This window comes from Legionella drozanskii LLAP-1 (assembly GCF_001467585.1).
Classification (GTDB): domain Bacteria; phylum Pseudomonadota; class Gammaproteobacteria; order Legionellales; family Legionellaceae; genus Tatlockia; species Tatlockia drozanskii.
The window spans coordinates 138,297-195,967 of sequence record NZ_LNXY01000028.1 but is presented as its reverse complement, the minus strand read 5'-3'; the positions used below and the strand labels follow the sequence as shown (position 1 = coordinate 195,967).

Here is a 57,671-nt window from a genome sequence, read left to right as displayed (position 1 = left end):
GAATTGCCTTTTCTCGACCTGATTCATCGGATAACCAGCGCGAACTCAGTGAGTACGAAAGTTGATTGGTATCGCCAATCCGATCAAAGCCAGAAAACCGATTGGTTCTAAATAATTGATCATGGCTGAAGATCATATAACCTGAATCAAAAACTGGAATCTGTGTTTGATCATGATAAGGAACATAGAGATAAAAAAGTCGTGGTTCCAAAGTTTGTGTGAAGCTTTCGTTTTTAAACGACGTTGAACGTTCAAAATACAAACCGCTATCAACATCATAACGGGGGATAACTCGATTAAATTTAGATTTTTGACGAAGAAATTGATCGCCATGAGAAAATCGATCACTATAAAAAAATTGACCACTATAAAAAAGTTGATCAATGTAATTATAAGAGGCTGGCCCATTCACGTCATAATAATTTTCGACTAACTCCATTGAAGGGGTTAAATACCCCCAGGGTCTCGAACGTGGGAGGGAAAGAATTGGATTTAAATGATAGCGGCTACCTTGAGGTTGAAACGAACTTCTTCCCGGCTGAGGTAGCTCAAAGAGATTTCTACCGGGCCAGCGAAAATAATCAAACTGTCCTTGTACAGAAAACGTGCTATCAAAAGGTAATTCGTCATAGGTTCCATTCGCTAACAATTGCGGTAAACGTTGATAGCTATCGTTAATCGGCGTTTCATTAATCGGATGAAGAGTTTGGTAGCTTTGTAGCATCCCGCGGAAAAACCAATGATCCGTTGTATAAGATAAATCACCCTGACGTAACATCTGTCTTTCCGTCAGGGTTGCTAAATTCGTACTGAAATCTTGCAGAAAATAATCATCGGAGACCTGACTAAAATTTAAACCAAAATGCAAGTCACGGGTAATCAGTGTTGAGTCTTGTACTTGAACAGACCAACGATCAGCAGACTTGGGACGCAATAAAGGATACCTATCACGATTTTCTAGTAAAAATCGATTAAACGCACGATCATGAGGCAGATAGCGTGCGCGAATATTTCCGAAGGATTTTTTGGTCAAATAGCGAAACTCCCCGCCCATCATGAAGCCTCGTTTTGTGTACAGATGGGGGATCAGAGTGGCGTCATAGTTTGGGGCGATGTTCCAATAATAGGGTAGTGCCAAATCAAATCCACCCACATTGGAAGAACCAACCACGGGCATTAAAAACCCAGACTTACGTTCTCTCGAGGTTGGAAAACTTAGGTAGGGAGTATATAAAATCGGCCAGTTACGGATGCGTAATCTTGCATTGCGCGCCACACCTATCGATCTTGCATCATCCAATTTAATACTATCGGCCTCAATTTGCCAGGCATTGTCTTGAGGAGTGCAGGTTGTGTAAGTGGCTTTTTGCAAAAAATAATCTTTATTAGCAAAACGCTCAATAATACTGGCTCGCCCCCAAGCCGGTTGAATAGCGCCACTTTTCCTTATATTAAAACGGTATAAAACATCTTCAACTTTTCCTGATTTATTCTCCGGATTAATGGTTGCTTTTTTAGCAATCATTATTCTTTCAGCCTCTAAATACTTCACCTCGCCTAGTAATTCAATTTTGCTAACTTTATTGGTTTTCGCATCACGATAAACATAGGCTGTTTGGGCATTAACCACGCGGCCAGCTTGTTGTACTTCAACATTTCCAGATAACTCAGAGCGACCTTCACGGTAAAAGGACACGTCGTCCGCCATAATGCGGACCTCATCATTGGATAGTGGGGTTATGGCGATCGGTTTATAAGAGCCTCCGCAGAGTGAGGGCGATGATCTATTCTCTTGCCAACCCAAGCATTGAGCAAATTTAGCTCGATTAGCGGCAGTCAAATCGGCTTCTCTTGCTACTACGCAAGCTTGTATAGGCTCAACCATCACTTCCGATGCATGAGTGACGACATGATACGTGCCAGCAGCTATTCCGATTGTAGTTGCCAATCCCACAAGCAAATAGCGATGACAGAACATTTTATGGAAAAGTTGAGTTATCGAATCAAAGCTAATTTTCACCGCCACCAAAATACCTTATGATTCACATGCGCTAGAGCGCTCAAGAATTAAAGCTGAGGAGTATAGCATGCATGATCGACAAAACGCACTTAACACGTGGCTTGAAAAAATACTTGCCTCATCTCAATTTACACTCGTTCCTTTAGCAGGTGATGCTAGTTTCAGGCGATATTTTCGTCTTCATTATAAAGGGAAAACTCAGGTTGTCATGGATGCACCGCCTGATAAAGAAACGATCGAGCCTTTTTTAGCGATTGCTAATTTATTATCTGCTGCAGGTATCAATACGCCGCACATTTACGCCGTAAATATCGCAGAAGGATTCGCTATCCTGGACGACTTTGGAGATACTTTACTACTCAAAGCGCTTTCCGATGAAACGGCTGACACGCTGTATAAAGCAGCGATGAATACTTTAAATACTCTTCAACTGGGCACTCTTTCAACAGCAAAGCAATTACCCGCTTTTGACAAGAATTTTATCTTATATGAATTAAATGTATTCAAAGAATGGTTTTTGCAAGCCTACTTAAAAATCGAACTGAGTGCGGAGGAGGAAGTATTAATCAATCAGACCTTTGATTGGCTTAGTAATGAAATTTTGCAGCAGCCCAAAGTGGTTATTCATCGTGATTATCATTCCCGCAATATTATGCTGCTTGCTAATAGCGAGCCTGTTCAATTAGGGGTTATCGATTTTCAGGACGCGATGTATGGGCCCTTTACTTACGATTTAGTTTCTTTACTAAAAGATTGTTATGTTCAATGGCCGAGAGAGCAAGTCATGAATTGGTTGACTTATTTCTATCAGGAATCATCGATAGCCAAACCAAATTCTCTTCCCGCTTTTGTTCGCGCTTTTGACTACTGTGGCCTACAACGTCATCTCAAAGTGTTAGGTGTTTTTTCTCGCTTATACTTGCGTGATGGTAAACCTAATTATTTACAGGATTTACCTTTGACGCTTCATTACGTAATAGCCTGCCTTGAGTGCTACGAGGAATTTGCCCCTTTTTATCAGTTTGTACAAAACAGGATTCATTTACCATGAAAACCGCGATGATTTTAGCTGCAGGGAGAGGGGAACGTTTGAAGCCCCTTACAAACAGCTTACCTAAAGCCATGTGTTTGGTTCATCATAAACCACTGATTCAATATCATGTGGAAAAATTAGTCAATTCTGGTTTTGAGCGAATTGTTATTAATCATGCTTATCTTGGCGGTAAAATACGCGAACATCTGGGAAATGGGGCAAAATGGGGAATAGAAATCTGCTATACCCCCGAACCACCAGGCGGACTTGAGACCGGAGGAGGAATTTATAATGCGCTGCCTTTGCTGGGGGTAGATCCTTTTGTGACGGTCAATGCAGATATTTTTACTGATTATGACTTTAATTTGCTTCATATAATGGATGGTGTCCAAATGCACTTGGTACTGGTTAATAATCCTCAACATAATAGTCAGGGGGATTTTGATTTAGTTCATCACAATCGATTGAGTAATCAGCGTAAACGCTACACCTACTCGGGCATAGCCTGCTACCATCCAGAAGCTTTTCAGCAATATAAACCGGGACGTTATTCTCTTGTTCCCATGTTCCATCAATTAATTAAAGAAAATTTGGCTACAGGTGAGCTTTATCAAGGTTTATGGGTTGACATTGGTTCAGTGGAACGGCTCAACTTTGCGAATTCATTGTGTTGTTGAATGAGTTAGCCAAGACCGAACCGAGGTCATAGAATCTGGACCCCGCGTTAGCCGCGAGGATTTCCTTACGAGCTACAGATTTCGCTACCAAGCAAGAGGTTAAGCCGCTGGAGCTGCTGATGGCCCTTCGTCTTCCGGAGTCGGTGCTGGTTCTGCATCTTTCTGAGCACCCTTTTGAACTCCAGCACGGTCTGCAGGATGTGTGTGGCTCTTTACTGTAACGGTAATGCCTCTATCATCAAGGTAATCTGGCAAACCATCTTCTATTGTATCTCTCGCATCCTGAGGATCTGCTTTTTGCGGTACACCATCAATTTGGTTGATAACCCCTTTATCGTTTGCTTGATAAAGAACACTCTTCTTATCGACCAAATCATTTTCAGCTAAAAAGGCTTTAAGTAAGGTATCCAGAGGCTTCGCTGAGTCTTTGGATAATTTCTTACCGTCAGCGCTAAAACCCCGAATAAATTCAGATTCATTGCTCACAGCAAAATCAATTTTAACTGGGTTGGTAACTGCTGTCGTAAACTCTTCCGCAGCTTTATCAGCCACATTTTGTTGGAAATTTTTAAAGTCAGTTTTAACCGGTTTGCCTGCCCATGCTCCGCCTTTTGAATCATTTTGGAGGAAAACAAAATCTCGAAAATTTTCCAACTTTTTCAGCATACCTTTTGATCTCTCAATCATACTTTTGCCTAAGTTGAACATGCTCTTCTTGAAGCTGCCTACTAAATAATCGGCAGTTTCAGAGTTGAATCTAGCCAACTCCATCGCATTTTCTATTGCATCCACTCCAGGTGCTAACTGCTTTACGCCGCTACCGCGATGTGTTAGAGGCAATGATTTTTTTTCTCTGACCATTCTATCTCTCACTGCAATTTAGTAAAACAATCGACTGATTAATTAATCAAAATAATAACTTTTGATCATTATAGCAAATGAAGCTTGCTTAGCGGTCATTGCTTTTCTCTAATAATCGTTAAGAGAAAGTAAAAAATGCGATTCGAACCTTCTCAGGACGGGGAAGGAACTTGCATAGATTAGACCTTAGCCCAATCTAGGGTGCTCCTCTATAAGCCTCAGCTTAATCCATCGGGTTGGCAAAGCTATCAGCCAGTGAAGCAAAACTTTTCTTTTTCATCGCATCAAAAGAGAACTCATCGACTTGGATCGCATCCCAACAAGCTCTTTCCACGTTAATGATATTATCAACTTCTACTTGCGTTAGCTCCCCTTTAGCTACTTTTTCGGCAAGTTTCTCTTTCAAAGCTCCGAATTTATAGCGTCTCAGATCAGGTATTTTCTTATACAGATCATCACTCTTTATGATCATTTGCAGAGCCTGTTCCATTCTATCAATCGGCTGATTAGGATCACCACTTAAATAGAGTAATTTCATCATCCGATCCCGATAGTGGTTATTTTTCATCATCAATCGGGCTAATTGATGATCTAATTTATCGCTAGGATAAGCCATCGTTTGTCCTAGTGGGAAAGCGATGATACGCATTAGTACACCCAAGATTCGGGATGGGAAGTTACGGCAAAAACTGATCATCGATTTTTGTGCTTGATAGAAGCAATATCTTAATGCCCATTGAGCATGCAATTTTTCGTCTGGGTTCTCTTTATTTTCATGATAAGAACGAAGTACCGCCATCCCCATGTAAAGAAAGGACATACCATCCGCTAATCTTGCCGATAGACGCTCTCTACGTTTTAAATCGCCACCTAAATAAATTAACGATAAATCAGATAACCATGCTAAGGCATGACTTAAACGAGTTAAACGTTTGTATTCGTAACTTAAATCATTAGCTGGCACCATAATAAATAATCCTGCAGTCCAGGCCGAGCAGAGCGCTTTGGCAAAATTTCGCATGGAATAATAAATGTGCTGCCAAATCAACGGACGGAAGGCCGCTTTATTTCCATGAGAGATGGCATAAAACTCATCTCGTACATAGGGATGACAGGCCATGGATCCTTGGCCAAAAATAAGCAAGTTGCGGGACATAATATTTGCTCCCTCAACAGTCACTGAGATGGGAATACTTTGATAAAAATCGGAAAGATAATTACGTGCTCCTGACACCACAGCGCGGCCTGCGTGAATATCCATCGCGCTATTTATCGTGATGCGTGCAAGCTCGGTATTAAAATATTTGGTGATAGCCGAAGCAACGGAGGGTTTTTTATGTTGATTAACTGCAGCAACTGTTAAAAGACGAGTCGCGTTAACCAAATAATTTAAACCAGCGATTTCGGCTAATTTTTCTTCGATTCCCTCAAAACTTCCAATTTCAACCGAGAATTGTCGACGAATCCTCGCAAAGGCACCTGAGGTTAGATAAGACACAGAAGAAGATGCCGCACCTAAAGCCGGTAAAGAAATAGAGCGACCGATGGATAAACATTCAACGAGCATCTGCCAACCATGGCCTGCATTTTTTTGTCCGCCGATGATAGTGCTAATAGGAACAAAAATATTTTCGCCCCGTATCGTTCCATTCATAAAAGGTTGATCTGCTGGCAGATGACGATTGCCAATAATTAAATTCTCAGTATCTCGCGGAATTAATAAACAAGTTATTCCCTCATTACCCTCGCCTTTCAGTAAGCCTTCAGGATCTTTCAAATTTACTGCAAGTCCGATTAAAGTCGCAATAGGAGCTAAGGTAATCCAACGCTTGTTTAAACGAATGTTAAGACCTAGCACGATTTTACCGTCGACTTTCTTTTTAACGACAATAGCTTCAGATTGGATTGAAGTTGCATCACTTCCTGCGCCAGGCTCAGTCAAAGCAAAACAGGGAATATCGACGCCTTTTGCTAAGTTGGGTAAATAATTAGCTTTTTGTTCATCCGTTCCATAATAATTAAGTAATTCGCCAGGGCCTAAAGAATTAGGCACCATCACGGTGACTGCAGCCGCAGGTGAACGACTCGCTACTTTAAGTACCACATCAGAATGTGCACGCGCTGAAAACCCTTTTCCGCCATATTCTTTGGGAATTACCAATCCTAAAAAGCCTTTTTCTTTAATGTAATTCCAAATTTCTTCTGGTAAATCCCCTGCTTGTTTAATCTTCCAATTATCAAGCATCTGGCATAAAGTTTGTACTTCATTGTCAAGAAACGCTTGTTCTTCAGTACTCAATTCTGAAGAAACACTCATTAAGCTGTCCCAATTAGGAGAACCGGTAAATACATCTTTTTCGAACCAGGTATCCCCGGCATTTAAGGCTTCTTCTTCCGTTTTTGATAATTTTGGTACTAATTTACCTATCCTATCAAATAAGAAATCGCTTATGGCATTCCGTAACGACTCAATATTTATCAGGGCCACTGCTGCAATAATTACTAGCCAGATGAGCAAACCGAGAAACCAGTTCATACCAGTCCAAAATGTGGCAAGAATCAAGAAAACAGCACTCCCTATTTCCCAAGTTATTGCGCTCATACCACAGTAGAGTACGACTAAAGTGAAAACCAGATAAATAAGAAATAGCAGAGTAGCCATAAGAATACCTTCCTTTACTGATTAGGCGTTTGAGATCTTAGTATATACCCGTCTTGAATCATTTTGCGAGTCATTCAACGCAAGTAAAAATAGTTTATTAACAGAGGATTACTTGATTTACTCGCATGAATCAACTAGCGTAAATCTTTTATCTAATCATTATTATTATGAAGACACGTCTAGTTTGGAATTTTGAAATTGATAGTGTTAATTTGCTTAATTTGCAAAACTTGAGCGATTCGCGAGATGAAATACGTTGGGAAGCTCGCTATTTTTGGCCGGCAAATACCATAATTTGCTTAAAGGGTTTAGATGAGCGATTTTTACTCCTTTCAAACTACGCTATTAAACATCGACAAGACTCCTACGCTCTATTAGCTGACAAAAACTTTAATATTAAACATCGCCGAATGCAGTTGTTATATAAACCTTTATTACAAGAGACCAACTTATTACGGGGTTATGGAAAAAAAATTGATCTTGCTGATTTTCCAAGCAATGAAATCCTACCGGGAACTAAAGCGCTTGATGCGCCAACTTTATTAGCGGAAATAGAAAAAAACCAAATAGAAATTCAGGTGGCAAAAGATGCGTTGGTTTATAAATTGCCAAGCGAGCCAACCATAAAACTTGAATTGGCACGTTTAATAATTAACAAACAAATATACTTTAGTGCTTGCGTGGAAGGCCGTTCTAAAACTTTAGTTTCTACGATCGCAAAACACTTGCTGGGAGAACAGCTTTCCTGCGACTATGTAAGCTTTCTTAAACAAACTTTTGCACTACGATGAATAATCTGCTCGCCATCGTACTCAGCTTTGGCAAAATTGGCATCATTTCCTTAGGTGGGGGCAACTCCATGCTAAAACTTTTGGAATATGAGGCAGTGACCAATCGTCATTGGATCAGCCCAGAAGAATTTGTCAGCATGGTCGGCACAAGCTTTCTTTTCCCTGGCCTAACGGCTGTAAAACTTGCGGCGTTAATTGGATACAAAGCAGCAGGAATGTTGGGATTAATTTTAGCCTTAGCCTGTTTAAATCTGCCCGGTCTTATTTTAGCTATTTTAGGCTATCAATTATTGAGCTCAAATAATGGCCCAATAACCCAAAAAATTATGATTGCTGTTCAGTATGGCGCCTTAGCCTTGTTAGCCGCAGCCTCTTATTCTGTCGCTCAAAGCGTGATTGGGATGTATTATTCTCTGCCCATCGTTATTGCTACGACTTTGTTTTTTGTGGGATTAGTTTATTTTCAACTTTCGCCCTTCTGGGGGTTTATCGCATTTATAGCGATTTGTTTCTTCCTTGTTAAGCCAAGTTAAACCCTCTTTTTGCTAAAAATCCATCCCTGAAATCTTATTCAATTTGCCTCGCGGAATAACTCGCATTTTTTAAGAGCAACTGGCAAAATTAACTAATCAATCTTATTTTATGCAATTCAAACAACTTCATTCCGAGAGGTATAGACCGTGAATAGTGATTTAGATAATCCTGAGTACTATATCAATCGCGAATTCACCGCGTTGTCGTTTAACGAACGTGTATTGCAGCTAGCAAAAAATGAGCGATTCCCCTTATTTGAAAGAATGCGGTTTCTTTGTATTTGCAGCGGTAATCTCGATGAATTTTTTGAAATCCGTGTCGCAGGATTAAAGGAAAAGATAGCACTCTCCTCCAGAAAACTTTATATAGACGGCCTGCAAGCGGATGAAATTTTTGGGCAGTTAAGTAAAAAAGTCCATCTATTAACGGATGAACTCTATCACATCTTTAATAGAGAACTGCTACCAGCAATGAAAAAAGCCAATATTCATTTCCTTTCTGTGGAAGATTGGGATGAGGATATTCATCTTTGGGCGAAACATTATTTCAAAAACGAAATTTTACCGATCGTAAGTCCGATAGCACTTGATTTAGCTCATCCTTTCCCACGATTATTTAACAAGAGTTTGAATTTCATTATTTCCCTGCGAGGCAAAGACGCCTTTGATCGTAATATTGATTATGCGGTAGTCCATGCTCCTCGCTCGCTGCCTCGGATGATCCACCTACCTTCTGAACTTTGTCTTGATGGGGGTAGTTATTTTGTTTATTTGTCATCCATTATTCAGACGCATATTTACAGTTTATTTCCAGGCATGGAAATAGATGGCTGCTACCCTTTCCGTTTAACACGGAATAGCGATTTATTTTTGCGGGAAGAAGAAATAGAAGATTTAGCCGTTGCCGTACAACGCGAGCTTTTTTCTCGGCATTACGGTCATGTGGTGCGTCTTGAGGTCGATGTTCACTGCCCGCCACATATTGTTGATTTTCTTTTGCAAAAACATCATCTCCATCATGAAGATGCCTACTATTGTGATGGACCGGTGAACTTACAACGCTATTACAGTGTACTTAATCGGATCGATAGGCCAGAGTTAAATTATCCACCTCTTATTGCTCAATACCCTGCAGTAGCACATAAGCGGAGTTTATTTAGCGTCATCGATGAGCACGATATTTTATTGCATCATCCTTATCAAAGTTACGATGTAGTGATCGATTTTGTTCGCCAAGCCGCCGCTGATTCTAATGTTCTAGCCATTAAACAAACACTTTATCGGACTCACTCTGAATCTATTATGGTAAAAGCATTAGTAGAGGCGGCTCGTTCTGGCAAGGAAGTCACTGCAGTGATTGAACTACGCGCCCGCTTTGATGAGGAGTCGAACTTAAAACTTGCAAATCGTTTGCATGAAGCCGGTGTTTTGGTTCTCTATGGGGTTATGGGATATAAGACGCACGCTAAAATGACACTGGTTGTGCGACGTACACATGGAAAATTAAAGCGCTATGTTCATTTAGGAACAGGTAACTACCATGAACAAACCGCGAAACGTTACACTGATTTAGGTTTATTAACCTCTGAACCAACTATTGCTGCTGATATCCAAATCATTTTTCAGCAATTGACGGGTTTAGGTAAGACCGTAAAACTCAAAGCAGTTTCTAACTCACCTTTTACCTTGCAGAAAAATTTATTGCACCTTATTGATGAATGCCGTCAAGCGGCCCTCGAAGGTAAAGAGGCTGAAATCAATATTAAAGTGAATGGATTAACTGATAAAACCATGATTCAAGCTCTGTATCAGGCATCGCAAGCAGGAGTGAAAATTAATTTATTGGTACGGAGCGTTTGCTGCCTCAAACCTGGTATCCCTGGTATTTCCGACAATATCCGCGTTATTTCAATCGTCGGTCGTTTCCTTGAGCATCATCGCGTTTTTTATTTCCGTACTGGACTAGAGGAGCGTTATTACTGCGCGAGTGCGGATTTAATGGAGCGTAATCTCTATAGCCGCATTGAAATTATGTTCCCTATTCTCAATGAATCTTGCTGTAAACGTATTAAACAAGAAATCTTTAAAAATTATTTAAGAGATAATTGCAATGCGTGGGAAATGCAAGCAGATGGCAGCTATAAGCGGATAGGGAATGGTACTTATAGTGCTCAGGAGAAATTATTAGAACTGTATGCCAAAGCGGAAGAAGATTGAAAATCTGCATCAAGCTATGACAATACTATTTTATGCGCTTTGCCAGGTACTTCACGCGCCAAACGTGGTACTAAATAGCCTGGTAGCAACCCTTGTAACTGAAGATGAATTGCGCGTGCAGACTCTTCTGACAAATCAAAATGAGCAGCGCCTGCTACTTTATCTAGTACATGCAAATAATAAGGTAAGACACCACAGTCAAGCAAACGCTCACTTAAAGTTGCTAGGGTTTTTGCATCGTCATTAACTGTCTTCAATAGCACGGATTGATTCAGTAAATGGCAACCAACTTGGCGTAATGCAACACAAGCTCGCTGTACCTGTTCATCTAATTCTTGAGCGTGATTAACATGTAATACAACCACTTTGCGCAATCGGGTTTGAGCAAGCATTGCTAGCAAAGTCTCATTAATCCGTTCTGGTAAAACCACTGGGATCCGAGTGTGAAAACGTAGTGTTTTGACATGAGGAATTGTGTCTAATTGCTGGATAAACTCGCCCAAAACTTTATCTGCCGCCAACAAGGGATCACCGCCACTTAAAATGACTTCAAAAATAGTTGAATCTTGGCGAATATAATCAAGAACTTCTTGCCAACCATTTCGACCAGGATTGTTTTTTTGATAAGGAAAATGACGTCGAAAACAATAACGACAATGAACAGCACAAACGCCTGTTAAAGTCAGTAGCACCCGTCCTTGATATTTATGCATAAGTCCCTGCAAGGGGTTTACGCTCGATTCAGCAAGCGGGTCATTTATATAATGATCAACAGGCTGCACCTCCTCATTGACAGCAAGGACTTGCAAAAGAAGGGGATCTTGTGGATTTCCAGTTTGCATGCGCGCAGCAAAGCCTCGAGGGACTCGTGTTTTAAATTGTTTCTCAGCTAGCTCACTACCTAATTCTAACGGTAATGATAAAAACTCTAGCAACTCATTGACGGAAGCAAATCCTTGCGCCAGAATTTTTTCCCAGGTCACAGAAAATCTCGCAAGCTATGTCTATCTGCAGGAATGAAGTTTCGGTTTCGTGTTTGCCCAAAAATTCACTCGCAACAGGTATCCAAAATTGATAAACTGCGAACTGTAACGAAAAAGCAACAAAATCTCAACAGTGGAGCACTGATGGCTATCTACAGCACAAATGAATTTAAAAATGGCTTAAAGGTCATGGTTGACAATGCACCTTGTAGTATTCTTGATTGCGAATTTGTCAAACCTGGAAAAGGGCAAGCATTTACTCGGGTAAAAATTCGTAACTTAAAAACAGGACGCGTGGTTGAACGAACGTTTAAATCAAATGAGTCTTTAGAGTCAGCCGACGTTGCTGACGTAGAGATGCAATATTTATACAATGATGGTGAACTTTGGCACTTTATGGTTCCTGAGAATTTCGAGCAATATGCAATAAACTCCGAAGCTTTAGCCGATGCCCAGCAATGGCTTAAAGAGCAAGATATTTGTATAGTCACTTTGTGGAATAATGAGCCGATTCAAGTAACACCCCCCAACTTCGTAATCTTAGCCATTACAGAAACTGATCCTGGCTTAAAAGGCGATACTTCTGGCGGTGGCGGCAAACCTGCCACTTTAGAAACGGGTGCCGTAGTTCGCGTACCTTTATTCGTGCAAACTGGCGAACTGATCAAAGTAGATACTCGCAAAGGTGAATACGTTTCCCGCGCGAAAGAATAAGATACATCCTTGCTAGAGCGTTAACGCCGCAGATTACCATCTGCGGCCTTCAAACCAACTTCGGTTAGAGTAAGCGCGGTAACCACGCCAGTAACCTACATTACCCCAACCACCTGAATAATAACTGTTCCAATAAGGCCGATAACCATAATAGCCTACCGCATAGACATAATCATTATTATAACCAGGGGAGTAAGTCGTTTCTGAAATCGTACAGCCGGTAAGAAAGGTTGCGGGTACAAACATTAATGCTGCAATTGTTATTTTTTTCATGTTTGCTTCCTTATTAGGTTTGCATTTTAATTATACAACAATAATATAAATTGCACAAAGCGACTTAATTTTATTTTATCGAGGAGGGAAAACTGATACAGGCAATGACAAGCCTGAGTATCTGAGCCGCAAAATGAACGCACAATATATGGCGACCTATGAAGTGCTTTAGGTTTTCTGCCTTGAACAGATATACACACCACACTTCAAAACCGATCTCCTTATCTACAATTGAATTTTGGTTCAGCCAGGTTCAGGTCATTACCTATATGTCTTATAATAGACCACAGAATACTTTTTTTGAAATAATTGATCTTATTTTGCAATAAATAGACAAGCGCATAAAAAAATGTTTATGCTGCTGCTCTAATAACCCCAAATATCCGGATAGACATGAGAAATTTTTTACTGAATCCACTCACCTCAATTGATGATTTAGAAAAATATATTAATGAGGAGTTAGAACAAGGAAAAAAAGAACTTAGTTTTTTAAATTTACGCTTAAACGCTTATACTAAAGAACAAATCACTGATTTTCTCAATAAAATAACTCAAGCTGGCGTTACCTCGCTTTATTTCAAAGGCAATGAATTGGGTTCTACTATAACTCCTGAATGCTGGATCGCTTTCTTTGATGGCTTAGTTGACAGCTCAGTCGAAAAATTGCTAATGGACAATAATCAAATGCATCAATTGGATGTTGAGTCCTGGGTAGCTATGGATAATTTTATAGAAAAATGCAATGCCAGACTAAAACTGTTTTCTTTGCAAAATAACGATTTAGTTCAATTATGCGACGGGAAGCATGAAGTTTTAAATAGACTCGTGCACCGCTTAGATTGCCCCTGTCTGATTAGTTTTAATAATTGGCATAAAAACCTACTACGATGGGATGAACTTACCACTCCTGTTAATACTAACCGAGCACTTTTACTTGCTCGTCAATCTATACTTACAGCAAGGAAAACACAAACAGACTCTGCTCGGGTAGAAGATGAGGAATTAACTGGTGGCTCCAGTTCCTTATCACATTAGTCGCGGAAGTTTTCAAATTGCAAAGGCAATTTAATCTCTGCTTTTTTGAGTAAGGCAATCGCTTCTTGTAAATCATCGCGCTTCTTTCCAGTGATGCGGATTTTATCGCCTTGAATCGAAGCTTGTACTTTCAGTTTGCTATCTTTAATGAATTTGATAATTTCTCTTGCGGCAGGTTGATCGATACCCTGCTTAAATGTCATGTTGAGTGAAAAGGTTTTCCCGCTATGAACTGGTTTATCTTCTATGTCTACGCCTGAAGTGCTCAAATTACGTTTAGTACAATGATTCGAGAATAAATCTTCTAGCTGTCGCACCTGAAAATCAGATTCTGATTTAAGCGTTACGGTTAATTCATTTAATTCAATACTTGATTCAACTCCACGAAAATCAAAGCGAGTTCCTAACTCTCGAACCGCATTGTCAACTGCATGACGTAACTCTACTTTATTAACTTCAGAAACAATATCAAAAGAAGGCATAATTCACTCTTTAATTAATCCTAGCGCATAACAATCTATATTATCTTCTTTTCAATGAAGGTCAAAATATATAAGATTGCTCTTCATAAAATAGGTTGTGATTTTCAAAGAATTCCTTCTTTTCGAAATGATAGAATTTAAGCCAAACTAAATTTATTTGTATCAAACTTATCAAAATAAGATATCCATGAGAATTCTTTGCTATAATCCCAACCAAAAATTTACCGCAGGCTCAATTGCTTCTAAAAATAGAATTTGGTTATGTATAAAAAAGAAGAACTTTTAGCATTTGAATTTAAATTCAATGAGTTATTTAATCATAGTACGATTATTCCAAACTTTCCCACTGACTTAGCACCAACGCTAAACTCGCTAAGAGAGCAACTTGAAGATTGTTTCGATGCAGAAGAAACTAGGCTAAATGATGCGGCAAACCCTCTATTGGTTCGGCTTTATTTACTCAGTATAGGAATAATGGATTTAAATGCCCCTTACTCGGATGAAAAAAGAATTAAAGTAGCAAATGGGATAATTCGCTGCACAAACTTAATTAAAATACTGCTTGCTCAACCATCTAATGAAGAGATCTTCGAGCAATTAGACGAATTACTCTATTCTGACCTCTTTGAGCTACAGGCCTATAACTCGTGGAAACATTATTTTTTTTCTGGCTTGGATAAAATTCTAAATGGAATCAATAGAGGCAGAACATTTGTATTCAATACTCCTTATCCCCGCAGTCGTTTAGCCACTAGAGAGATTATTGGGAAAACATTACAGGCTTTTTTATTAGTAGCAGAAAATCAATCGACTACTAGCAAACTTTTATCTTCTCTACGTCCTCAATTGCGGTTATTAAGTTTTTCTTCTCTTGATGAAAATAAGGCAACTATTCTGCACTTAAATGAGCGAATATCTTTTATCTATGAGGAATTCTATACTCGCAATGCACAAGATAAAGACCTTCTCATTGTGGCGAAAGCTATGCTTGAATCCCTCGACCGTTTTGGTCAACAAGTTCTGCTAGCAAAAGATAATCTAATTATTAATAACTATGCTGAAAAAGCATTTCTAGCAAGCCAAGACTTGGTTATGGAATTATTAAGTGAAGCCCTCCCCCCGACCGAACGCATGCAGCGATTAACTGCTTGCCTTGAACAAGCTGCTAACGTTATTCAAAATCCTGGTAAAAGAGCAGATCTAAAAAAATTAGAACATTTGATTGAGAAAAGTGATTATAAGCGTTATCACTGTGATAAAGAAAAATCGACTTATGCTATCTTTCGTATCTTAATTTCAGCATTGTTTCTTGCTTACGCAATATATGAAGTTGTAACGAGTTACGGAGTTTCACTGGCTGCTCAGCTTTGGGTCATTTGTGCAGAAGCAGGAAGTTTAGCTGTCGGTAGTGGCCAGCTTTATTATTTCTCAAATGGTAAGGTCAAAAATACTCTATTTGCTGATTCGATGGGGAACTTATCACAAGCTGCTCGAATAAGATCAAACCCTGAGGACTGGCATAATAAGACGAATCTAGAAAATAGAAGAGAAGAAATTCTTATTGAATTGAATATAAGTAAATTCGCACAAGCAAATCAGGAAATAAATAGTCTCCTTAATTCACTTGCTGATTTACGCAGCAATATAAATCAAACCCAAATGACGCTAATTAATCCTCAAGCCCGCGCAGTTTTACAAAGTGGAGAAGAACTTGCTATCGATCTACTTCGAGCAAATTCACCCTCTTTTTCGCGAATTAATAAACTACGTGAGTGTGTGGAGGCTGCAAATATCATCGTCATGGAGCCTGATAATCTTGAAGCAATTAATCGATTAGTGACTTTAGTCAGTGAACGGGATTATGAAACTCGAAAAATTATTAGCCGTGATTTTTTTATTGCCAGTTTATTAGCTCTGGCTTCTGTCGTCTTGTATGTCGTCACGATTACAGGAACTGTATTATCTGCAGGTATTACCGCTGGAACAATTTTTACTCCAATTACCTTATCCATAACAGCCGCCTATAAATTTGCTCATGCAATTTATCCTCAGCACACCCGCTTTACTGACGAGGTAGAAGCTTTAACTGAATATGCACAGATTGCAGGCAAAAACTTAACCTTGCTACCCCTTGTAACTGAAACGTCAATGATAGTGGCCGATGCTTCGATACAACCTGTGCCCTGTACAGCAGGTTCTTCAGTCACTGTTTTTAGCTAGCGACTGAAAAGAGAGCGCTGACTTTATCGGCTAAGTTTAGTTCAATCCGATCCCCTTTCTGTAGACGCCCAGTACCGGCAGGTGTTCCGGTGAAGATAAGATCCCCTGGCTGAAGTGAAAATTTTGCACTTAAATAATGAATGAGAGAGGGAATATCAAATAACATCTGTTGGACAAAACCACGTTGACGAATTACGTCATTCAATTTCATTTCAAAGTGCAGATCTTGAGGTTTTTCAATTCTGCTAGCGGGTACAAATTTTGAAATACAGGCAGCACAGTCAAACCCTTTTGCTAAAGCCCACGGTAAACCTTGCTCTTTTGCGTGAGCCTGCAGATCACGAGCAGTGAGATCTAAGCCAACGCCATACCCGGAAATTACTTCGAGTGTTTGCTCGATGTTTATATTCTTTGCCTCTTGACCAATCAACAGTACCAATTCAGTTTCATAATCGATTTCATTAGAAAATTCGGGTAACTGGATTAATTGATTTTCTGTCATTAATGCGGAAGTAGGTTTTAGAAAAACAAGAGGCGATCCGGTTGGTTTATTGTTTAATTCTGCAATATGATCAGTATAATTTCGTCCGATGCAGAAAATATTACTGACCGCAATGGCTTGCTTGGTTGTATAAAAAACTTGTTTCAAAAAATAACCTCCAGAATAATAGTTTCTTATTCTTATTTAAATGCGCCAATAATTCAATCTACTTAGAAACCTTGCTAGACAGTAAGACAATGTTAAAATAGACGCTACTTTTTTTACATCATTTTAGAGTTATTCAGTGCATCACTACCAAGATTTAATCACTATTTTTCATGAATGTTTTACAGAAAAATACAATACCCAATTAGTGAAAGGTGGCGATGAACCGCTTTATCTTCCTGCCAATGAAAATCGCCCCTACCATGCGATTTTTTTTGCGCACGGTTTTTTTAGTAGTGCATTACATGAATGCTCTCATTGGTTAATCGCCGGGGAAGAGCGAAGAAAATTGGTCGATTTTGGTTACTGGTATGAGCCGGATGGACGGAATGCTGAACAGCAAAAACATTTCGAAATCGTGGAGGTAAAACCACAAGCTATGGAATGGATCCTTGCAACCGCCGCAGATCACCCATTTCGAGTCAGCATCGATAATTTAAATGGTACAGAATCGGATTCAAATGCATTCAAAGAAGCTATCTATCAGCAGGTGTTAACTTATTGTGGAAAAGGGCTTCCTGAGCGAGCAAAATTGTTTCGCCAGGCTTTAGCACAATTTTATAAGACAAATCTCAATTTAAAAGCTGAAGACTTTAGCAGGGAGGCGTTGGCTTGAATCCCACTTTTGTAACTAAGACGAAAGGCCATCACCTATAACTATTCTTGACATTCCCAGCTACCGGGCTAGATTAACGGTTTCACTTTCCGTCTTCTTTACGCAAAAGAGCAGCAAGCACTTGTTTTAACTCTTTTTTATGTTTAGTAATAGAAAGCGTAGCTTCTCCCAATACAGCATAAGCCTCTTTTATTATTGGCTTGATAATGAGCTGGGAAAGATGTTCTTCGATGATACTAATGTCTCCTCGTTGCAAAGGTCCTGTAAGCGCTTTTTCATGACTAGAATTCTGTAAATTTTGCAGCGCATCGTTCATTAGCATGCTGGTAATTTTGTAGGCTAGATCTTCCCTAAGACCTGCTAATTGATAACATTCGCTCGCGATATGATGAAGGGTTACTAAATAATTATTAGCAAGCACCCCAGCGGCGTGATAAATCATTTTCTGTTCTTTTTTTATAGGAAATAAATGAGCACCTATCCCCTCAAACAATGCCTTAATCACAGGAAAAACGTCCAAATCCCCCTCATACCCACAGTAGGTACCTGAAAAGGATTTTGCACTCAACTCAGGATTAGCAAAGCTTTTGATGGGATGCACACTCATCGCATAACAGCTCTGGTCACGAGCGCGTTGAAATACCTTCGCGGAGAGTGAGCCACTACAATGAATAAAAATAGCACCGGTTTCAATTCTGGCTTCAGCAAGCAATTGCTTACAAGTTGCTTCAATAAGATCATCAGGCGTAGTGATAAAGTAAATCTCAGCCCTAGGTAGCTCGTTTAATTTAAGATAACTTTTCCCAGCACCGATAAACTCCACAGCTGCATCTGCCGTTTCCTGAGATTTCGTCAGAACTCCTTTTACAGTACCTACCTGAGCTTGTGTTATCAACCGACCCAGCGTTTTTCCTAAATTGCCACAACCAATAAAATTAATATTTAACATTAACAAGCGCTTCCTCAGCTCCAGTAGGATAGTTAGGAGCTGGTGTTTTGAGGTGTTGAATTAATAAACGTCCGAGTTTAATACCTGGTTTTTCAATTGCCTTTACTAATACCGCAGAAATAGCGAGCAACATCATTAAAGCGTACCTATTCTGGTGAAAAAGTCCCCCTGCAATCGTCCACTGCTTGATGTGATCAAAGAGCCAGTTGTGTAATAGATAAACAGAGTAAGTCAGTTCGGATATAAAAAGTATTACGCGATTAAAAAATAGTTTATCTCTGAGTGTCCAAACTGCTAAAAATATAAGAAAAGCCAGGGCTGCAAAATGGTCATGTCGCCAATATGGACTTATTGTGTCGATGAGATGCCAGTGCTGGATAAAAATAAAACCTGTGAAAACTGCCATCTGAGCAAAGCTAACTTGTTTATTTTCATATAACCAAAAAAACACACCTAGAAACAAAAAAGGACCATAAATATTTAAATAACCTACTGCTAGAGCCCCTGAAGGAAATGCGGGAATGTAGCCGAGCGCTAAAGTTGTAATTATTAAAACCCAAGGCAGTGCATATCTATGTTGACCAATTATTTTAAAATAACGCAACACAAACATAAATAGATAAAATAGAACTTCAACTCGTAAAGTCCATTCCACACCACCTAAGGTGCAAGGCGTTTGAAAAAAATCACCGACCAAGAGTAATTGCTGAATGATTATTTTTAAATTGAGCGCAGCAGGATTAACAAAATAGAGTAAAGAGTACTGAAATAAAACAGCAAAAATATACAACGGATAGATTCTGAAAATTCGCTTAATAAGAAATTCTAAAGGCTGTTCAGTTTGTAAAACATGACTAATCACATATCCCGAAACAAGAAAAAATACAACAACGCCAGCTCCTCCGGCATAAGCAAGAGGCAAGATTAATTTAATCAGAAACCGTGAGGATTCGTGTACAGAATCATCATTAGAAATATTAAGCAAAATCGAATGGAACTTATGTCCAATTAGAACACTACTGAATGAAAAAATTCTCAACCAGTCAAGAAATATTATTCTTTTCATCTTCATCCTAGATAGGGCAATTAAACTTTAGATAACTTCAATAATTCTACCAACCAGAGCTGAAACCTGAATCATTAAGTAGATCTAGTAGATACTGACCATAACCTGATTTAGCCAATAATTTGCCTGCTTTTTCTAATTGTTGATCACTGATCCATTTTTGTCGCCAAGCAATTTCTTCAGGACATGCGACTTTAAACCCTTGTCGGCGCTCAATAGTCGAAATGAAATGAGACGCTTCTAACATTGATTCATGAGTACCTGTATCCAACCAAGCAAACCCTCTACCCATAATCTCTACTTTAAGTAATCCGCTATCCAAATAATGCCGGTTAATATCAGAAATTTCTAATTCGCCACGCGGTGAAGGTTTAACAGATTCAGCAATCTCAACCACATGGGGATCATAAAAATATAATCCTGTTATCGCATAACGAGATTTAGGAAGCACAGGTTTTTCTTCAATACTAATTGCTTGGCCATCTTTGTCAAATTCTACCACTCCATAGCGCTCTGGATCATGCACTGGGTAAGCAAAAATACAGGCACCTTCCTCAGTTTGCTGCCCCTCCATTAGGGTTGCTTTTAAATTGTGACCGTAGAATATATTGTCACCCAGCACTAAAGCACAGGGAGAACCATTTAGAAAATCTTTTGCAATGATCAACGCTTGCGCTAATCCATCGGGAGAAGACTGGACAGCATAGCTCAAATTTAAACCCCATTGTGAACCATCGCCCATTAACTCACGAAAATGAGGTAAATCGCGGGGTGTAGAGATCACTAAAAGTTCTTGGATTCCCGCTAACATCAAGGTTGTTAAGGGATAATAAACCATTGGTTTATCAAAAATAGGTAATAGTTGTTTCGAAATCGAAAGAGTTGCAGGATATAAACGCGTTCCCGATCCACCAGCTAGGATAATACCTTTTCTTTTCATACACTCAACCCTTCTTATTGTTCGGAATAATGTTTTTTAAACCAGTCGTGATAATGGCCTGAGATAATATTATCTAACCATTGTCTGTTTGTTAAATACCATTGGACCGTTTTACGTATGCCGGTGGCAAAGGTTTCCGCGGGTTTCCATCCTAACTCATTTTCTATCTTTTGAGCATTGATTGCATATCGTCTATCATGCCCAGGTCGGTCTTTGATAAAGCAAATCAACCGTTGGTAACTTCCTTCTGGATTTGGCTGGAGTTCATCTAATAATTGACAAATTGTATTTACAATTTCTAAGTTAGTCATTTCATTATGGCCGCCTATATTATAGGTCGAACCAATTTGTCCTTGTTCTAAAACACACTCAATTGCATCGCAATGATCCGTGACATACAACCAATCGCGAACATTTTTTCCATCACCATATAAGGGCAATGCCTTGTTTGCTAATGCATTGGTGATCATCAGAGGAATCAGCTTTTCTGGAAATTGGTAAGGTCCATAATTGTTAGAACAATTGGTCGTAAGAACGGGCAAACCGTAAGTGTGATGCCAGGCTCGAACTAAATGATCACTGGCTGCTTTACTTGCAGAATAAGGGCTGTTTGGCTCGTATTTTTTTTCCTCAGTAAAAGCCGGACCAGTGGCATTCAGAGAACCGTATACTTCATCCGTAGATACATGCAAAAAACGAAATCTATTTTGCGCCTCACCACGCATATTTAACCAATAATGTCGCGCTGCTTCTAGTAGTTGGAATGTTCCTTCTACGTTTGTTTTAATGAATTTTTCTGGATTGTGAATAGAACGATCAACATGGCTCTCAGCAGCAAAATTGATAATTGCTCGTGGCTGAAAATTAGCCAACAATTGATTAATTAATCCTCTATCTTCTATATCACCCTGCACAAAAAAATAGTTTTTATTATTTTTTAGAGTTAATAAATTTTGGGGATTGGCAGCATAAGTTAATACATCCAAATTAAGAACAGGTTCATTATTTGTCGCTAACCAATTTAAAATAAAATTGCTACCAATAAAACCACATCCGCCTGTCACTAAAATCATTTTAGGCTTTATCCTTTATATCTGTATTTATATTATTTTTATTTAATGAATTAATAGGGAATAAATCAATTGAAGCTAACTGAAATGATAATCCATAATATTCTTTAACTACCTCAGAATTAAAGACAATTGAATTAACTCCAAAGCGCAAATCTTTAGAGGGTATAGTTGCAACTAAGACCATGCTGTTAGGAACAAAAGGGTTTGACTCAAAGTCTAACCAACGAAATGATACTTCATGCTCGTTAATACGAATTTTGAGGCTATTACGAACATTTTCATTCACCATATTTGCTAAACGAATTTTTAATTGATAAAAATCTGAAGTGGGTCTTAGTTTGAACTGCAAATTGGCATCTTTTGCTATCTTCCACGCTATGGCTTTGTGATGAAAAATATTAATCAGCCATTGAGCCTCACCCCAGCCATTTCCAGAGATAGTGTCTTCTAGCCCCCACCAATCTCCAAAATTCCATTGAAATCGATCAGAAGTTGGTGTTTTCCATATTGGATTGAAATAAGAAAGCCAAGTTTTTTCGGTCAATATATTGCGAAAACGCAAAGCTCTTTGGCTTTGACCATGGTATAAATCATATCGATGCGCTTCTAAGTTAGGATCAGGGTGCACTCTCCCATCAGGCTTGATGGTTAGAACAAATAAGTCCTTTTTAGATATAAGCTTATCTGGAGACTGCGCCTTATTTGGAAAATCATTAGGGTATGAAAAAACCCAATTGTCCTCCTTTTCAACACAGGAACCAGCTCTCGTACCAGGTAATTGCCAACTTTCTCCTGGTAACCGGCAAACTAAAATTGGATTGGTGAAGCTGTGATTATACAGATAGGATAAGGCGAATTGTAAATCGGAAACCAAAAACATCCAGGTATAATTGAGCTGGCTCGTTTTATCCAAGATGAGCAAGGTCTTCTCATTTCGACCATCAAAATTTTCTACAATCTCTTTTAATAACGATCGTTGAGTTGTAGAAATTTTCATATAATGATGAAAATAAAATAATTGTGCGGCAAAGCCAGCGCAAATTAACATAAAACTGAGAAAAAAAGCAGTTTTTCTTGCTCGCTTAGCCATTAACATTAAGGTAACTAACCAAACCATGACGGAACCCGGAGAGGCGAACAAAAAGGTTCGTTGCGTCGTTGCCATGTGACTAGGTAAGAAGAGAAACAGCGAATATCCCAGAAGTAATAATAGAAAACCTGCAACCCCGAGACGTAGTAAGCTTACTGATAATTGATTGTCTTGTTCATTTTGTGCGAGTGGTTTCGCTAATAACAACAACCCGCAAATGCAGCTTGTAATTAGCAAAAGATAAATATAACCATAGAAACTAAATTCTTTAAAAAGAATAGAAAAAGCATCAAACCACCCACCCATTAAACCGCGTAAAGCGCCAATTGAAAACAATTTAGAATAGGGCGTTTGTGTAATAAGCTGCCAAAAACTCCGTCCATCAATGAGACTGCTTTGATAAGTATTAATTTTTGATTTGATGTAATGTAGATAAAGCAAATAAATGGCTAAACTGGCAATCCAACCGAGGATTAGTATTTTTCGATTCCATAGACATTGATAAGAACGCCGAAATCCTTCTTTAGCGTATAAGATTAAAAAAGGTAACGCTAAAAGTGGAATGGCTGCTTCATACATGCATATTGCAGAAAACATGAGTCCCGCTGCTAAAAAACAAGCGATTAAATAACGAATCAACCGTTCGGTTTGAGTCGCCATCATAAAAAAACAACTTCCTAAAAGTACTGATGAAAGGGCCCAATTAATATGAAAGCCCCGAAAAGCGATTTGCATCGTATCCGCTGGATAAATGATAAGCAAAATCCCTGCTAACGATGCCCAGCGCAACGATCCGGTAATCTTCTCGATGAGATAAGCAAATGCAAATCCTTTGATGAGCAAGGACAAGATCAATAAAACATGCCAGTAATCAAATGAATTCGCATCAAGATAGTAAGCAAGCGAGTGAGGAAATACAGTTAATGGACGAGAGCTATGTGCAGCGAGAGGGCTAGTTAAATCAACAATAAAATACAAGCCATGGCTAATATAAGTCCCTAAAACACCCCATTCTTCAATGAGTGCAGTTAGGCTAAATCCGAAAGGCAGCCAAAGTGCAAATATAACTAATGAGATTGTCAGTAGTAGGAGGAACCATCCATAGAGTGTACTGCGCTGTTTTTGGTAAGATACCGATGAATTCTGTTTCAATACAGGGATAACCGCCATGTTAGTTCCTTAATCATTTCATCAAACTTTTAATTGTCTAAAAGTGCACAAAACTCGCTGTAACTGCGAATATAATCATTCGCTTCATAATAGTCAGAGGTGAAAACTAAAAGCACTGCTTCTTGGGAAAATTTATATTGGACCCCCCAAGTTAGGGGCGGTAGATAGAGGCCTTTATTAGGTGCATCAAGGATGATTTCTTTGCGGGTCTTGCCATCGTCTACCATGACAGAACAGTTCCCTTTAATGCAGATAAGGAACTGATGACATTCTTGATGAGCATGTTCGCCACGAACCTTTTCCGCAGGAACATTAAATACCAAAAAATACCTTTTTGGGAAAAAAGGTATTTCTCGCATAAATTCACCCACTGATAAATCCCCGCGTGGATCTTGCATAAGTTTAAATTGGTGTAAACTCACTTTCCCTACGCCGATTTCAATTGGTTCTGCGACCTTTGCATCGGGTTGCATTGAAGAGAGAGCTGTATCTGCTTTGATATAGCCTATTACTTTACTCGCAGGACTAGTCACAATGGCATAAGGAGGGACTGATTTAGTGACAATCGCGCCAGCCCCTATCATTGCCCCTTCACCAATAGTAATGCCTGGTAAAATTACCGCACCAGCCCCTATCGAAGCCCCTTTTTCAATGCGGGTTTCTAAAAACTTTTCGGGATATTGCTTAGAATGAGGAAATTTATCATTGGTAAAGGTAACATTCGGGCCAATAAATACATCATCTTCAATGCGAATCCCATCCCATAGTTGTACGCCAGATTTAATGGTTACTCGGTCACCAATCTGGACATCATTTTCAATAAAACAATGTGAACAAATATTAACCTCAGAACCTATTTTAGCCTCTGGCAAAATAATAACAAACTGCCAAATACTTGTTCCTTCGCCAATGGTTAGTGATTGAACATCAGAGGTTGGATGTTTGGCTATCGAATTATTCATTAATGACCCCATTCATTGATGTGCTTCAATGCGACCACAGCCAAAGGACGCTGTTTACTATTTTCATAACCTCGCCAGGCATAGGTGCCTATTAATCCGAGCCCAAACATATTAAGAGCGCCCAATAAGAGGACGGTGAGAATAATCGCTGCATATCCAGGCACAACAATCATCCCCATAATACGTGCGGAAAAAATGAGTGCTCCTAGACCAAGCGCAAAAACTGTACCGACTGCCCCTGTGCGAATAAGTAAGCGAATAGGATAATCTGTGAATGCAAAAATGCTATCCATCATATAATCCAATTTTTTTCGAAAAGTCCATGCGGATTTGCCATTTTGGCGTTTTTGCCGTTCGTAATGAACCAATTTACGGCGAAACCCAAGCCAGAAAATCAAAGCGATAAGCGAAGAACGAGACTCTTCTAATTGTAATAACTGATCACGAAATTGTTGGTTACAACCAAACACATCTACGCCACCTGGTGGCATATCGGAGATGATTAAGCGACGGTATAAACCCCAAAAAAGATTCGCAGCCATTCGTGATAAAAACGGGTCCTGACGCCCATTGCGTGTGCCGATAGCAACATCACATTCATCAGCGTCAAGCGCCTTGAAAAAAGTTATTAATAATTCAGGAGGCTCTTGCAAATCAGCGGCCATAACTCCAAAAAACTTTCCTCTAGCCGCAATTAATCCAGAACGTATAGCTGGAAAAGAACCAAAATTACGCGAATGAACTAGTAATTGTGCTGGGAAATTTAAATACTCAAGATTATCCCGAATAATTTCATAGGATTTATCTGGACTGCCATCAATAACGAAAACCGCCTCCATGTGCCCCGCAAGCTCATGATTCATTTTCTTTAATATTTCAAGTAATTCCAGGATAGAGGTTTCGTTTTTATAAATTGGAATAATGACGGAATATTTCATCTTCACCAACTATCTATTGACTGTTAAAATGATGGACTTATCAATATTACTTCTTTAATTTGAAACTCATGTGTTCTCAATCGAACAACATATTATTGATAAGTTTCATAGGTTATCCCTAACAAATAAAAATTGCTAAGCTGCTTTGGGGGTGAAGTATAATCTGAACGAAAATGGATGTCTATGATTCGGTATCTTGTTGTAGATAAACGTTTTATGGCTAACGAAGTAACGTCTTGAACTTCTCTCTCCCTGTTAAAGCGAATCCTCACGGCTTTGACGGCCGGGATTCGCCAGACGACGGGGTGGGTTGGACCCGTTCGATTCGAAGAATAGAAAATTTAGATTATTGAGGGATTAATAAATAATCGACAGTAAACTCTCCCCCGATACACATGCCAATGTTATTTCCCCACTTATCAGCATCCTTTTTATCGATGGTATCTGGCATTTTAGCGTAGTATTTGGCTTGGCATTTATCAAAGTTTGCGGGAATTAAGGTTAAGCATTTATCGTAACTAATATTTGCAGCCTTTAGTTTTTTGTTTAAATCACTATCCTGCATAAAACTCTTGCAAATTATTTCAGGTGCTAAATCCTTAAGCCCCCGAAGCCAAGTATCTTTAGGAGTGCCATCAGCCAATACAATAGTGGAAAAATAGAGAAAACCTATGCCCGTGGTTATCTTGCAAAATAGGTTATTAAACATGATTATACTTTCCCTTTTATAATCTGATACAAAAAGAATAGTTGCGGTTTCTAGATTTTTCCACACACAAATCAGCAGACTAAGCGTTTCATCCTAAAATCACTATACTTTAGGATAAGATAACGCAATGAGGGACATTGGATATGGAAAATAAAAAGATCAAAATACCTGGGCCTGATCATCCGATTACAATTGAACGAAATCCAAATCGCATTAAAGTGGTAGTTGGCGGAACAATTATTGCTGATACGGAGCGAGCTTTGACCTTATATGAGGCCAACTATTCCCCAGTCCAATACATACCACGTAAAGACGTGGATATGTCACTGCTTAAACGAAGTTCTAATAAAACCTATTGTCCTTATAAAGGGGATTGCTTTTATTATGATATACCCATAGGAGGAGAAAAGGCGAAAAATGCAGTCTGGTCTTATGAGGCCCCTTTCCCTGCTGTAAAAAAAATTGAAGGCTATATTGCCTTTTATTCAGATCGAGTTGACGCTATCCATGAAACTCAGTTCGCCTAATCACAATTTGACCAATCAGCCAAAATTAACGCATGCATGGTATTTTTATACCATATAGAAAATAAATTTTGCAAATTAGTTAAATTTTAATATAATGCGCTGAAATTTTCTGAATCGCAAGGAATTCAATGCCAGAAAGCATTAAGCCAACGCAGCTTGTGAAGAGCAACTCACTGCAGACAAAACAGCAAACACAGCGCTTTTTTAGGGCTGTAGCTTCTAGTGGTTTTTCTGCATCCGCTAGTTCAGAAAAATATCAGCACAAGAGCCGACCAGAGATATATGGTAATGAAAACATCGCTAAAAAACTGGCTGCGGCTGCCCTGTTATCAATGGATAGCTAGCACAGCGCTAGATGCTATTCTTTTTTATACAATTCTGTTTGTTGCGTCCCGTATTTTTTGCTTTATAAAGCGCCAAATCGGATGCTGCAATTAAATCATGCCTATTCTCGCCATGCTTCGGATAAGTGGCTAAGCCTATCGAAATGGTAATTTGAGTTAGGGCAACACCTCCATAGCGCAAATGAATATGACCGACTGCTTCACGCAAAGATTTTGCACGCTGCAATGCTTTTTTTGCGAAAATTTCTGGCATAACAAAAATAAATTCCTCTCCGCCATATCGGCAAACGATGTCGCTTTTACGAGCAAAATCACGCAATTATTCTCGAGTCGACTTTTAGCAACTAATTCAAAATTTTTTTTTGACTTAGGATTAAAACAAAAAGGCAGTGAGGAGCCTAACTCAAGTTGCTCTTTAACAAATAGTTGACACAGAAAAATAACAGTTGGCTTTTTATTAAAACAATATAGCAAATCAAGAAAAACAAGTTGATTGACGGGCACTAATTATGCACCACATAATTCTATCTGGCCCTTTAATAGCTAGACAAGTTAACCGGAGAATTTGGACTCTTAAGCGGTTACTAACAAGGAAGTATTTTCTACAAACAGGAGTACGGAAGTACCTTCACTATCGGGTAACCAGAGTTCATAAAACAAGTGATAGTAAATACCTATCCCGACTCACTTGAGGTCTAATCTCATTGAGTTGAAAGCAGACAAGGAGGGCATTAATATGACTTATTCTCCAAAAATAAATGACAACATTATTATTGATTTAGCTTTACAAGGTGGTGGTGCTCATGGCGCTTTTACCTGGGGTGTTTTAGATCGTTTATTAGAAGAACCAAAGCTACGGATCGAGGGCATTTCTGGTACCTCTGCTGGAGCAATGTGTGCTGTGGTCCTCGCCGATGGATATACCAAAGGAGGTCCTGATGAAGCCCGCAATTCGCTCGAATTATTCTGGAAAACCATCTCTGAAGTAGCTCGTTTTAGTCCCTTACAACGCAGTTTTCTTGATGTCGTTTTGGGTCAATGGTCGCTCGATTACTCTCCTTTTTTTATCACTATGGATATTTTTTCTAGATTGTTTTCTCCCTACGATATAGATCCCTTAGGGGCCAATCCACTTCATAATATTTTAGAGAAACTTATTGATTTCAAAGGATTGTCACAAAGCCCTATCAAATTGTTCGTGACTGCGACAAACGTTAGTACTGGTAGAGGAAGAGTATTTCGCAATAACGAAATCACCTCTGAAGTACTTCTTGCATCAGCATGCCTACCTAGTCTTTTCAAGGCTATCGAGATTAATGGAGAGCACTATTGGGATGGGGGATACTCAGGAAATCCCACTATCACACCTCTTGTACGTGAATGTAAATCGCAAGATACGATTTTAGTACAGATTAACCCTGTCATGCGACCAGACTCTCCTCGGTCAGCTAGAGATATACTCAATCGCCAGAATGAGATTTCGTTCAATGCTGTGTTACTCAAGGAACTTCGGATGATTGCTTTATTACGGCAATTAGCCTATCCAGGCGAATCCGAAGGAGCAAAATGGGCTGGTATGCGAATACACCGAATAAATAGCGATATGATGTTAGAACTTGGTTATTCCTCTAAACTCAATGCAGAATGGGACTTTTTTATCCTATTACGAGACGAAGGTCGTCGAGCTGCTGAAGCCTTTCTCAGGGAGCATGCAAAAGATCTCGGTCAGCGTTCGTCACTTGATCTCGATCTACTACTTGAAGGCATTTAACTCAGGGGAATTATTAGCAATTGTTGCGCGGGAGCATACAGCTATGTCAGCTCACATTATGCACTTCTATCGGAGGCATTGCACTGTAGCTCAGCTTATTAGAATTATATTTCTGACCGGAATCTCTTTAAGCCCCAAAAATCGCCTTATCAGAGCCAAGGTGTCAACAAACGAAAGTAGTTTGCAATGCTGCAAAATCTCTATTGAGTTTGTCCGCACCTTTCGCACTATTCGTTTCACTGAAGAAACCTATTTTGCCAGTACAAAGATAATTAACGCCTAAAACCACGGGATAAAGAACAATTAATGAAGTCAATACAACAGCCACTTCCCCCCAGATATAATTGTTATCACGTCGGATATCTAAAAGTTCCTTGTTGTCATTTAATAACTCTTTACAAAAATCTCGACAGTCTAAAAGCTGAACTTGTATTGAAGCATCATCATTATAAATCGCATCTAGCGTTTTCGTTCTAAGGTGATTGACTAGTTTACACAGTTCCTGGCCTTCTTTCTGTTGAGGAGTCTTACAAAGAGACCTTCCTTTGTTTTCCAGGTCATTATAGTATTGCTCTATTTGGTAATATAAACGTTGTCTTTTTTCATTTTCATCAAATATCACGATAGGAAAATTAGGTTTCTCGATATTTTGTTCTTTTAAACACCTTCTGCACTCTAGGACAAGATCCCTTAATGGTTGCATATTATTCGCAGTAGATGCCTTAACTGCTTCCGATACTTTTCCACTCAATTCTGCACTCAAGTCACCTTGATTTTTGGCGAGCCTTTCAAAGAAGTCGAGTAAATCATCAAGTGACTTTTGGGTATGTGCGGCAGGTGCTAGGAGTAAATTTTCAAAAAAATTCGTATAATCAAGGAAAGAATGAGGTTTCGCCAAAAACCTTCTTACTGATCTAGGCGCATCCGGTATATCCCATAACATGCGAATAAGAGGAATTATTTGATTGCAGAAATCTGTAAAAAATGTCATCTCCTTTTCATTTCCCTTTGGTATATATTGCGCTAAGCCAAAATCGACGATGTTCAATTCAAATGGTTTACCGGTTTGCTTGGGATTTAATTTAATAAGAATATTATTATCATGTAAGTCACGGTGTACTAGCTTTTGCTCTAACAATTGTTCTTTATAAGCTCTAATTAATTCGTTTGTTAAAGCCAGCATTTTTTGACAATCTGCAGGCAAATTCTTTCTAATAAACCTACTAAAAGTCTGGTCTCCGAGATTTCGCATGACTAGACGACCTCCCACAGGTTTTTTCATATGCATATGCTCGGCATATTGACCCACGGAATACTCCTTTGCTGCATCCTTAGTCCTTTCAAATTTCACCACTCTGTCTTTGTCTAATGCTTGGAATGCGCTATTCTCTTTCCCCTGACTAATGGTACAAGAAATCTTCATTACATAACCATAAGCCCCACTGCCAAGACGGATTGCTGATACCATTTCGTAGGCATAACCATTCCCTTTTTTTCTTTCTCGAGCAAAGATAGTTTCTCCCAATTGGTATTCTTGTTGGTTGTAGGTAAATTTTTTGCCTTTATACAAAATATCATAATTATTTTGGCGCTCTGACTCGAGATAATCCCACATCCAAGGATTTTGGGCGATGTTGCTTGAATTGATAATTATGGTCATATTTAAGTCTAATGGAGATTTATTTGGACATTATACAGCCAAAATATTAATATAATATTAAAAACTGGAAATTTTTTTATGGAGAAAGGATTTACAAAGCAAGTTTGAGTCTTAGACAAATTTAATTTACGAAGTGATAACTTGTTTTAATGTTTCAAAACTAATATTGGCACCACTTAGCACAATCACTATATTTTTTCCCTGATATTTTTGGTATTCCCTTGAGCCTGTGAATTTTAAGAATCCACCAAGAGCAACTCCAGAAGCCCCCTCGACCAAAAGATGTTGTGTTTTCATTAGATTAATAATGGCATTTTTGATTTCATCCTCAGAAACCAAAATATAATCATCGACAAATTGGCGACAGATATCGAAGGTAATAGCATCAGGTTCTATTCCACCAGCAGTAGCATCGGATAGAGTAGGCAAGGTTTCCATTTCAATAATATGATTAGCCTGTATTGATTCCGACATAACTGGAGAATTTTCCGGTAAACATCCAACGATTTTGATGTTTGGATTAACTGATTTTAAATACCAGGCAATTCCCGAAATTAATCCACCCCCACCCACAGGAACAAAAACAACATCAATAGTATCGAGTTGCTTCATGAGTTCTAAACCAATTGTCGCTTGACCGCTAATAACTTGGAGATCATTATAGGGGGAGACATAAATCATCTTATGTTGTTTTGCATATTCCAAGGCATGCAATTCAGTTTGCACACAATCTTGTCCATAAAATTCAAGATTAGCTGTATAATTGCGGATGTTATCCACCTTCGTCGAAGATGTATTTTCCGGAATAAAAACAACTCCTTTCTTGTTTAATTTACTTAAACCAAATGCAACAGCTGCCCCATGATTACCTGATGAAGCGGTGACTATCGCCTGTTCATTTCTGGAGGAAGTTAAACTCAGTAGTTTATTGATTGCGCCTCGTACTTTAAAAGATCCTGTAAATTGTAGGTTTTCGCATTTTAAAAATACATTTGCTTTAGTTTCACGACTGAGGGCAATGGAATAATCAAGAGCAGTTTCTCGGACAAAGGGCCTAATTCTCTTTTCCGCACCAAGTACCTCCGATTTAAAATCAAAACCATCTGCCCTTTGGCTGGCCAACCCTTTTTTATCCATAACTTTTTAAAATCTCGGGAGTCAATTTTTTCGCGAAAAGTTTTGAGCCAGCTTCAGTTAGATGAGCAACATCAAAATGAAGAGGCGTTTCATCAGCTGATACCATTGGGCAAACCTTATTAGGACACACTGAGTTTAAAACGGAAATATATTTTACATCTGAACGGTTTGCAAACATCTTTTTCATAATACTTTCGGTATGTATTAGGTATTCCGTCTGCATTATGTCAGCTGAGGAAACGATGGGATTACCTGCTTTTATTCGCTTAACAACTAAGGTCGGGACAGATTCTGTATAGACAGGACTCTGACCAAGAAGAAGAATCTGAATATTTTGTTTAGCAATTAATTGAATAGTTTTATCAAGCAACTCCATGTTCTGCGGTGTTGACGGCCAATAGGCAGTCATGATTAAGATTTTTGGTTTAACTTTTAAAATAATATCCAATGCCAGAGTATTAAAAATTTTACAGTAGGGACGTACCTCCAATTCAAAATCCTTGATAGGAGGACAGGCAGACGAGGTCAGTGCACCTAAATCGTAGCCCTCTTTCGCCAACGATTCGTGAAGACCAGGGTAAAGATGAACGGCATGACTGTCGCCCCAAATGATTACCGTATTTTCTGAGTCTTTAGGAAGGCAGCTATATAAATCTATTTGGCGCGGATCTTGATCATATTCTAAGAAACAAGAACCATAATGATAAAGTTTCTTAGCACTGTAATTCAGATAAGAAGCAGCTTTATTGACTCTATCATCAAGTCTATTTGGAAATCCCTGATTATAAATCATTACCGTTGGAATTAGGGCAACTGCACAAAGAGCAAATATCGAATTACTAAGATATTTTTTTGCTGAATAGCTAGTTTTTGCGTAGCGAAAATAGCGTTCCACCAAATAATAATTGAGTGTTGCCAAAACAAAGCAAAGAACCAATAAACTGCACTTAAATCCAAAACCCTGTGCATCAGGATAGAGAGTATTAGCCACAATAATAACTGGCCAATGTACCAGATAGAGAGAATAAGAGATTTTCCCCGTCGCAACGAGAGGCCTTAGGCTAAACATTTTATGAATAAAGGAGTAATTGCCTTGGCTTCCAGCAAAAACAATGAGCGCTGAACCCAAGCAAGGCAAAACCGCTGCAAATCCCGGAAACGCACTGGTGCTAGTTAATTTAAATAGTGCAATGCCAATTAAGACTACACCGAGCACACTAAAAATTAAGCTAAGTTTTTTTGATACGGCGGGCAAATGCTCAAAAGCGATAATACATCCAAACAGCAGTTCAAAAGCTCTAAAAGGCAGCAAATAAAAAGCAGCCGGGGGATTAAAGCTAAGCACCCACTGAGATGCAAAAAGAGAGAATAATAAGCCACACAGCAGAAAAACAAATAACGCGCGATATGACTTCTTTGCAAAGAGCAAGGCCAACAAAGGGAAGAAAATGTAAAACTGCTCTTCAATACCCAGCGACCATAAATGCAATAATAAAGTTTCATTTGCAGAAGGTGAAAAATAATTTAAAGTGGAATAAAAATAAATGTTGGCTGAAAAGAGTAATGAAGCAAGAGCTGAACGTGCAAATTCAACGAGCTGAGTAGGGAAAAACACGATATATGCGGCTATCGCTGTTACAAACATCACCGAGAGTAAAGCAGGAAGAATGCGTCTAGCTCTTCTTTCATAAAACTGCAGTAAAGAAAAGCTATGATTATTTATTTCTTTATAAATAATTTTTGAAATTAGGTAACCGGAGATTACAAAAAAAAGATCTACACCGACATACCCGCCCGGTAAAAAACTAAATCCTAGATGAAATAAAAGAATAGATAGAATGGCTAGCGCTCTTAAACCATCTATATCAGCTCTATACTTCATGTAAATCCTTTAACATTACTTAGTCGCAGCAGTATACTTTTTTCGAAAAATTTATCAATAATCGATGCTAAGTACTTGATGGATGCTATCATTTTTAATCATTTCACAATAGGTATTAGATAATTAATAGCTTTCATTGAAATAACAAGTACAACAAATTTCCACCGCATAAAATCTTGCATAATCATCGTACATAATTTCATTATTATGTCTATTATTAAATCAAACACATAAGGAAGTGTACTAATATGTTACAGCAATCTAACCATGAAGCTTGGCCTCAGCTACCTTATAAGGAGTTCAAATCGACATCCCATTTATTACATATGGGCATGCAGCTGATTGGAAAATTAAAATTAACCACTCCGTTTGAGCCGCAATGGGCTAATGTTCCATTTTGGCTAAATGCCCGTGGTTTAACCACTGGTCCTATTCCCTATCGCACGGGCGTTTTTACGATAGATCTTGATTTCATCGCTCACAAAGTCGTTTGTTCAACGAGTTGGCAATTTGTGGGAGAATTAAATTTAACATCCATGTCTGTATCAGAGTTTACTCAAGCCCTATTTAAACTGCTTTCTCAGGCCGGTATAACTATAGAAATAAATCCTCTGCCGCAGGAAGTCCCCCATCCCATCCCCTTTAATGAAGACACAGAACAACAAAGCTATAATCGGGATCTCGCTAATGCCTGGTGGAGAATTTTAGTGAGTTCTTATCGGATTATGCAGCAATATCATGCTCAATTTACTGGCAAAACGCCGCCCATAGGTTTTATGTGGGGAACGTTTGATTTACGAGATGCGCGCTATCAAGGTGTTGCGGTTTCTACCGAAGGACCTAACGCGGGATACATTCGCCGAAATGCCATGAATGAAACTCAAGTTGAGGCTGGATGGTGGAGTGGCAACGCGAACTATCCTCGTCCGGCCTATTATTCATTTACATTCCCACAGCCTAAAGGGATTGAAAACAGTGCAATCAAACCTGCTTCAGCACGCTGGGATAAGAGCATGGGCTTATTTATTCTTGACTATGACGACCTACAAAAATCTAAAACACCAGAAAAAGATTTATTAATATTCTTGGAATCAACTTACAAAGCAGGCGCTGCACTTGCTCACTGGGATACATCACTTGTGAGTTCAGGTAAGCCCGTTTAATTTAATTGGGCTTTACTCGAATGGACTAATTTCATTACCCTATTAACAAACGTGGGACCTGGATCATATTTGTCGGTTTGATAATTAGGATCTCGCTCGAGCCAAAGCGGTGTATTTTTAAAGCGTAAATATTCATTATGACCAATCACCTGTTTTATTTCTGGATATTTCTTTTTTAAATAACAAACTAAAAAAGCATTTGCTTTGACCTGCGCATCGGTTAAGTCGTCTATGCTATCGACCCCGCCCACATTTTCAATACCAATTGCAAAATGGTTTAGACCGATGGCATGTCTTGCCATCCAATTTTCAGGCATGAGTTGGTAGATACTTCCGTCACGATCAACTAAAAAATGAGCGGAAACATTTAAAGATCCTGGTAATTCTTTTATTCGCGGTGAATTTTTCGGAAAAGTAGCTGAGTCGAGAACACGGAAGGTCGCTGCAAAAGTGGGGATACCTGTCCAATGCAAGACAATCATTTTCGGCTCGATTTCAATTGACTGGGAATCAATTCCATAATGAGTTAATTGATATTGCCGCGTTAACGCAATCCTTTCTTCATTAAACTTAATCGGAGCTTGATGAATAACCTGCGGCTCATAGCAAGAAAACGCATGCGCCAGTGAATTGATCAACAATAAGGAAGCTATCAAAATTTTCATATTATTCTTTTAAAATCATAAAGTAAGCCATTACGTAATTAGGCAAATCTTTGTTTGCCTGATAAAAAGCATCGCTGCTCGTATAGCTGCCTGATAAAAAATCTACCTGATATTGATTATTCTGAAAAGCCCCACCCGTGTCCGCAAACACGCCTACTTTCGTCATCATTTTTCCTGTTTTATCGGGATATTGCACCATCAGCAGTTTCCCCAGACCAAACTGTTCCAGATCCGCGGCAAAGGTGACTTCGCTATCAACAGTGATTTTATGGTCAGCATCCTTACCATATCCTTTGATACCATCTACTGGCTTAAAATACCAGTAGCGCTCTTGTTTGTAAGGATTTTTCGCTTTATCGTAAGGAACTTTGTTACAACGATGGACATTAAAAGTTTTTGACTGACGGTTAGGAAAATCGGCCACAATTGTGCCTTGCATTAATGCGGCCTCTAAGTCATCTCGCTTTAAATAGGCTAAAGCCGGAATATTTTTATTGGCCAATGCGCCATTTAATATTGCCTGCTTACCATATTGGAAACGAATAAGCCCAGGCTTTGCATCCGCTTCTTCAAGCGTTAGCGCTTCCTCATCTCTCGGCAGCCCGTACAACGCATAAGGATGGGTAGCCGTAGAACGGTCCAATACTTTAGCGCGCGGAACATAATATTTAGTCATTAAAATCTTGTCATTGGGTAAGTTAGCGATTAATGGTTTACCTACTCTGAGTAATTTGGTTTGCTCAAGATCGGGATACCAGCGAACAAAATCAAAATGTTTTTTTACAAAAGCAGGATCCTGCAGTTCTGTTTGATGTTGGCATATAAATGCTAGAGTGGCTTTGACTCGCGAAAGTGGCACTGTAAACACTTTGCCACCGTGAATAACACGAGGATCATACTGACTACCTTTATTTAGATAAGCGAGTGTTTCGGTAGCAGTTTTACACAAAACAGGGGCATTAATATCATAATGGGTCGAAGATCTTGGCTCAGCAGCAATAAAACGAGGAGCTGCGATAACTTGGATACTAACTAATAAACTAGCAAAAAAAAATTTTAATTTCATCGTTCATGAGCAACTAACTTTAAAGCAAAATAATAGCATAACTGATGCTTAAATACTTAAGAAACTGACTAGGCACAAAATAGTAGTAAAAATCATTTGACTATTTATCTACTAGTAGATAGAATGCTGAGTTATGAAACTTACAACGATGCAAGAAAAGATACTGAATACTGCAGAAAGCTTAATCCAAAAGCTGGGCTATAACGCGTTTAGCTACAAAGATATTGCCCTTGTAGTAGGAATTAAAACATCCAGTATTCACTATTATTATCCAACTAAAGAAGATTTAGCGGTTGCAGTGATTGAATGGCAATTGGAGCGCTTAACCTTTTCATTAAATGAATTGAAAGTTGATGCTTCTCTGTCTTTACAGCAAAAGTTATTGAACCTAGTGGACCTTGTCATTTCGGTCACCTTAAATAATGACATGAAAATGTGTTTGGGAGGCATGCTTGCATCCGATGTTGTTTCTTTACCGGAAAAGGTAAAAATAAAGGTACGCCTTTTTTTTAACAGCTTAGATAAATGGATCAACGAAGTATTAGTGGAAGAAAATTCGAAAATTGAAGGGTTGAATTTGCCCGTTTCAAATGAGAATTTATCAAAATATTTATTGGTGCAATTGGAAGGCGGATTACTTTTGTCTCGCTTATATGATGATTTTTCTTATATTGGGACAGTGAAGCAATTTATAAAAGCTACTTTTTAATTTTTTTATATAACTTATCTATCTACTAGTAGATATACCTTGGAGAAATGATGAAACTTGAACATCTATTGAGCACAACAGCCCTAACTTTAGGATTAATAACTTCTAACTAAGCAGGTAAAATAACTATGACTAATACAAACACAATTAAAAAAGCCACTTACATAAAATTAGTAAGCAAACCAGAAACTCAATTAGAACTTGAACATTTTCTGCAAAAAGGGGCTGACCTTGTGCGTCAAACTGAACCCAACACGCCAATATGGTTTGCTCTAAAAGAACAAAATAATTTTGCCATCTTCGACGTTTTCTTAAATGAAAAAGGAAGAGAACAACATTTTGCAGGTCAAGTGGCTGCTGCATTAAAAGCTAATGCGACGCATTTGGTGCAAGATGGCTGGGAGCAAGGGGTGTTACAGAATGTGAATAATTTTGACATTATTGCTACTAACAATTTTTCCATGAAAAAAGTACTAAGCGCAAAAAATGCGGCCTATATTGTATTGAAAGCGGCACCTGGTAAAAGCCAAGAGCTTGAACAGTTTTTAAAGAAGGCTGCTGAGGTTATTAATCAAACCGAACCCAATACTTATTTGTGGCTTGCGTTAAAAACGAATAGCGATACTTTTGCAATCTTTGATACGTTTCCAAATCATGATGCTCTAAAAACACATTTTGCAGGTAAAGTAGCCGCTGAATTACAAAATAGGGCTAGCGAGCTGGTCGCTGAAGGATGGGAAAAAGGCGTCTTGGCTAATGTGCACGACTTTCAAATAACCGCCGTCTCTTAATCTTGGTGGCGTTGATTAAGTAAACCGTTCGGGCTCTCATAGCCCGAACGGATTTTATCTTAGCTTGATGATTAGATCTTCAAAACTCACTATTACTTGATAAAAGTTTAAGAATAGGTCGACAATTTCATTTAAAGAAAACAATAAAATGCTAAGATATTGCCACCATAAAAGGATTGGGCAACTATTAATGAGTAGAGCTCGGGGATGAGCGTTATATGAAACAAAATCGATCAAATTTTCGCTGGGTAATTGTTTCCATCTTATTTTTAATCACCTTTATTAACTATGTGGATCGTGCCTCTTTTTCTTATGCAATTGATAGTATTGCAAAAGAATTCAGCCTAACCGACCCGGAAATTGGCTTGGCCTTGGGAATATTTGGGATAGGTTATGTCATTACTACCTTTTTAGGGGGTATTGCCGCTGATAAATTCGGAGCTAAGCGAACTTTAGCTATATCCATTCTATTCTGGGGCGTTGCTTCACTTCTTACTGGTATGGCTACAGGTTTCTTCATGCTTCTTCTATCGAGAGTTATTTTGGGCATCGCCGAGGGTCCAAACTTCCCTGCTCTAACGAGAGCAATTAGCGATTGGCTTTCAGAAACAGAACGCAATCGTGCATTGGCCATGGCTTTAATTTCTGTCCCTGTTTCTTTAGCACTTAGCGGCCCAATCGTATCGCAGCTCATTTTGCATCTTTCTTGGCGAGGTGCTTATTACTTTTTAGCATTATTAGCTATTTTATGGCTTCCTCTATGGTATTGGTTGTTTAAAGATAACCCTAAGGATTCACCTTATATTAACCAAGCTGAGTTGAGCTATTTAAATGAGCAAACGGTAACCAACGCTCAAGCCCCCAGCAAAATAACTTGGAAATTTTTATTTCTCAACAAAACACTAGCCGCTAATAATTGGGCCTTTTTTGTATTTGGCTATTACCTTTTCTTTTTCATGACTTGGCTTCCACGCTATTTGAACCTAAAATACCATCTCGATTTAAAACAAATCGGTTTATATTCAATAGCCCCGTGGTTGTTAGGAGCACTTATGATGTGGGGGGTAGGTACGCTGTCCGATTACATCTTTAAGAAAACAAGTAGCTTACGCCTCTCACGTTCCTATCCAATTTTTATTTCTCAATTATTAGCAGCTTTATGCATTATTCCTATTTTTTCCACGCACAATATTTTTATTGCTCTCATTTTTATTTCCTTAGCTGTCGGCTTCGTATTAAGCGCTAATGCCTCTTATTATGCGGTCAACATTGACATTGCCAAGGAATGGGCCGGTTCAGCGCTTGGTATTATGGACGCAATTTTTGCCATCGCAGGATTTCTAGCTCCAACCTTAACGGGGGTTATCATTTCAATAGCCGGACGCTTTGAAGCTGCTTTCCTTTTGTTAGTAATATTGGCCTTATCTTCCGCCATCATTACCTTTATTTATCACAATAAGGAGTCAGGTTAAGACAAACTTGCCTGAGGAATTTTAAATTGATTATAGATTAGCGACCGGCGCCCTATGTTACGTCTCCGTTAACCGTTCAAGTGCATCTTCTACAACCCAAAATTTAAAGAGATAATCCTCTAGGAAGTAAACAAACCCCATGAGATTTCCTATCTTAGCCCCTAAGATCGTACAGCAATACCGCGGATACTAGGCCGTACAATAGGTGGGACACCTCTTATACTTTGATGTTGAATATCAATGATTTCAAAACCCGCTTTTTCTATCGATTGTTCTGTTCTACGAGTAACATGGCAATTTGCTGCAATCCATTTCCAGATAAATGCTAAGCGGCGTTGCCATTTATATCGCTTAAGATTATTTGTTGCAGCAACATGCTCAATGAAAAAAAGCTTCCCTTGAGGCCGTAAAATACGATGAATTTCAGATAAGGTTTTTTCTAAATGATCAACTGAACACAACACTAATGTACATACAACCGCATCAAAGCTAGCATCTGGTAAAGAAATAAACTCAGCTTTGTCCTGTAATATCGCAACATTAGCATGTTTACTATCGGCTATTTTCGCTTGCAAGATCTTTCGCATATGAACACTGGGTTCAATCAGAACTAAGTGCTGGACAGCATCTGGATAAAACTCAAGATTAGCCCCCGTCCCACAACCCAACTCCAACACATCGCCAGATATATTTTGCAACAATTGCTGACGCCAATCTTTTAAGCATTTATCTTCGGCATCTCGCATCATATTGTCATAAATCTTTGCCATCAACCATTGACACATGTCTTCACACTCTCTAAAGCAGTAAATTTAGTAAGTCAACCTTAGATCCAAGGCTCCCCCTACAGCTGCAAATAAATTACCTTAGGTTAGGTTTTTTAGAAACTACAATTCATTGAAAATGAGGGATTTTTGATGATTTAAATTATTTACCCATGGGATATTTATTATTGACATAATCGATGATTTCCTTTGCAGCAATAGGAGTAAAGGGTTTATTAAAATAACGCTCAATACCACAAGCCATAGCTTTATCCGTATACTCAGGCTCTCCATGAGCAGTTACTGCAATGACTGGAGTTGCTTGATTAATGCCGCTATTATTTTTTATCTCTGAAGTTACTTCAAACCCATCTGGTCCTTCACCTAAACCAATATCCATCAAGATGACGTTATATTTTGTATTAAGAGCTTTTTCTAAGGCCGCTTTTCCATTCTCTGCAGTATCAACAGAGCAACCTAACTTTGTGAAATGTAGTTTTGCTACAGTTCGAGCTACAGGACTATCTTCTACTACAAGTACATGTAGAGAATTTGGCATTTATCTTCCTTGGCATACTGATCTAATTTTATTGTAGATGATTTTCTATTTCGCAAGAAGAGAGTTAGATTCTTAATCAACAAAATCATCTAATAAAGGGCGTTTCAAAGGCAGAGTACAAATAAAGATTGAACCTTTTCCAGGTGCACTCTCTACTTCAATTTCACCGTCTAAATCATCCAATAGTTCTTTAACAATATAAAGGCCAAGGCCTGCTCCTTTATATCTGTTTTGATTCGCAGGATGAAGGCGATAGAATTTTTGATAGATATAGGCTTGTTTATCTTCAGTAATTCCGATGCCAGTGTCTCTAACTATCAACTGGACCACACATAATTTTTTTTGAACTCTGGGCACTTTTACTTGAACCGTAACTTGGCCTTGCTCAGTAAATTTAATGGCATTATTTAACAAGTTAATGAGAATTCGGGTAACTCTTCGAGGATCCCCCATATAAATTCGGGGGATTTTGGCTGGAAATAAATAGTTTAATTGAATCTGCTTTAAAGAAGCAGTAGGCTTTTCTAAGTTAATTACTTTGGCTAGTGTTTTATCAAGGTCAAATTTTTTAGCCAGTATTGGCTCGCTTTCAATTTGATTTCGGCTAAAATCAAGAATATCATTCAAAAGCTCAAGAAATTCCTCCGCGGATTGATAAGTCACTTCAAGAAGCTCCTTCTTTTCAGGATCTGTCTCTATTCTGGCTAAATATTCAACTATTGAATACATTCCTGAAAATGGAGTTCTTAACTGATGTTCCATGTTTCGAATAAATTCGGTTTTTGCTTGATTTGCTACTTCCGCAGCGATTTGCGATTTTTTTAAAGACTCTTCCATTTTTTTACGTTCAGAGATATCAAAAGAAATTCCAAGCAAGCCAATGAGTTTTTTATTATCGTCATAAAGAGGAATTTTTTTAGATAAAACCACCACATTCTGCCCCTTTTTTTCTATTATTTCTTCGGTATCAATAGATTTTCCTTCTTTAAAAATTTTCTCATCAATTGCACGAAAAGCGTCTGCTTTATCTTTGGGAGATAAGTCATAATCAGTTTTACCGATTATTTCTTCGGGTGACTTAAGATTCAAGTCATAAGCTTGCATTAAATTGCAACCCAAATAATTTCCATCTATACCTTTCCAATAAACATGCTCGGGTAAATTATCAATAATGTGCTTTAATGTAATTTCTGATTTTTGATATTCCTGTCCTCCTGATCCAGGAAAGGAGATTGCGATTAGACCTGTAACTTTATCGTTAATTTTGATTGGTATTTTATAGTAATCGGCTAGAAAAAATTGTCTGTTGAGAGTAAAAATAGGTTCGCTAAATTGTTCAGGTATTCCGCATTCAAACACTTTCTGATTATTTCGATTTATAAGATTTATAATTTCTGGGTAGCTAGCCAAACTTGATAGCGTATCATTGCTCTTCCCGATAATTTCATTTGGGCTTTCAAAACCAAGTAAGATTGCTTGCTGGGAATTGCACGCTCGATAAATACCTTTTCGATCGATCAAATAAGCCAATCCTGGAAGCATTGAAACCAGTGATTCGAAAATTGTAAACAGTTGACATCTGTCCATTTGCTCACGAAATTTCTATTTTAATAAATTAATAATAGTCAATTTGGAGGTAAATCTTATTTTAAGTTCTATACAAACTTTCTTATTAGGTTTTCTTTTGACTTGATTAGCATTAACGGAAATTTTGAAATTTCATACTCAGCAAGCGAATTACAAAAAATATGCTTTAACAAAAATAAGCGTTGGTTCTCAATGGTACAACCTAGCTTGTAAGCCAATTGTTTCTTTTCAATTAATTCAGAAGACAATTTTTGTGTAATGAATTGTTCAAAAGGTGAAAGCTCATTAGAAAATAGTTGAATTAAGGTTTGAAAAGGATTATCTCTGTATTCTTTTAAAGTTTCTCCCGAATACTGTGGATGTGCTGCATTATTGATTAAAAGAATATTTTTGATCCCTACAGAACGTAATTTAATAAACAAAGAAGATTGAGTTAAATTATTAGAGCGACAGCTTCCCTTCATAACCACACAGGGCTCGTAAGGTTTAAGCTGTAGCATAGGCTCAAAATCATCTGAATCTACTGATCCTTGAAATGGAAAAACGAACCGCTCTTTATCATTTTCCGATTGAATATCCACCACAAAAGCTAAGTTGGCATTGTTCCGAATCATATGAAGCACAATGATCTCAGTGACACTATAACAAGGAAGCACCATTCGTCCTTCATCAGATTGTCGGTGCAAACAACGAAGAATTTTTCTTAGTTCCTGTTTTTGGGGTAGCTCATCTAAAAGATTAAAAATGAATTGGCAAGACAATTCGGAAAGTAGTTTTTGGTAATAATGACCTACTTTTTTAGAATAACTTCGAGATAACTTTATTGTTTCAGCAATGACCGGATAGTTAATAGCCATTGGTATTTCCTCTCTATCAACAATATGGTACACGCATAAAAAATAAGATAAAAATAAAAAAAGGGCATCTTCAGAAATCGTAAAAAAACAACCCATTTCTTTGAAAAAACGATCTAGAGTGACTTGTGCTCGAACTGATTCCGGCCTTAAATTTTTATTATGAGCGATGTAATACTGATAATTTTTTTCTTCGCCTTTTAAAATCTCATTTGTCATAGTACATTGTTTCTTTAGCTGTTTTAAGCTCAGAGAAAATTGAGCTGAAGTATAAGCTTTCAATGCATAAATTTTGTAAGCACGCACTTGGCAGAGCGTTTCCCCTACTTGAGCATCAAAACTTGAAAGCATATTACTCTCAAAACAATTTATGGCTGTGATAAAATGCTCAACCAGTTGTTGCATTAACTGAATATAATGAAGTTTCTGAGTAATATCTTTGACTAAGATGGTATTATTATGCGGCAAAAGAGTTAAATTTGTAGGCATACTACCTTTTCAATTAGGTAAATTAAAACACACCATTTTACAGGATGTTTAAATTTTATTCACCCCCACTTTTGATTCTGTCTTAGAATTAAAGGAATAAGCTATAGACAATTAGAAACAAAACTTGCATCCCAGTCACTGCTAGTCCGTTTTGTATCATTGCTTTGACATTTTTGCTTCCAGCAAAACCCATTGCAGCAAACATATTAGCCCCAGGATAGGCATAATTCGTAACACGGGTCGCAAAGATCATGCACAAAGCGAAACTTATCATGGGCAATTGCATCTGAAGCACACTAGGCAAAAAGAGTTGATGCAACATTTTAATGGTTGCTTCTGCAGCGCCTGGCATGCCAAAAGCGCCAGTGAAGCCAATTAACATTGATAATACCGGTTTTCCACCTAAATTAATTAATGGAGTTACTAGTTCTGTTAATGCACTAAATCCTCCAGCCTGATGAATTAAAACCATAAAAGGATCAAATAAAATAAACAAAAAGAAAATATGCAGGCTTTTTCGCATTCCCTTAACTAACAATTTAAAAATTTGATCTAAGCTTAATTTATTCGCCAATCCCGTAATAAGCGCTAGAAATAGCATGACAAAAATAACATAACTGGTTTTTGCCTGAGCCATTAAGCCATAGACTACACAAGCCATAAAAGAGATTAAAAAGAGCAATGTCGCGCGCTTTTGTTGTTTATTGGGAACAAATGGTTCTGAGCAGTCCTCATCTTCGCATGATTCATTCGCATACTTTCGTTGTAATCGGTTAGCCATAAACCATGTAGTAATTAAAGTGACCAGGGCCACTGGAAGAGAGGCATAAAGAAGTACGGTTTCATAATTTAATCCAGTAACACCCAGCAAAGCCACTACTGGAGGGGCAAAAGGCCCAAGGATTAAAGCTTCCTCAGCTGAAGCCTGCATTAATACAGCCAAACTGGGGCGTGATAATCCAACAGAACCTGCAATAGGGCGTAAACTGGGTGCTAAAATAGCTAATCCTCCAGCCAAGGTGCCAAGCAAACCTACAATGATAAACGATGAAAGCACAATACCAATTTTGGCACGTCGCTGAGTATTAACCCCAATCCCATAAACAATTTTGTGCACCAAAGTATGGCTGACCTGAGTATGCGTTAAGACCTCACCTAAGCCATGGCCTAGCATGATAATAAAGCCCACTAAGGCCATGAATGAGCCTAAAGCATCGGCCATAGAATTTCCGATAGCAATTGGACTGCTCAGATTCCACAAATAGCCCAGTCCAACACAGAGCGCAGTTGCTACTAAGGGATCAACATTGCGAAATAACATGACGGCATAAAGAACAATGATGGATAAACTGGCTAACTGAATGTAAAAAGACATTAATGGATCACTCCAATCTGATTTAATCCTTGGCTAATGCCTTCAATTCCTAAACCAGGTTTATCTGACAAAATAATTTTATTGCCAAGAAGTTGTGCTCCGCCAAGAATATAATTGTCTCGAATCAAATAAATAGGATCAAGGTCCGCATAGAAGATATCAGGCTTACTTAAAGCAAAACTGGCTATAGCAGCAATGCCAATGGGTGATTCCAGCATACAGCCGACCATTATTTTCATTTGTGCTGTTTTAGCAATATTATAAATCGCTTGAGCATTCGCAATGCCACCCGATTTCATCAACTTAATATTGATGCCATCACAAGCATTAATTTTTGCAATATTTAGAGTATCTTCCGGAGAAAAACAAGCCTCATCTGCAATGATTAGAGAATCAACTTTTTCACTAATAGCCTTTAAGCCCAATAGATCTTGAGCACTAATAGGTTGTTCGACCAAAGCGATATTCAACTGCTGTTGTTTCAAAGAATCAATAACCTTTAAGGCATCTTCATAAGACCATCCTTGATTGGCATCGACAAGTAAAGTGATGGATTTGCCTACGGCTTGACGAATAGCATGGACGCGCTGGATGTCTTCAATCGGATTTAATCCTAATTTTATTTTTAGTGTTTGGTGACCTTGATGGACTAAGTCAATAGCATCCTGCACCATAGCGTCAATGTCTTTAACACTTAGCGTAATACAGGAACTAATGCTGTTCCTATTACCTCCCAGCAATTTATAAAGAGGTAAGCCACAGTATTGAGCAAATAAATCATGCAATGCGATATCGATGGCCGCTTTTGCAGAAGTATTACCTACTATAGCCTGGTTATTCATTTGGAGTAATAAATTCAATTCAGAAATACTTCGTCCAATTAACGGTGGACCAATAATGGTTTTAATTGCAGTGATAATAGACTCCGTACTGTCTCCAGTGATGGCGGGAGTTGAAGCTGCTGAACCATAACCCAGATTGCCACTATCGGTTTTAATTATTACTACCACATCTTCAACGCATTCGGTACGTCTTACGGCAGTTATAAATGGGCGAATTAATGGAATAGTCAATTGCGCAATATGAATCTCCGTAATCTTCATCTAAGCACCCTTTTTTAAAATTCTTGTGTTTAAAGTACACTGGTGGTTAACAGGCGGCAAGTGAGTGGTCAGCATTACATAAATTTGCTGCACCAAAAACGGCTGCTTAGCGTGGAATGCATTATTCTCAATTAATAAAAGGATGCCAGAAATGGACCATAAGGATGTGATCATTGTCGGTGCAGGTCCTACCGGATTAAGTCTTGCGGTTGAACTAGGTCTACGGGGCATTGATACATTAATTATTGAAAAATCCAAGCAGATGGATCGCTCCCATCCAAGAGCGCAAGGTTTAAATCCGCGTACTATTCAATTTTTTCGTCGATGGGGCATTAGTGAATCGTTAAAAGCGAAAAAGTTGATACGCGATGGCTATCCCATTCGCTATATTTGGTGCGCAAATCTTAATGGAAAGGTTTTTGCAAGTACCGATGATATGTCAGAAACTATTAATTCTGATTTATCACCTGAAAATTATGTCCGTATTCCATTGTGGTTAACACAAGATACTTTACGCGAAAAATTATCTGAGTTTAACTGTGTTCAATTAATTGAAGATTGCAAAATATTAAATATTGACCAAGATGACAAGGGTGTTCGGGTTAAGATTAGATACAAGGGCAATACCTCACAAATATCGTCAAAATATCTTGTTGCTTGTGATGGTGCCGACAGCACCATACGTCGCTTAGCGAATTTCACTACAACATTTTATCCTCCCGAACAAAAAATGCTGCAAATTGTATTTGAGTCAGAGGAACTTAAGTCAAAAATGACTGTGCCTGAAGCGACCTTTTATTATAATTTATTACAAATGCAATTTTTTGCTTTAGGGGCAATCGATGGTAGTAAACGATGGTCAGCGGATTTTGCTTGTCCAGAAACTGCAAAGATATCCGATTTTGATTTGCCCATTTTGCTCGATCAATTAGCTGGTTTTCATTTTGAAAAAAAGATAGAAAGTGTAGGTTTTTGGTATATGAAACCTTTAATAGCAGACCAATTTCGTGAAAAAAATATCTTCCTCGTGGGAGATTCAGCTCATGTTTTAACACCTATTGGGGGCCATGGATTTAATACTAGCGTTGCCGATGCGGTTAATTTAGCCTGGAAATTAAGTGCTGTGCTACAACAGCAAGCAACATCTAAGCTATTAGATAGTTATGAAATAGAACGACATCGCATAGCCATACAAAAATTAGAATATATTACCGATAATACAAAAAAAATGCTGACAATCCGGCAAGCTTATCCTCCGCAAACCATGCCAGAAAAATTTGCTGAAGAAAATCAAAAAATTGCTGAACTCATGAGTGCTAATTTAAAATTAGTGTTGGGAGATGCCTATGATACATCACCGATTGTCTTCACTGATTTAAGCGAGGGCGATCAATATGATCCTAAGTTGGCAAAAGCAGGTTATTTTGCGCCTCATGTTTGGTTAACTGAGGAAAAATGTTTATATGACTTTTTATCGCTTAATCACAGTTTACTAGTATGGAATAAAACGGATTCGGCTGATATTAAAACTATTGAGACGGCTTTTGCAGGGCGACATATGCCCTTGCTTATTCTAAATTTAAATCATTACAAGACAGAAAAATCTTCTATCATGTATCCTAAAGCATTCTATTTAATTCGCCCTGACTGGCATATCAGCTGGTGCGGTGAGCGATTCCCTAATCCAACGCAATTAGTCAATCAGTTGCTGCCTTAATTTTTTTGAACCTTTACTTATTCAAAGTTATTTCACATTAAGTTAATGCAACAATTAACATATTATTCTAAAATTCTGAAAGCTCAGCACTGGCAAATTATGTTTGCATGAGCCTAATAAAGGGAATTCCATGAATGTTATTATTGATGTTACTCGGTTAGTTCGTCGTCGCGTTAAAAGCAAGATGTTGACGGGTATCGATCGCGTTGCTATAGCCTATATACAACATTATCAATCTAGCGCTTATGCGCTGGTACGTTGGTGGGGACGCAGCTGGATATTATCTCATGAGAAATCCAAAGAATTATTTACCTGGCTAGCAGGACCTAGCTCCAAATCAGCTTTAACAAGGATCATTGCCCAAGGAATTCTTTCTTTTTCAAACTTTAAAAATAAAGAAAATACCGTTTTAATCAACACGGGGCATATTGGGCTTGGACAGTCCGATTATTTTCGGATGAAGCGCAAGTTACACGTTAAACCTATTTTTTTTATACATGATTTAATTGCTATAGACTATCCTGAATTTTGTGATCCGGGAGAAGACCTAAGACAGCGGCAAAAAATGGATTATATTTTAAAAATTGCAGGTGGAGTAATTACTAATTCTGATGCGACCCTCCAAGATTTAAAAAGCTATGCAAAATTAACTAACCAAATTATGCCCCCCGCTAAAGTTGCTTTATTAGCATCAGGGATCCCCTCAGGGCATTCTGGAAAGCGACCGATCGATAAACCGTATTTTGTTATTTTAAGCACCATCGAACCACGTAAAAATCATATACTGCTTTTGCAAATATGGCGTAAGTTATCTCAACGTTTAGGGGAGAAAGCTCCTCATCTCTTCGTTATTGGCTATCGTGGGTGGCAGTGTGAAAATGTATTAGACCTGTTAGACCGCTGTCATTTTCTTAAAGGGGTTGTCACTGAAGTTTCGGGCTGTGCGGACTCTGAATTGTTAAATTTTATTCATCATAGTCAAGCTTTACTAACTCCTTCGTTTATAGAAGGATATGGTTTACCCTTAGTTGAAGCGCTTGCGCTAGGTGTTCCAGTTATTGCAAGTGATGTACCTGTTTATCGAGAAATAGCCGGTAATATACCAGAGTACGTTGATCCTCTAGATGGAAAACGCTGGGAAGAGCTCATTATGGATTATGCGCAGCCTAACAGCTCCTGCAGATCCGCGCAAATGATGCGGTTGCAGCATTTTAAAAAGCCGACTTGGGATGATCATTTCCAGAATGTGGATGACTTTCTGTCAGAATTTGTAAACCTTAACCATGATTCTTCCGATTGGGCATTCGCTAAAAGCCAGTGACAACAAAAAATACTTTTTAATTAAAATGTATTTTATTCCTGTCGGCATTCGCTCTGCGCACTTTCTCATTGCTTGTATTCTCTTGTATTGATGATAAATGCTAGAAAACCACTATTTTGCCAAAATTAAAAAAATTTTTATTAAAATCAGTCCTAAACTGCATCTAAACTAAGTGTAATTACTGCCCAAATAATTTGCTAATTGAATTTTTGAAAGATATCATGGCCATTTTTGGACTATATGTAAATTAGTTATTAAACCTCGTACTTCGCTAAGTTACGCATTAATTATATCTTGTAAGGAGATAACCTTGTTAGTAAATTCCACGTTAAGACTTGAAGCAAATAAACAAACAATCAATCATGCGGCAGTATGGTCTACAGGGCAAACTACTCAGACCAGTGCAACTGTTACAGTAGTCTCGCATAAAAATAAAATCTATCTTATTACTAATGCCCATGCTGTTGTAAACGCTACTTATTTAAAAATTAAATTTGATAAAAGCTCCGCACAAGTGCCTGTTCGTGCTTGTTGGATTGATCCGGTAATGGATCTAGCAATTCTTGAAACAACAAATGAGGAAGACAAAGCTCATATTGAAAGTAAAACTACAGCCTTAGAAATCGAAACGGACTTTCAATCAAAAGGCACCGAAGTTAATGCTTATGGCTATCCTACAGGAGGAACGAGTTTATCCTTCACGAAGGGACATATTTCAAGAACTCAAATGTCGACAATTGTTTTATCCGATCTTACGGGCATAACAGTACAGACCAGCGCGCCTATTAATCCCGGTAACAGTGGTGGGCCAATAACCATAAAAGACAGCGAAACTGGGGTGGAAAAATGTATTGGAATAGTCACTCAAGGTACTGCTTCGCTTAGTAGCGTGGGTTATTTTATTCCTGCGATCACAGTAGTAAAAACCATCGATGCCTATAGAAAATTTGGTAAATTGAAGGAAGCAGGTTTTATTGATTTTGTTACGGTGCCAGATTTGTCATTCAAATGGCAAGCACTAAAAAATCCTGCTCTACGTGCATCCCTAGGACTGAAAGATACCAGCAAAGAATTAACGGGTATCTATGTTACTGGCGTACCCAGATCCTCCTGTGCATACGATATATTAAAGAAAGGGGATATTATTCTAAGAATGGATGAACATCTAATTCAGGCTGACGGTAATGTAGAAGTTGACGAGTTAGAGAATTCGATACATTTTCGTTATCTTATTCAACGAAAAGAATACGGCAGTAAATTGAACCTTGTTGTCTTAAGAAAACAATTAAAGATTGAGTCGGTGAATGAAGGTGAGAAAGAATTAGAAAACCCAAAGGAGTGCTCAAATGTTAGTACCTTTGGAGAAGATGACACAGAGCTGTGTGAGTTAACCCTGAGTGTTATATTAAATCGACAATTAGGGCGTCAACGCTTACTTGGTTTCAAAGAAGATAAACCCATAAAATACCATATCCAGCCTGCTGGGAAAGATGGCGCTTTTGTTTTTACTCAGTGCACAACGGCAATGATAGAGGGCTACACAACGCGTTATAATGCAGGAGGCACTGTTATTATAGATAACTCAAAAAGGCCTCCAATGTTTAATGATTTTGAGACTCTAGCACGTAGTAAGGATCTCGGTGAGGTAGTTGTTCTGCACTCCATCCTAACCTCAGAAGAAACCGATGGCTATGATAATTTTGCCTTAACCAGCGGGGCAAGTTGTGTAAGTGATCGTGTGGTTCGAGTCAATGGTCAGCCTATCCGTTTTTTAGCAGATTTAGTCATAGCCTTACAAATGGACCCCACAAAGCCTGGGAAGGTTGAGTTTGATAATGGAAAAATTCTCTGTATTGCTCCTGTATCGGATCAAGAAACTAAAAACAGAGTACAAACGAAATATCAAATTGCATTCTTTACCAGTAAAAAGCTTGCAGACAACCTTATACCGATGGATCAATCTGCACATACTCCACTATTTGAAGAGATTAAGAGAGACGGAATAACACTAAAAAAACTACCGACGCTGTTTAAAGAAGTTAAGGTGGATTTAGAAGAGGGAGAAAAAGGCAAAGAAAAAGAAAATTCTCACAGCTTCCCTTAGGTAACCAGCCTGTAGTAATCTTCAATTCAGCCGCCCTATTTAGGGCGCTTGACTTTTCAGTAAGAAAGGGCTGATAAAATTTGTTTTTGAAAAATTATTCAAGTAGTAAAACTCTATCTATTTGCTAACTGCGATAAAGGGATTTAAATCATGTGCCGTGCTTTCCTAAAGCCCAGTATGTGGGGGTTGCTCCACAAGCCCCTCTTTAATGATTATTCATAACAGCTTAATTATAAGCTGCTATTAAATTTCTCTCATTGAAGCCTATTACCAACAAGTCTGACTCCATCCTGGTTCGCGACTCCATGTCGTTAGACAAGGATTGTTTTTTCCCAAAACAAGAGGCATCGTATTCCATGGTTGCTGACCACCAATAAGTTGTTGTTGATTAATCCATGTGCCGCGCCAAGGTGCAGTTATTTCAGCATGCAATATTTCACCTGCGTTTACCGCACGGGGTGGAGTGGCAATGACTGGTTCCGGGCCCATCAAAAAAGCAGATAGTTTCGATTTCGGCCCCCATCCCGCTGCGGCCACCCAAAGTTGTCCCATCTTAGCAGCAGAATAAGGTGCGTAAGGAGTTTCAGGGGGGTAAGCTGTGTTATACAACTGCGGGTCGATTTGCAATAAAGTTTCATTTTCCCAGCTGCCAGAAGGAGCCGCTAGCACATCAGCGCGCAGCGCAGAATAAACACCATAGACCTCTGGCACTGAAAGTTCCTCACCGAGTGCAAGAGCAATACGCCCTATCGGGGTAGGAGCTACAACAAAGTGATCGCCAGCCATAGCCCAAGAATTTGAGCCAAGATGCGTGGCACGGTAACGAGCGATAATTTTGCCCGATGGATCAGCTAATGCGACAGTGTGATAAATGCCCTCATTAGAACGTTCTGGATAACTGCCGACAACGTACCCTTCTCCTTGTTGTGCAAGATAACTAATAGTTTTTTCCGATGGCCCACCCTGTGCCTCACTAAGCAGTTTATATTCAGCAGCAGATAAATTCGGTCCATAGTGAAACAGCATTGGTAAAACAGCGAGACCATTCCTTTTGGGAACAGACCACAGAGTTTTAGCAATAGGATTTGTTAAATCCCCAGCTTCAATAGTGAGATTTATGGACTGAGGTTGACCCGTTCCATTTGTCGGATCTGTAGGGGCACGATGAAGAGCAAGTACACCATACATCTCTGGTCGCCGACGCTTAAGAAGCTCTTCTCGAACTGGTGCGGATTTTCCAGGCTCTATCGTCGCAATTGCCACACCGTGCACACCAGAGGCAAGTACTTCTGGTTTTAGCACCGGTAATTGAGCAACCTTATTGCCTGAGGGATCCCAGATGCTGGAGCCACCGTTATAATATAGCTGCTGTTGAGTAATTGGGTTTGTCTCTATCCCATTACGCGTTGCTGCTACTACCCAGGCTCCAGTATCAGCAGAAAGATGTTGAACACTTGCTATTGTAGAGTGATCTCCCTTAGCCTGCTCAGGCGGTGTTCCAGGCATAACTCTATCGGAAACACTTGACCATGCAATAATATCAACTTGATGTAGGAGTGCTAAACGAGCATATTGCCAATACGTATCATCGTAGCAAATTAGTAATGAGATCCGTCCAAGCTCGGTGTCAAACACGGGAAACCCCACATTGCCCACCGATGTCCAGCGCTGATCTTGCGAATTTAGTCCGTGCTTACGATATTTACCAATATAACCTTCTGGACCGATCAGTGCTGAAGTGTTGTAACCCAAACCGCTCACTGGATCTAGTTCGCCCAGTCCCACTACCACATACATATTTTTGCGCTACTTTCAAAAGCGCATCGGTCGTTTTACCAGGTACCGTATCGAGGAAAGGTCGTACCATCGCAAAATCATCGAAAATGTAGCCCATATTTGCAGTCTCGGGCAACACCGCAAGCTTCACGTCTTGCTTTGCTACATTCTCAACACCTATCACCATGCGCTCAATATTACCATCCAGATCACCCCATGCAGGATCGTATGCGACCGCTGCAGCCTTAAAACTAGGAAGCACCTTTGCAGAGTTCGCTTGCACGTACGAGACAGCACCTAAGGTAATAAGACCCATCAGAGCCAAGCGAAATTTGACGCCAAGACACAAATACATTAACACACCTCTCTGTGCAGAAAAGGGAGCGATCTATTTCTTTGCCAAGCAATCCATTGATTTTTAAAAAATCTATTTTGTAGAATAAGTAAGCGATAGTAGCTCGAAAATTTTGCCGGTTTCAAGCGCTCCAGTCTTTGTGCAATTTCTCGCGCTGTGTAGACTCCAATTAAATAAAATAATATTAGATTGTTTCGAGTTTTTTTGCCTGAATAAATAGATTGTTACACTGTTCTTCCATTACACCACCAATCAATTGACATTTATAAAAATTCGGTGTTTTCGACAAAATTTCTTCTGCACCAACCTGAATTTGTCGGCCAAACAGCCCATGTAAAAATGCAATGGAAGATCCGTAAATCACCTTAGGAATCATCGCCCAGTAAATCGCAGCCGCGCACATAGGGCAAGGCTCGGCGGTAGTATAAAGGCTCAATTTACTCACATCACCGTTAAATCCATTATTATACAATGTATAGATAACCGATAATTCACCATGCATCAAGGGATGAATATGCGCACTATTGACCGCCTTCAAAAGAATTTCCTTGTCATCATAAACAATAATCGCACCATAAGGAGCCATTGGATTGGTCGCAGCAACATCAATAGTTGTCGCCATAAAATCATGAATGTACTTATCCATTGTTTCGCCCTCCGGCTTTGTATGGTTTCAGCAAACTTAAAGACTGACTTCAATGATAATCTCAAGCGCTGACGAAGTTGCAATTCTTGTCCCAACGGTAGTGATAAATAAACTCCTTTTTCAAAACTTAGCACAAAAAAGACATAGCTCGCCACAATAATTCTGCAGCTGTGGGTATTCCAAATTATCAGTGATATCTGGAGCGAGGTTACCAAAGCAAAATCCCCAATACCTGCTTGATACTATTGTTGAGCTACTTTTTGACTGAATGTTTTTAAGGGCGCGAAATCTCATGCAATGCATTATAATTATACAAGACATTATAAGTGAGTAATAATTTGAAAGCTCGCGAAGAAAAAAATAAAGGGTATCTTTATGTGATTAAACCGGGTTCTGAACCTTCTACGAGCATTTTTGACGCCTTAGTCATTCATCTACAACAAGCTGGATTTTTAAATAATTTTGAAAAATCGATTGTTTTCAAACACAATGCCATTTATTTTCGACATAATTTAAATGAAATTAGTGCTTTTATTTCAGAATTTTTACCGCTGATATTGGATTTTAAAAAAGCAGGTGAACCCATTTCATTAAATGAAGATACTGTTTTTGAAAAAAAATTTATCCAGGAAAAAGCGGGAATTGTTTTTGAGCGATGCGAAGAACCCGTCACAGTGAAGCTAAGAAATAAAATTCGCAAAGCAAAGCATGACCTACAAAATTTGGATTTTGACAGTTTGTCTGATAATAAAATTACTGAAATTAGCGGTAACTCGGCTTCCTCTGCAAAAGAACATTTACTAAAAAAAATATCGGAACATCAAGGTGTCTGTATTGGCGAGACTCATTCTGAAGTTTTACATAAAAAATTTTTAGTTACTTCTCTACCTAGTCTTGCAGCCTCTGGAGTCAAACAGTTATTTGTTGAGTTAGGATTTTATGATACTCAAACGGTTTTATACGAAAAATTTTTCCGAACAGGCTTATTACCTAGAGCATTATTAGCCGAATTAATTGATCAGGATATCCAGAATCGTATTACAGCGGGAAAAAATTCCGATGATTTTTTATATAGCTATAGGACTAACCCCTATTCCAATTTAGGTTTGGTTGTAATGGCGCAAATGCTTGGTATACAGGTTACCCCTCTCGATAGCACTGAGGCTTATGATGGCATAACTGGTTATGCCAAAAAAAGTGAAACTAAATTTCCGAAAAAACGTGCCTTGGCAATGAATCCAACCGCCGCTGAAATTATTTCGCAAAGCCACGAAAAATATATCGCACTTGTGGGAGCTAATCATAATATTAGTATGAAAGAATCGAGAGCTCCTGGCGTTTCGGCGCTTCTTTCAATTCCAAACCTGGATTTAAGGGATATAACGGTGCTGGATATTGAGGAGGATCCCTTTATTCGAGCTAGTTTAATTTATAACATTCATCGAGTTTTAATGGGTAAACCAATCAAACCTTTACAACTCATCTCACCGGCACCACAAAATTATCTTGATTGTTTTAAACTAATCTATTTAACCGAACTAAAACGGGAGATAAAACAATTCCCGACTGAACATAGGCTGGCCTGGTACCAAAAAAAATTAGACAAGTTAGATTTCCTAAAAAAAAATGATGACATTTATCATTTATTTGAGGATATTATGCTCAAATTGGAAGATGAGGTGAATGAATATAAAATCTCCGCTCAAGCTGCATCGAAAATTTTTCCTTTTTTATTAGAAAAATATTTAGAAGGTGAAGACTTGCGCGGTTCTTCGGAAAGAGAAACTAAATTTCCTGAGACAATTCCACTTTTATTAAACGCACCTGACTATAGTAAAACGCACGAAGCTTTTTATTCGTCTAAAGGAGCGGATAATCATGAAGCAGTTGAACGCATTAAGCATATTTATGATGAGTATGTATCAAAATTTACTGCTGTTCAGCTATCAACGATGGATAAAAAACAAAAATTTTTAGAAATTGGAGAATTAAAGGTTGAATTTATAGATTATATTAAATTTTTTACCAAAAACTGGAACCAGAACGATAAAATTGAATTATTTAATTCGATGCGAAAATGGGAAAATCAAAAGCCATTTTTAACTTATCATCGCGATAATAAGTTTTATAATATATTTACCGCACCTAACACCTGGAGTGAGGTAAAAGAAATTTTGAAAGGCGAGTCGGGACTCGGGTCTTATTTTCGTCCCCAATACAAATAACCAATCGCAAGGTTTGATTGTTCATTATTGGCCTAGGGCTACGGAACTCACGCCCTGACGCAAAATAAATAAAAGCTATAATTCAACTTGTAATTGCAAATATTTTGATCACGATGCACAATGTCTCACTTAAAATAACAGTTAAGGTTAACAATGTACGAGAAGAAAGAAAAAACTTATGGTGATATCTTCAAAATAAACTCTCAATCGGATCCTTTCGCAACCAGAGCTATTTTTGCAAGTGTAGCGGAGTATCCATGCATTCCGGCGGATGAGATTTTAGAGAAGTCAGACATCGTCACCCCCAAATTTACCACTCAAAGCGCATTAATACGTGAATTAGATTCGGAAGAAAAAATGGCTGGTGTCACGGCTTGTCATTAGTATGGCTAAAAAAAATGGCGAAAGGTAAAGCATCGCATTTTTTTGAGGCTACTAGCCTTGTTATAAAAGGCAATCATTATTCTGCCCCAGCTGAGGTGAGAAAAATAGTAGATAAATTATAGGATAACATTATGACAGGCCAGCGAAATTAGCGCCTCGCATAAAAAAGAATAGCACCAAAGCAGGCGTTGCAGCTACGACCAATAGACGGCATGAGGCTTTAAAGGGGAGTTTAAGGTTGAAAAAAATATCAGAGTACAGCTGAACCAATGCGGACAGTAGGAGTAAGATAACCCCAAAAACACCAAAATAAAATAAAGTTACGCAGGGAAAGACAAGGATTTGCATCAGCGTATTTAATCTAGACATCTCAGAGGAATGAATCCACTCTGAGCCAGAGAGCAGCCCATTAAGCCCTTTGTCAAAATTACGTGTATAAATGGGATTGCCAATGTTGTCTTTAGCCAAACCTAAAAATTGTTTATAACTGGGCGGTCTTAAAATC

Annotated in this window: 50 protein-coding genes and 2 pseudogenes (1 of these 52 only partly in view); 21 read left to right on the top strand and 31 right to left on the bottom strand. The window is 38.6% G+C overall.

Features of this window, described 5'->3' with window-relative positions; genetic code table 11:
* Positions 1–1,978: the 5' portion of an LPS-assembly protein LptD gene (locus tag Ldro_RS13470; RefSeq protein WP_131764434.1), read on the bottom strand. 653 nt of this gene lie to the left of the window's left edge; only the first 1,978 of its 2,631 coding nucleotides appear in the window; it begins with the start codon at positions 1,976–1,978; the stop codon falls past the left edge of the window.
* A 109-nt stretch (positions 1,979–2,087) separates the two neighbouring features.
* Between Ldro_RS13470 and Ldro_RS13465 the strand changes: the two genes are divergently transcribed.
* Both Ldro_RS13465 and murU read left to right on the top strand, forming a co-directional pair.
* Entirely contained in the window at positions 2,088–3,071 is a 984-nt protein-coding gene (locus Ldro_RS13465; RefSeq protein ID WP_058496943.1) for an aminoglycoside phosphotransferase family protein, read from the top strand.
* Complete coding sequence (gene murU / locus Ldro_RS13460; RefSeq protein ID WP_058496942.1) at positions 3,068–3,730, top strand: N-acetylmuramate alpha-1-phosphate uridylyltransferase MurU; 663 nt, start codon at positions 3,068–3,070, stop codon at positions 3,728–3,730. Before Ldro_RS13465 ends, murU begins: the two co-directional genes overlap by 4 nt.
* A gap of 99 nt (positions 3,731–3,829) precedes the next feature.
* On the opposite strand, the gene Ldro_RS13455 is transcribed toward murU, so the two are convergent.
* Together Ldro_RS13455 and Ldro_RS13450 are read right to left on the bottom strand one after the other, a co-directional pair.
* A complete protein-coding gene (locus tag Ldro_RS13455) occupies positions 3,830–4,591 on the bottom strand; it encodes a hypothetical protein (RefSeq protein WP_058496941.1) in 762 nt (253 codons plus the stop codon).
* A 223-nt stretch (positions 4,592–4,814) separates the two neighbouring features.
* Positions 4,815–7,253 (bottom strand): acyl-CoA dehydrogenase, encoded by a 2,439-nt coding sequence (locus Ldro_RS13450; RefSeq protein ID WP_058496940.1) that lies wholly within the window; start codon positions 7,251–7,253, stop codon positions 4,815–4,817.
* Positions 7,254–7,420: 167 nt separating this feature from the next.
* Here Ldro_RS13450 and Ldro_RS13445 point away from each other — a divergent pair, with 167 nt between their 5' ends.
* From Ldro_RS13445 to ppk1, 3 genes are all read left to right on the top strand, one after another.
* Positions 7,421–8,044: a hypothetical protein gene (locus Ldro_RS13445; protein ID WP_058496939.1), complete on the top strand. Its 624-nt coding sequence runs from the start codon at positions 7,421–7,423 to the stop codon at positions 8,042–8,044.
* Positions 8,041–8,577 (top strand): chromate transporter, encoded by a 537-nt coding sequence (locus Ldro_RS13440; protein ID WP_058496938.1) that lies wholly within the window; start codon positions 8,041–8,043, stop codon positions 8,575–8,577. The genes Ldro_RS13445 and Ldro_RS13440 overlap by 4 nt, the downstream gene beginning before the upstream one ends.
* A 147-nt stretch (positions 8,578–8,724) precedes the next feature.
* Entirely contained in the window at positions 8,725–10,794 is a 2,070-nt protein-coding gene (gene ppk1, locus Ldro_RS13435; RefSeq protein WP_058496937.1) for a polyphosphate kinase 1, read from the top strand.
* A gap of 14 nt (positions 10,795–10,808) precedes the next feature.
* Here the strand turns inward: ppk1 and epmB are convergent, their stop codons facing one another.
* Positions 10,809–11,777, bottom strand: coding sequence for an EF-P beta-lysylation protein EpmB (gene epmB, locus Ldro_RS13430; protein WP_058496936.1), 969 nt, complete (start codon positions 11,775–11,777; stop codon positions 10,809–10,811).
* Positions 11,778–11,921: 144 nt separating this feature from the next.
* On the opposite strand from epmB, the gene efp reads away from it, so the two are divergent.
* Complete coding sequence (gene efp, locus Ldro_RS13425; protein ID WP_058496935.1) at positions 11,922–12,491, top strand: elongation factor P; 570 nt, start codon at positions 11,922–11,924, stop codon at positions 12,489–12,491.
* Positions 12,492–12,524: 33 nt separating this feature from the next.
* Here efp and Ldro_RS13420 read toward each other — a convergent pair whose 3' ends face one another.
* Positions 12,525–12,764, bottom strand: a complete 240-nt coding sequence (locus Ldro_RS13420) for a hypothetical protein (protein ID WP_058496934.1) — start codon at positions 12,762–12,764, stop codon at positions 12,525–12,527.
* 393 nt (positions 12,765–13,157) lie between these two features.
* Here Ldro_RS13420 and Ldro_RS13415 point away from each other — a divergent pair, with 393 nt between their 5' ends.
* Positions 13,158–13,799 carry a hypothetical protein gene (locus tag Ldro_RS13415; protein WP_058496933.1) on the top strand — a complete coding sequence of 214 codons (642 nt, stop codon included), beginning with the start codon at positions 13,158–13,160 and terminating at the stop codon, positions 13,797–13,799.
* On the opposite strand, the gene Ldro_RS13410 is transcribed toward Ldro_RS13415, so the two are convergent.
* On the bottom strand, positions 13,796–14,281 hold the full coding sequence (locus Ldro_RS13410; RefSeq protein WP_058496932.1) for a YajQ family cyclic di-GMP-binding protein: 486 nt from the start codon (positions 14,279–14,281) through the stop codon (positions 13,796–13,798). The two genes, Ldro_RS13415 and Ldro_RS13410, sit on opposite strands and share 4 nt — an antisense overlap.
* A 261-nt stretch (positions 14,282–14,542) precedes the next feature.
* Between Ldro_RS13410 and Ldro_RS13405 the strand changes: the two genes are divergently transcribed.
* Positions 14,543–16,501, top strand: a complete 1,959-nt coding sequence (locus Ldro_RS13405) for a hypothetical protein (RefSeq protein WP_058496931.1) — start codon at positions 14,543–14,545, stop codon at positions 16,499–16,501.
* Here Ldro_RS13405 and Ldro_RS13400 read toward each other — a convergent pair.
* Positions 16,494–17,150, bottom strand: coding sequence for a fumarylacetoacetate hydrolase family protein (locus Ldro_RS13400; RefSeq protein ID WP_058496930.1), 657 nt, complete (start codon positions 17,148–17,150; stop codon positions 16,494–16,496). The two genes, Ldro_RS13405 and Ldro_RS13400, sit on opposite strands and share 8 nt — an antisense overlap.
* Before the next feature lie 136 nt (positions 17,151–17,286).
* Here Ldro_RS13400 and Ldro_RS13395 point away from each other — a divergent pair, with 136 nt between their 5' ends.
* Positions 17,287–17,823, top strand: a complete 537-nt coding sequence (locus Ldro_RS13395) for an elongation factor P hydroxylase (RefSeq protein ID WP_058496929.1) — start codon at positions 17,287–17,289, stop codon at positions 17,821–17,823.
* 82 nt (positions 17,824–17,905) lie between these two features.
* Here the strand turns inward: Ldro_RS13395 and Ldro_RS13390 are convergent, their stop codons facing one another.
* From Ldro_RS13390 to Ldro_RS13355, 8 genes are all read right to left on the bottom strand, one after another.
* Positions 17,906–18,772 (bottom strand): Rossmann-like and DUF2520 domain-containing protein, encoded by an 867-nt coding sequence (locus Ldro_RS13390; protein ID WP_058496928.1) that lies wholly within the window; start codon positions 18,770–18,772, stop codon positions 17,906–17,908.
* Positions 18,759–19,838, bottom strand: a complete 1,080-nt coding sequence (locus Ldro_RS13385; protein WP_058496927.1) for an acyltransferase family protein — start codon at positions 19,836–19,838, stop codon at positions 18,759–18,761. The genes Ldro_RS13390 and Ldro_RS13385 overlap by 14 nt, the downstream gene beginning before the upstream one ends.
* 46 nt (positions 19,839–19,884) lie before the next feature.
* The gene (gene rfbA / locus Ldro_RS13380; protein ID WP_058496926.1) at positions 19,885–20,778 is read right to left on the bottom strand and encodes a glucose-1-phosphate thymidylyltransferase RfbA; all 894 of its coding nucleotides are present in this window, start codon (positions 20,776–20,778) and stop codon (positions 19,885–19,887) included.
* Positions 20,779–20,792: 14 nt separating this feature from the next.
* Complete coding sequence (gene rfbB, locus Ldro_RS13375) at positions 20,793–21,851, bottom strand: dTDP-glucose 4,6-dehydratase (RefSeq protein ID WP_058496925.1); 1,059 nt, start codon at positions 21,849–21,851, stop codon at positions 20,793–20,795.
* A gap of 1 nt (position 21,852) precedes the next feature.
* The gene (locus Ldro_RS13370) at positions 21,853–24,111 is read right to left on the bottom strand and encodes a hypothetical protein (RefSeq protein ID WP_058496924.1); all 2,259 of its coding nucleotides are present in this window, start codon (positions 24,109–24,111) and stop codon (positions 21,853–21,855) included.
* A 29-nt stretch (positions 24,112–24,140) separates the two neighbouring features.
* Entirely contained in the window at positions 24,141–25,073 is a 933-nt protein-coding gene (locus tag Ldro_RS16900) for a WxcM-like domain-containing protein (RefSeq protein WP_058496923.1), read from the bottom strand.
* Positions 25,073–26,011, bottom strand: coding sequence for a glycosyltransferase family 2 protein (locus Ldro_RS13360; protein WP_058496922.1), 939 nt, complete (start codon positions 26,009–26,011; stop codon positions 25,073–25,075). The genes Ldro_RS16900 and Ldro_RS13360 overlap by 1 nt, the downstream gene beginning before the upstream one ends.
* Before the next feature lie 346 nt (positions 26,012–26,357).
* Positions 26,358–26,720 (bottom strand): hypothetical protein, encoded by a 363-nt coding sequence (locus tag Ldro_RS13355; RefSeq protein WP_131764431.1) that lies wholly within the window; start codon positions 26,718–26,720, stop codon positions 26,358–26,360.
* A 143-nt stretch (positions 26,721–26,863) separates the two neighbouring features.
* Between Ldro_RS13355 and Ldro_RS13350 the strand changes: the two genes are divergently transcribed.
* Both Ldro_RS13350 and Ldro_RS13345 read left to right on the top strand, forming a co-directional pair.
* The gene (locus Ldro_RS13350) at positions 26,864–27,247 is read left to right on the top strand and encodes a DUF427 domain-containing protein (RefSeq protein ID WP_058496920.1); all 384 of its coding nucleotides are present in this window, start codon (positions 26,864–26,866) and stop codon (positions 27,245–27,247) included.
* A gap of 128 nt (positions 27,248–27,375) precedes the next feature.
* Positions 27,376–27,591 carry a hypothetical protein gene (locus tag Ldro_RS13345; protein ID WP_058496919.1) on the top strand — a complete coding sequence of 72 codons (216 nt, stop codon included), beginning with the start codon at positions 27,376–27,378 and terminating at the stop codon, positions 27,589–27,591.
* A gap of 7 nt (positions 27,592–27,598) precedes the next feature.
* Here Ldro_RS13345 and Ldro_RS13340 read toward each other — a convergent pair whose 3' ends face one another.
* Positions 27,599–27,910, bottom strand: coding sequence for a GGDEF domain-containing protein (locus Ldro_RS13340; protein WP_083497973.1), 312 nt, complete (start codon positions 27,908–27,910; stop codon positions 27,599–27,601).
* Between the two features lie 417 nt (positions 27,911–28,327).
* Between Ldro_RS13340 and Ldro_RS13335 the strand changes: the two genes are divergently transcribed.
* Positions 28,328–29,362, top strand: a complete 1,035-nt coding sequence (locus Ldro_RS13335) for a patatin-like phospholipase family protein (protein WP_058496917.1) — start codon at positions 28,328–28,330, stop codon at positions 29,360–29,362.
* A gap of 163 nt (positions 29,363–29,525) precedes the next feature.
* Here the strand turns inward: Ldro_RS13335 and Ldro_RS13330 are convergent, their stop codons facing one another.
* From Ldro_RS13330 to Ldro_RS13320, 3 genes are all read right to left on the bottom strand, one after another.
* Positions 29,526–30,932 (bottom strand): protein kinase domain-containing protein, encoded by a 1,407-nt coding sequence (locus Ldro_RS13330; RefSeq protein ID WP_162263979.1) that lies wholly within the window; start codon positions 30,930–30,932, stop codon positions 29,526–29,528.
* Positions 30,933–31,148: 216 nt separating this feature from the next.
* Positions 31,149–32,159: a threonine/serine dehydratase gene (locus tag Ldro_RS13325; protein ID WP_058496915.1), complete on the bottom strand. Its 1,011-nt coding sequence runs from the start codon at positions 32,157–32,159 to the stop codon at positions 31,149–31,151.
* A complete protein-coding gene (locus tag Ldro_RS13320) occupies positions 32,152–34,041 on the bottom strand; it encodes an acyltransferase family protein (RefSeq protein ID WP_058496914.1) in 1,890 nt (629 codons plus the stop codon). Before Ldro_RS13320 ends, Ldro_RS13325 begins: the two co-directional genes overlap by 8 nt.
* Before the next feature lie 248 nt (positions 34,042–34,289).
* On the opposite strand from Ldro_RS13320, the gene Ldro_RS13315 reads away from it, so the two are divergent.
* Positions 34,290–35,204, top strand: a complete 915-nt coding sequence (locus tag Ldro_RS13315; protein WP_058496913.1) for a DUF5996 family protein — start codon at positions 34,290–34,292, stop codon at positions 35,202–35,204.
* Here the strand turns inward: Ldro_RS13315 and Ldro_RS13310 are convergent.
* Both Ldro_RS13310 and Ldro_RS13305 read right to left on the bottom strand, forming a co-directional pair.
* Positions 35,201–35,869 (bottom strand): N-acetylmuramoyl-L-alanine amidase, encoded by a 669-nt coding sequence (locus Ldro_RS13310; protein WP_058496912.1) that lies wholly within the window; start codon positions 35,867–35,869, stop codon positions 35,201–35,203. The genes Ldro_RS13315 and Ldro_RS13310 overlap by 4 nt on opposite strands.
* A gap of 1 nt (position 35,870) precedes the next feature.
* A complete protein-coding gene (locus Ldro_RS13305) occupies positions 35,871–36,935 on the bottom strand; it encodes a hypothetical protein (protein ID WP_058496911.1) in 1,065 nt (354 codons plus the stop codon).
* A gap of 133 nt (positions 36,936–37,068) precedes the next feature.
* Here Ldro_RS13305 and Ldro_RS13300 point away from each other — a divergent pair, with 133 nt between their 5' ends.
* The 3 genes from Ldro_RS13300 (at position 37,069) to Ldro_RS13290 (ending at position 39,907) form a co-directional block, all read left to right on the top strand.
* Positions 37,069–37,644, top strand: coding sequence for a TetR/AcrR family transcriptional regulator (locus Ldro_RS13300; protein ID WP_058496910.1), 576 nt, complete (start codon positions 37,069–37,071; stop codon positions 37,642–37,644).
* A gap of 128 nt (positions 37,645–37,772) precedes the next feature.
* Positions 37,773–38,435: a putative quinol monooxygenase gene (locus tag Ldro_RS13295; RefSeq protein ID WP_058496909.1), complete on the top strand. Its 663-nt coding sequence runs from the start codon at positions 37,773–37,775 to the stop codon at positions 38,433–38,435.
* A gap of 218 nt (positions 38,436–38,653) precedes the next feature.
* A complete protein-coding gene (locus Ldro_RS13290; protein WP_058496908.1) occupies positions 38,654–39,907 on the top strand; it encodes an MFS transporter in 1,254 nt (417 codons plus the stop codon).
* 161 nt (positions 39,908–40,068) lie between these two features.
* Here the strand turns inward: Ldro_RS13290 and Ldro_RS13285 are convergent, their stop codons facing one another.
* From Ldro_RS13285 to Ldro_RS13260, 6 genes are all read right to left on the bottom strand, one after another.
* Entirely contained in the window at positions 40,069–40,692 is a 624-nt protein-coding gene (locus Ldro_RS13285; RefSeq protein ID WP_058496907.1) for a class I SAM-dependent methyltransferase, read from the bottom strand.
* A 142-nt stretch (positions 40,693–40,834) separates the two neighbouring features.
* A complete protein-coding gene (locus tag Ldro_RS13280; RefSeq protein WP_058496906.1) occupies positions 40,835–41,230 on the bottom strand; it encodes a response regulator in 396 nt (131 codons plus the stop codon).
* Between the two features lie 72 nt (positions 41,231–41,302).
* A complete protein-coding gene (locus Ldro_RS13275) occupies positions 41,303–42,751 on the bottom strand; it encodes a PAS domain-containing sensor histidine kinase (protein WP_162263978.1) in 1,449 nt (482 codons plus the stop codon).
* A gap of 134 nt (positions 42,752–42,885) precedes the next feature.
* Positions 42,886–44,160 (bottom strand): hypothetical protein, encoded by a 1,275-nt coding sequence (locus Ldro_RS13270; protein ID WP_058496904.1) that lies wholly within the window; start codon positions 44,158–44,160, stop codon positions 42,886–42,888.
* Between the two features lie 88 nt (positions 44,161–44,248).
* A complete protein-coding gene (locus tag Ldro_RS13265; protein WP_058496903.1) occupies positions 44,249–45,535 on the bottom strand; it encodes a Na+/H+ antiporter NhaC family protein in 1,287 nt (428 codons plus the stop codon).
* On the bottom strand, positions 45,535–46,638 hold the full coding sequence (locus Ldro_RS13260) for a dipeptide epimerase (RefSeq protein WP_058496902.1): 1,104 nt from the start codon (positions 46,636–46,638) through the stop codon (positions 45,535–45,537). The genes Ldro_RS13265 and Ldro_RS13260 overlap by 1 nt, the downstream gene beginning before the upstream one ends.
* Before the next feature lie 151 nt (positions 46,639–46,789).
* On the opposite strand from Ldro_RS13260, the gene Ldro_RS13255 reads away from it, so the two are divergent.
* The 3 genes from Ldro_RS13255 (at position 46,790) to Ldro_RS13245 (ending at position 51,780) form a co-directional block, all read left to right on the top strand.
* Complete coding sequence (locus Ldro_RS13255; RefSeq protein ID WP_058496901.1) at positions 46,790–48,355, top strand: FAD-dependent monooxygenase; 1,566 nt, start codon at positions 46,790–46,792, stop codon at positions 48,353–48,355.
* Positions 48,356–48,485: 130 nt separating this feature from the next.
* Positions 48,486–49,676: a glycosyltransferase family 4 protein gene (locus Ldro_RS13250; protein WP_058496900.1), complete on the top strand. Its 1,191-nt coding sequence runs from the start codon at positions 48,486–48,488 to the stop codon at positions 49,674–49,676.
* A gap of 310 nt (positions 49,677–49,986) precedes the next feature.
* Positions 49,987–51,780, top strand: coding sequence for a S1C family serine protease (locus Ldro_RS13245; RefSeq protein ID WP_058496899.1), 1,794 nt, complete (start codon positions 49,987–49,989; stop codon positions 51,778–51,780).
* 267 nt (positions 51,781–52,047) lie between these two features.
* Here Ldro_RS13245 and Ldro_RS16830 read toward each other — a convergent pair whose 3' ends face one another.
* The 3 genes and pseudogenes from Ldro_RS16830 to Ldro_RS13235 form a co-directional block, all read right to left on the bottom strand.
* On the bottom strand, positions 52,048–52,968 hold the full coding sequence (locus tag Ldro_RS16830) for a carbon-nitrogen hydrolase family protein (RefSeq protein WP_338011199.1): 921 nt from the start codon (positions 52,966–52,968) through the stop codon (positions 52,048–52,050).
* Positions 52,969–53,100: 132 nt separating this feature from the next.
* Positions 53,101–53,743 (bottom strand): annotated as a pseudogene (locus tag Ldro_RS16825) (carbon-nitrogen hydrolase family protein); the annotation flags it as partial.
* 352 nt (positions 53,744–54,095) lie between these two features.
* A complete protein-coding gene (locus tag Ldro_RS13235; protein ID WP_058496898.1) occupies positions 54,096–54,557 on the bottom strand; it encodes a nucleoside deaminase in 462 nt (153 codons plus the stop codon).
* A gap of 326 nt (positions 54,558–54,883) precedes the next feature.
* Here Ldro_RS13235 and Ldro_RS13230 point away from each other — a divergent pair, with 326 nt between their 5' ends.
* Entirely contained in the window at positions 54,884–56,782 is a 1,899-nt protein-coding gene (locus tag Ldro_RS13230; protein WP_058496897.1) for a membrane-targeted effector domain-containing toxin, read from the top strand.
* 153 nt (positions 56,783–56,935) lie between these two features.
* Positions 56,936–57,166, top strand: a complete 231-nt coding sequence (locus Ldro_RS13225) for a hypothetical protein (RefSeq protein WP_058496896.1) — start codon at positions 56,936–56,938, stop codon at positions 57,164–57,166.
* A 129-nt stretch (positions 57,167–57,295) separates the two neighbouring features.
* Here the strand turns inward: Ldro_RS13225 and Ldro_RS16620 are convergent.
* A pseudogene (locus Ldro_RS16620) lies at positions 57,296–57,671 on the bottom strand (DUF1189 family protein); the annotation flags it as partial.

Bases quoted from the DNA above. Each gene is read 5' to 3' on its own strand.
- rfbA (WP_058496926.1), bottom strand. From the start codon at position 20,778: ATGAAAAGAAAAGGTATTATCCTAGCTGGTGGATCGGGAACGCGTTTA.
- Ldro_RS13420 (WP_058496934.1), bottom strand. From the start codon at position 12,764: ATGAAAAAAATAACAATTGCAGCATTAATGTTTGTACCCGCAACCTTT.
- Ldro_RS13335 (WP_058496917.1), top strand. From the start codon at position 28,328: ATGACTTATTCTCCAAAAATAAATGACAACATTATTATTGATTTAGCT.
- Ldro_RS13450 (WP_058496940.1), bottom strand. From the start codon at position 7,253: ATGGCTACTCTGCTATTTCTTATTTATCTGGTTTTCACTTTAGTCGTA.
- Ldro_RS13325 (WP_058496915.1), bottom strand. From the start codon at position 32,159: ATGGATAAAAAAGGGTTGGCCAGCCAAAGGGCAGATGGTTTTGATTTT.
- Ldro_RS13310 (WP_058496912.1), bottom strand. From the start codon at position 35,869: ATGAAAATTTTGATAGCTTCCTTATTGTTGATCAATTCACTGGCGCAT.
- Ldro_RS13270 (WP_058496904.1), bottom strand. From the start codon at position 44,160: ATGCCTACAAATTTAACTCTTTTGCCGCATAATAATACCATCTTAGTC.
- Ldro_RS13465 (WP_058496943.1), top strand. From the start codon at position 2,088: ATGCATGATCGACAAAACGCACTTAACACGTGGCTTGAAAAAATACTT.
- Ldro_RS13445 (WP_058496939.1), top strand. From the start codon at position 7,421: ATGAAGACACGTCTAGTTTGGAATTTTGAAATTGATAGTGTTAATTTG.
- Ldro_RS13260 (WP_058496902.1), bottom strand. From the start codon at position 46,638: ATGAAGATTACGGAGATTCATATTGCGCAATTGACTATTCCATTAATT.
- Ldro_RS13455 (WP_058496941.1), bottom strand. From the start codon at position 4,591: ATGGTCAGAGAAAAAAAATCATTGCCTCTAACACATCGCGGTAGCGGC.
- Ldro_RS13300 (WP_058496910.1), top strand. From the start codon at position 37,069: ATGAAACTTACAACGATGCAAGAAAAGATACTGAATACTGCAGAAAGC.
- Ldro_RS13250 (WP_058496900.1), top strand. From the start codon at position 48,486: ATGAATGTTATTATTGATGTTACTCGGTTAGTTCGTCGTCGCGTTAAA.
- Ldro_RS13385 (WP_058496927.1), bottom strand. From the start codon at position 19,838: ATGAAAAGAATAATATTTCTTGACTGGTTGAGAATTTTTTCATTCAGT.
- Ldro_RS13290 (WP_058496908.1), top strand. From the start codon at position 38,654: ATGAAACAAAATCGATCAAATTTTCGCTGGGTAATTGTTTCCATCTTA.
- Ldro_RS13355 (WP_131764431.1), bottom strand. From the start codon at position 26,720: ATGTTTAATAACCTATTTTGCAAGATAACCACGGGCATAGGTTTTCTC.
- Ldro_RS13255 (WP_058496901.1), top strand. From the start codon at position 46,790: ATGGACCATAAGGATGTGATCATTGTCGGTGCAGGTCCTACCGGATTA.
- Ldro_RS16830 (WP_338011199.1), bottom strand. From the start codon at position 52,968: ATGTATGGTGTACTTGCTCTTCATCGTGCCCCTACAGATCCGACAAAT.
- Ldro_RS13225 (WP_058496896.1), top strand. From the start codon at position 56,936: ATGTACGAGAAGAAAGAAAAAACTTATGGTGATATCTTCAAAATAAAC.
- murU (WP_058496942.1), top strand. From the start codon at position 3,068: ATGAAAACCGCGATGATTTTAGCTGCAGGGAGAGGGGAACGTTTGAAG.
- Ldro_RS13285 (WP_058496907.1), bottom strand. From the start codon at position 40,692: ATGTGTCAATGGTTGATGGCAAAGATTTATGACAATATGATGCGAGAT.
- Ldro_RS13280 (WP_058496906.1), bottom strand. From the start codon at position 41,230: ATGCCAAATTCTCTACATGTACTTGTAGTAGAAGATAGTCCTGTAGCT.
- Ldro_RS13415 (WP_058496933.1), top strand. From the start codon at position 13,158: ATGAGAAATTTTTTACTGAATCCACTCACCTCAATTGATGATTTAGAA.
- rfbB (WP_058496925.1), bottom strand. From the start codon at position 21,851: ATGATTTTAGTGACAGGCGGATGTGGTTTTATTGGTAGCAATTTTATT.
- Ldro_RS13370 (WP_058496924.1), bottom strand. From the start codon at position 24,111: ATGGCGGTTATCCCTGTATTGAAACAGAATTCATCGGTATCTTACCAA.
- Ldro_RS13315 (WP_058496913.1), top strand. From the start codon at position 34,290: ATGTTACAGCAATCTAACCATGAAGCTTGGCCTCAGCTACCTTATAAG.
- Ldro_RS13440 (WP_058496938.1), top strand. From the start codon at position 8,041: ATGAATAATCTGCTCGCCATCGTACTCAGCTTTGGCAAAATTGGCATC.
- Ldro_RS13405 (WP_058496931.1), top strand. From the start codon at position 14,543: ATGTATAAAAAAGAAGAACTTTTAGCATTTGAATTTAAATTCAATGAG.
- Ldro_RS13265 (WP_058496903.1), bottom strand. From the start codon at position 45,535: ATGTCTTTTTACATTCAGTTAGCCAGTTTATCCATCATTGTTCTTTAT.
- Ldro_RS13410 (WP_058496932.1), bottom strand. From the start codon at position 14,281: ATGCCTTCTTTTGATATTGTTTCTGAAGTTAATAAAGTAGAGTTACGT.
- efp (WP_058496935.1), top strand. From the start codon at position 11,922: ATGGCTATCTACAGCACAAATGAATTTAAAAATGGCTTAAAGGTCATG.
- Ldro_RS13305 (WP_058496911.1), bottom strand. From the start codon at position 36,935: ATGAAATTAAAATTTTTTTTTGCTAGTTTATTAGTTAGTATCCAAGTT.
- Ldro_RS13235 (WP_058496898.1), bottom strand. From the start codon at position 54,557: ATGGATAAGTACATTCATGATTTTATGGCGACAACTATTGATGTTGCT.
- Ldro_RS13350 (WP_058496920.1), top strand. From the start codon at position 26,864: ATGGAAAATAAAAAGATCAAAATACCTGGGCCTGATCATCCGATTACA.
- Ldro_RS13295 (WP_058496909.1), top strand. From the start codon at position 37,773: ATGACTAATACAAACACAATTAAAAAAGCCACTTACATAAAATTAGTA.
- Ldro_RS13320 (WP_058496914.1), bottom strand. From the start codon at position 34,041: ATGAAGTATAGAGCTGATATAGATGGTTTAAGAGCGCTAGCCATTCTA.
- Ldro_RS13390 (WP_058496928.1), bottom strand. From the start codon at position 18,772: ATGTTAAATATTAATTTTATTGGTTGTGGCAATTTAGGAAAAACGCTG.
- Ldro_RS13345 (WP_058496919.1), top strand. From the start codon at position 27,376: ATGCCAGAAAGCATTAAGCCAACGCAGCTTGTGAAGAGCAACTCACTG.
- Ldro_RS16900 (WP_058496923.1), bottom strand. From the start codon at position 25,073: ATGAATAATTCGATAGCCAAACATCCAACCTCTGATGTTCAATCACTA.
- Ldro_RS13360 (WP_058496922.1), bottom strand. From the start codon at position 26,011: ATGAAATATTCCGTCATTATTCCAATTTATAAAAACGAAACCTCTATC.